Below are 57,671 nucleotides of genomic sequence, written 5' to 3'. Positions count from 1 at the left end.
GTGACGGCCTTGCGCCAGATTGGCGATGCGGTCACGGTGATCAGCGACATGAACCTGCAGATTGCCAGCGCCGCCGAAGAGCAAAGCGCGGTGGCCGAGGAGATCAACAGCAACGTGGCGACGATCCGGGATGTCACCGAGTCGTTATCGGAGCAAGCCAACGAATCGGCGCGAGTCAGCCAGGCGCTGAACAGTCTGGCGAATCAGCAACAGGGGCTGATGGATCAGTTCAGGGTATAAGTGACAGTTCCCACGCTCGCGTGGGAATGATCTCAAGGCTGGCGCTTGGGCAACTCGACCAGCGCCTTAAGCCCGCCCAGCCCACTCGCCTGCAACTGCAACGCCCCGCCCCACACCTCGACGATATCCCGCACGATCCCCAGCCCCAGGCCATGCCCCACCCTCTGCTCATCCAGGCGAGCACCGCGGCTGAAGACTTGGTCACGTTGGGACTCGGGAATGCCCGGGCCGTCATCTTCGACAGTCAGCAGATAAGCCTGCGGTGTCTCACTGACGCTCAAGCGCACCTCGGCATCCGCCCATTTACAGGCGTTATCCAGCAGGTTGCCCAGCAGTTCCAACAGGTCTTCACGGTCCCAGGGCAATTGCAGGCCCGGTGCGACGTGGTAGCTCAGGTCCAGGTGCTCGCCATGGATCATGCGCAGCGTAGCCAACAAGCCAGGCAGTTCTTGTTCACAGTCAAACAAGGCACCCGGCAATGTATCGCCCGCCAGGCGCGCGCGGTTGAGCTCGCGGTTAAGGCGCTGCTGTACTTGCTCCAGCTGCTCACGCAGCAACTGGCTCAGGTGCGGGTGGTCCTTGAGCGCGTCACTCGACGCTGCGCTCAACAGCACAGCCAGTGGGGTTTTCAAGGCATGCCCAAGGTTGCCGAGGGCGTTGCGGGAACGCTTGAGGCTGTCTTCGGTGTGCGCCAGCAAATGGTTGATCTGCGCCACCAGCGGCTCCAGCTCCAGCGGCACCTGGGTGTCCAGCTGCGAACGCTGGCCCTGTTGCAGTTGTGCGATCTGGTGGCGCGCGGTTTCCAACGGGCGCAAGGCTCGGCGCACGGTGACCCGTTGCAGAACCAGCACCAATAACAGTGCCGCCAGCCCCAGTACCAGGCCGATCTGGCGCATCAGGCGAAAGCTTTCCCGTACGGGTGTGTAGTCCTGGGCCACGCTGATGGAAATCAACTGGCCGAAGCGCTTGTAGTCCGCCCGTAACACCAACAGTTTCTGGCCTTCCGGGCCTAGTTGCAGGTTGCCCTTGAGCCCGGCCTCGGGAAGCCGGGGCAGTTCCTGATCCCACAGGGAGCGGGAGCGCCAATGGATGTCGGCAAAATCGATACGAAAATAATGCCCGGAAAACGGCCGCTGATAAGCCGGCGACAGACGCTGCTCATCCAGCTGTATGCCACCAGGACCACGTACCAGCGCCACCAACAGGCTCTCGCTGTCATTGCGCAGACCCGCCTCCAGATAACGCTGCAAACCGGCTTCGAACAACCACAGGCTGGTTTGCGCCAACACCAAGCCGACGACCACCATCACGCTGATCAGCCCCAGGCTCAGACGCCGCTGGATCGACTTCATGCCGGTGTGGCACCAAACCGGTAACCTTGGCCGCGCCGGGTTTCGATCACGTTGCGCCCCAATTTGCGGCGCAAATGGTTGACGTGTACTTCCAACACATTGGAATCGCGCTCAGTCTCGCCGTCATACAAATGCTCGGCCAGGTGGCTTTTCGACAGGATCTGCTCGGGGTGCAGCATGAAGTAGCGCAGCAGGCGAAACTCGGCGGCCGTCAGTTGGATCTCGGCGCCATCGCGCAGCACGCACTGACGCCCTTCATCCAGGTGCAAGCCGGCAGCTTGCAAGGTGGGCTGGTTGGCTTGGCCATGGGAGCGGCGTAATAGCGCCTGGATACGCAGGTGCAGTTCTTCGGGATGAAAGGGTTTGCTCAGGTAATCATCGGCACCGGCCTTGAGCCCTTCGATACGCTCGGCCCAGGAGTCACGCGCGGTCAGGACCAGCACCGGCGTGGCCAAGGCGGCTGCCCGCCATTGGGCCAACACCTCAAGCCCGGGTAAACCGGGCAGGCCCAAGTCAAGAATGATCAGGTCATAGGGCTCGCTACGGCCCTGATAGACAGCGTCACGCCCATCGGCCAGCCAATCCACCGCGTAGCCCTGGCGCTGCAGGCCGGCCACCAACTCATCGGCCAGTGGCACGTTATCCTCCACCAGAAGCAGGCGCATCAGTCGTCTTCCTTATCTTTGAGCAACTCACCGGTGCTGGCGTCGAGCTCGATCTCGCGCACCACCCCGTCGACGGTCAACAGCTCGATGTCATAGATATAGCGCACCGGACGATCCTTGTGCTCTTCAAGCTCGGCATCCAGCAGCCTGGCACCGGGGTAGCGTTCTAATGCCGGGCCCAGCAAGTGTTCCAACGGGGCAATGACGCCCTTCTGGCGCAGGCGCAAGGCGTCGTCCTGACCGAGGTCATGGGCTGCCAGACTTGAGCTGATCAGCAGCAACACCAATGCCACTTGACTGCCCGCGCGTAGATTTACCTTCATGACGTATCCTGATGTTCCGTGAGGCCAGCCCGTTGACGGGTATGAGCCAAACTGGCGTGAGAGCGATGATACGGGCGCCGGCCAAGACGGTCCGGGTTTTCATGCAACGGCCCATTCCAGGGTGGATGTCCCAGGGGCTCCACGGTAATCGCCGCAACTTAACTGAAACTGAATTGCCACCATGGCAATTTTCGACACGTCGCGCGCCCATCGCCCTGCGAGATTTCCTATACTGCCCCGCTCGCGTCAAAAGAGACCCGGTATGACAGCCATCCATATCCCATTCCGCGCCTTGACCCTCAAGGCCGGTAAACGCGCCTGTTCGCGCATTCGCGAACAGGGCCTGCAACCGGCTGACGTCGGCATCCTACCCGGTGCGGCGGGCGGCCCCAAGGCCTTGGGCATCCAGGGCCTGGACTTGGCGCTGTTCGGCGACTGGTTGCCGCGCGCGCCGCGCGAACGTGCACTGATCGGCGCGTCCATCGGTTCCTGGCGGTTTGCCAGCGCCTGCCTGCCCGACCCGGTGCAAGGCTTGCTGGACTTGGGCCGCCTGTATAACGAACAGCGCTTCGCCAAAGGCGTGACCATGGCCGAAGTCAGCCGGAGCTGCGAGCGCATGCTCGATGACCTGCTGGCCGGCCGTGATGCGCAGGTGCTGGGCAACCCCGACTATCGCCTCAATATCATGGTGGTCAAGAGCCACGGCTTGCTCGCCGATGATCACCGTGGGCGGCTGGGGCTAGGGCTGTCCTCGGTGATCGCCGATAACCTGCGGGGCCGCGCACGCCTGTCACGGCACTTCGAACGGCTGATCATCCACGACCCGCGCCAGGCCCCGCCAGTGCATCCGCTGAAGGATTTCCCGTCGCGCTTCCTGGACCTGCGGTTGGGCAACCTGCGCCAAGCATTGCTGGCGTCCGGCTCGATCCCCATGGTGATGCAAGGCGTACGCGACCTGCCTGGGGCCGGCGCGGGTACCTACCGCGACGGTGGCCTGCTGGACTACCACCTTGACCTGCCCTACCACGGCAACGACATCGTGCTGTACCCGCACTTTACCGACCGGGTCATCCCAGGCTGGTTCGACAAAAGCCTGCCATGGCGACGCAGCAACCCACAGGGCTTGCAGGATGTGTTGCTGCTGGCGCCCTCTAAGGACTACCTGGCTCGCCTGCCCCACGGCAAATTGCCGGACCGCAGCGACTTCAAGCGCTTCATGGGCGATGACACAAGCCGCAACAAGTACTGGCAAACGGCGATGAGTGAAAGCCGGCGGTTGGGGGATGAGTTCCTGGACTTGGCCGACAACGGCAAATTGGGCGAGCACTTGCAGGTGCTATGACCAAGCGGTATGCGCGGGATGGGATCAAGCTGTTAAACTCGCCGCCTGCCAGATACCTGACCGAGCTGAAAATACTGTGGAAATCTTCAAGGAATTTACATTCGAATCCGCCCATCGCCTGCCGCACGTACCGCAAGGCCACAAATGCGGGCGCCTGCACGGGCATTCGTTCAAGGTGGCGATCCATCTGAGCGGCGACCTGGATCCCCATACCGGCTGGATTCGCGACTTCTCGGAGATCAAGGCGATTTTCAAGCCACTCTATGAGCGCCTCGACCACAACTACCTCAATGACATCCCCGGCCTGGAAAACCCCACCAGCGAAGTGCTGGCCAAGTGGATCTGGAATGAATTGAAACCTTTGCTGCCCGAACTCAGTGCGATTCGTATCCATGAGACGTGCACCAGCGGTTGCATCTATCGCGGTGAGTAAACCGGCGACGTAAAAAAACCACCCTGGCGGTGGTTTTTTTACGGCTGCTGTCGCCCCCTTCAACCCGTAGTCATTGCTCGGTACCCAGGAGAACACCATGGAAAACACCTGGCTGGCCCAAGCCAAACGCTTGCAGGCGCTGGCGTCTACCGGACTGTACTTTTGCACCGATGATTTCGAACGCGAGCGCCTGGAGGAGATCGCCGAGATTGCCCACAGCATGCTTGCGCAATTGGCCGATGTTCCCCTGGAACGCATCACCGGCCTGGTCTCGGACTTCGCCAAGCGTTATTCAACCCCCATGATCGACGTGCGCGGTGCGGTGATCGAGGGCGACCGGATTCTGCTGGTACGGGAATTGACCGATGGCTGCTGGGCGCTGCCGGGTGGCTATGCCGATATCGGATTGTCGGCGGCGGAAAACATCATCAAGGAGATCCGCGAGGAAGCCGGTCTGACGGTAACGGCGCGGGCGCTGTACAGCGTCACGCACAAGGCCAAGGGCTTGTATCGGCCGGATGTGCGAGACTTCTACAAGTTGTATTTCCTGTGTGATCGGGTGGACCAACTGGCCCCGATGGCGGGCTTCGAAACCACCGAGGTCGGCTTTTTCGCCTTGGACAACCTACCGCCGCTGTCCCGTGGGCGCACCATCGAAAGTGACCTTGAGGCCGCCTTTGCGTTTCATCGCGGCGAGACCACACAGACACTGTTCGATTGATCCAACTTGTCTCACGGCTGCACCGCTTTCGCGCCTGACGGGGCACGACGCACGATCCTGCCGGTGATTTACCCCTGATTGGCTATAAATACTGTGCGCGCGTCACTGCGGCTGTTTTGGCACGCACGGTGCAGTGAGCCTGCGTCACTCACTCAGGGAGCAAGGCACATGACGCAGCAAGCACCGGGAAACGACTACCCCCTCAGCGAAGTACCCCTGCACGCGCGCAAGGGCCTGGCGTCCACGGCCATGGTGCTGCTGGGCTTCACGTTTTTTACCGCCACCATGTTTGCCGGCGGCAAGCTGGGGGTCGCGTTCAGCTTCACCGACATGCTCGGTGTCGTGGCCTTGGGTAACCTGCTGTTGGGTATCTACGCCGCAGGCCTGGGTTACGTCGCGTTCAAAAGCGGCCTGAACTCGGTGCTGATGGGGCGCTTCTGCTTTGGCGAAGTGGGCAGCAAGCTCAGTGACTTGATCCTCGGATTCACCCAGATTGGCTGGTATGCCTGGGGTACCGCGACGGCCGCAGTGGTGCTGGGCAAGTATTTCGAATTGAGCCAGGACAGTGTGCAGGCGTTGATGGTGGTATTCGGCCTGTTGTTTTGCGCCACGGCGTACGTGGGGTATCGCGGGTTGGAAATCCTGTCCTACATTGCGGTGCCGGCCATGGGCATTCTGCTGTTGCTGTCGATGTGGGTCGCCACCGTAAAGGTCGGCGGGCTGGATGGCCTGCTGGCGGTAGTACCAACCGCTGAGCTGGACGTGTCCACGGCCATCACCTTGGTGTTCGGCACCTTTGTCAGCGGCGCGACCCAGGCCACCAACTGGACACGGTTTGCCCGCTCCGCCAAAGTCGCGGTGCTGGCCAGCCTGATCGGCTTTTTTATCGGCAATGGCTTGATGGTGTTGATCGGGGCCTACGGGGCCATCGTCTATCAACAACCGGACGTGGTGGAAGTCTTGCTGCTGCAAGGTTTCGCCATGGCGGCGATGGCCATGCTGCTGCTCAACATCTGGAGCACCCAGGACAATACCATCTACAACTTCGCCGTTGCCGGTTGCAACCTGCTGCGCACCCAGCGCCGCAAGACCGTGACCCTGGCCGGTGCGGTGATCGGTACCCTGCTCGCCCTGCTGGGCATGTACGACATGCTGGTGCCGTACCTGATCCTGCTTGGCACGGTAATCCCGCCGATTGGCGGAGTGATCATGGCAGACTTTTTCTATCGCTATCGAGGCCAATACCCACGCCTGGCGGATGCGCGCCTGCCGGCGTTCAACTGGCCGGGGCTGGCAGCGTATGCGGTGGGCACGGTGCTGGCGTTCAACTCGCCGTGGGTCGCACCGTTGGTGGGAATTGTTGCCGCGTCACTGACCTACCTGCTGCTCAGCGCCATACTACGCACTATGACCGCCTGGGCATCAGTATCACCCTGATGATCCGGCGGCTGTCTGCCTGACTTTTTTTGCCAAGAGGAACTTGCCCATGCATATCATCAACGCCCGCCTGCGCAACCGTGAAGGCCTGCATGATCTGCACCTGGAACACGGCCGGATCGCCAGCATTACCGCGCAAACGGGGTTGCCGACACTGACGGCGGGAGACCTGGACGCCGCCGGCAACCTGGTGATACCGCCCTTCGTCGAACCACACATTCACCTCGACGCCACCCTCACTGCCGGCGAACCGCGCTGGAACATGAGCGGGACTCTGTTTGAAGGCATCGAATGCTGGGGTGAACGCAAAGCCACCATTACCCAGGCAGACACCAAGACCCGCGCAAAAAAAACCATCCAGGCCCTCGCGGCCCACGGTATCCAGCACGTGCGCACCCATGTCGACGTCACCGACCCAGACCTCACCGCGCTCAAAGCCCTGTTGGAAGTACGCGAAGAAAGCAGGCACCTGATCGACCTGCAAATCGTGGCCTTTCCCCAGGAGGGCATCGAGTCGTTCCGCAATGGCCGCGAACTGATGGAAGAAGCCATTCGCCTGGGTGCCGACGTAATCGGCGGCATCCCGCACTTCGAGTACACCCGCGACCAAGGGGTAAGTTCGGTGAAGTTCCTCATGGACCTGGCCGAACGCACCGGTTGCCTGGTCGACGTGCACTGTGATGAAACCGATGACCCTCACTCGCGCTTTCTCGAAGTTCTCGCTGAAGAAGCCCGCAGCCGCGGGATGGGCGCCCGCGTCACCGCCAGCCACACCACGGCCATGGGCTCCTATGACAACGCCTACTGCGCCAAACTGTTTCGCCTGCTGGGGCATTCCGGCATCAGCTTCGTCTCCTGTCCCACCGAAAGCATCCACCTGCAGGGCCGCTTCGACAGTTTCCCGAAACGCCGTGGCGTCACGCGCGTAAACGAACTGCTCGAAGCCGGCATGAACGTCTGTTTCGGCCAGGACTCCATCGTCGATCCCTGGTACCCCCTGGGTAACGGCAATATCCTGCGGATCCTCGAGGCCGGTTTGCACATCTGTCATATGCTCGGCTACCGCAACCTGCAAACTGCCCTGGACCTGGTCACCGATAACAGTGCCAAGGCCATGGCCCTGGGCGACCGGTACGGCCTGGAGGCCGGTCGACCGGCCAACCTGTTGATCCTGTCGGCCGACAGCGACTATGAAGTGATTCGCAGCCAGGGCCTGCCCTTGTACTCGATCCGTAACGGCCAGGTGCTGATGAAGCGGCAGCCGGCCCAGGTGGAGTTTGTGTAACCCAGTCGGCTAGACGACCGAGTCGATGTCCAGTGTCTGCGCCCTTCCCCGCTCGTTGTGAGAGGCTGGCGGGATACTGGCGAGTTGGGATAACTCGCGGTTTTCGCGATGGCTGAACCAGCGCGTGAGGCTGGGTTGCAGGTGCACGGAGCGCGCGCAACTGCCATACACATCACGAGCCTCAAGGCGCCGCCAGCGCAGGCTGGCGAGGCGCTCGCGGCTGGTATGCAACCGGTCTATCTCCGCGTTCAAGGCGTCGTTGGTTTCATGACTACGCTCATTGGCCGGCCGCCGACGGGCACGTTCACGCCGTTTGCCCCTCAACTGCTCGCGCATGTCTTCGAGGGCTCGGTCGAGCAACTCAAACTCCCTCGGGGTAACCAGAGGGCCTTGGCTATCCAGGGTTTGTTGCCAGCGTCGTAATGTGGCCCAGGCCGCGGGGATGTAGCTGGCAGTCATGAAGTGCTGGCTGGCCTGGAATAGCTGTTTCAGCAAATTGTCGCGGGGCGGCATATCACCGTGCAGTTGCAAGGCGCGATTGCAACCGGCGTCTTGAATGGATTCACAACCGGGTTTCCATAACACCGAAGAATGGGTTCCATCCGGGAGCGTGATCGGCGTGAAGTGATGCTGCTCACCGTGATGCTCATAGGCGTTACCGCCCACCCGTACCAGCCCGGCGGCGAACAACAGGCCACCAGGAGCGGGGGCGCTGAATAACGTGATCGCCCCGGGTACCCAGAGTTTGGCGGTGGTGTTCATCCATGGCGCCGGGACGCTGGGGACGGGGTCGTTGTGGTTGACGATGCGGTGATGCACCAGCGACGAGGCGCCACGCGTGAATTCGGCGTCGGCGGCGCGGGGGGCACCGTAGGTGTAGAGGAGTGGGTTGTAGTTGCGATCCGCGACGCGTCGCAGCCCTTCTGCCAAGAGCAACGCAATCGCACCGCCCAGGCTATGACCGCAAATGACTATTCGCTGCCTTTCGTAAAACTGGTCGAGGTAACGAAGCACGAAATCGTTCATCGCCAGGTAAGCCTGATAAAACCCCTCATGCGCTTTACCAACACCGCCGGCAATAGCCACCTGATGAGCGTTTGCGTCCCGCAGCACGTCGGCACCGCTGACCGTTCCCCGCACAGAAATCAGGATCACCTCATCATGGTGAGTGATGAAAGCCTGGGTGTCAGTACCCTGTTTTTCATCATCGAAAAAGTGTAAGCGTGCCGGATGCTCCTGGTCGTCCTTAAGTTCCGGACGATTTTCAGGGTACAACTCTGGATCGAAAGGCAGGATCTCGAAACGCCTGGAGTAAGGAACCTCTTCATAAAACGGATAGAAACGCTGCTCTTGCTTTGGATCAACGCGCCAGGCTTCCTGATATCCCGAGAGCTTTTCAGCGAACAGATTTCCAACCGTAGAGCCCCGTGGAAAACTGACTTGATCCCTAGGCATCTCGGGAGGCTGTTGGCCAAAGTCGCAATAACTCAGGGCCGACATTAAAGCCAACTGATAGAGGTTCAAGGCGCAGAACGCGTCTTCATTGGAAAGCATCGGGCGCAATGCTCGCAATGGCCGTACTTCCAGCACAGTGTGTTGATTCGGGAACAATACGATCCCAGAAAGGGTCGGTTGTGGCGGACCGAATCCAAGGTCGGCCATCATTTTCAGTGCATGAGTTTCAGGCCGGTGAACCGTAGGTGCCAAACGGGGTAGATGCGCGACATGACGAACCAAATCACTGACCTCCACTTGATAAAAGCGATCCCCTTTTTGCCGCGTTGGATTCTCCTTGATACGCTGGCCATCAGGGTTGGAAAAGTATGTTCGTTCAGCGCGAACTTGAAGCTCAGTGATAGGTAGCCTGTACGTCAGGCGCGTTCTCAGCCGGTCATAGAGTGCTTCATTCCCGCCATACAACTCATCCAAGATAAGAATGATGGGACCGCAATAAAAATCCTGCAGCTTGGCGAAACCGTCTCCATTCAATCTGCCGGCGTACCGGCGGCCGGTGCTGTCATGAATAGTGTATGAAAGCCCACCGTAAGCTTTTCCACTCCCCGTTTCATCCACCAAGCAAAAACTCGCCCATTGGCCACGCAATGCACATGCAGGCATTTCGTCGCTAAAAAAAGATTGCTTCCTTGCATCCAGTTCCATAATGCTCGCTCCCTATTATTGGCATGTTGGATAAACATCACATATGCGCCCATCAGGCATTTTGATAGGCTTAAACTCCGTAGTATTACCAGCGCAAAAGGCGGCCAGGTCCTCAAAACTTTGGCCTCTGCAACGCTTCCACCCACCCGGTACAGCTATCCATCTATCGTCAAAAGCAGGTAATTCTTCGTCAATAACCGTCAGCCCCATTCTGAGTTTTTTACCCGGTAGCTGATGTCGTTGCACAACACCACCCGCGCCTTTTTTTTGCGGCTGCCTCACTGAGTCCATTGGGCGGCATAACAGAATTTTGGTGATCGCATGCACAGGCCCCACCGTCCGGAAATACCACCGACATTGCCGATGTATCTTTTGAACACCCGACTCAGGCATCCCAGCGACATCACCTTCCAAACGATCTCGAATGGAAATACCAGCAATATCGCCTCCAACATCCGAGTGCCGCGCCCCCCACTTCGCATAAAAATCAAACTCAATACTGCGTAATACGAGCGGACACCCCTCTACCGTTTCATTCAGCGGCAATACATAGCTCACCCGAGTGGCCACAGAGTTGTACTCAGTAAAGAAAACCTTTCGTTCTGGTCTCTGGCCTCGCCGACGTGGCAATGTGCACAACTCACCTGTGCCAGGAGAATAGTTAGCCGCCGTTTTAACTTTGAAATCCGCCGGCAAATCCATCTCCAACGTAAAGCTCTGCGCAGCCTTCCCCGCACACCCTGAAAGCCATGTCACGCAAGCAATGAGCAACACACGTCCCATCCACCTATTCAAGCTCGAGCCCCTCCCTGCGCCACTGGTCCACCACCCGTTCAAAATGCTCTCCTGGCACCTCCCCTACCCACGGCTGCCAACGAATAAGACTGCCGCGAGTCGCTTCCTCCAACCGGCGTACCACCAGGAATTCCAGCTGATCCGGCCGGTGCCACTGCCAGGCACGAGCCTGCACGAGTACCTGGGCCAGCCAACTCCTTGGGTCTTGAAACTCAGCCAACGCCACGAGCTGCTCACTGTGCTCCGCCAACAGGTAACGCAGGATATTGGCGTGCAGGATGGCTTGGGCATGGGGGTTTGGGGTGTTACGCCAGGGAGCGGGCTCCGGTACCGGGTAGTCGCCAGGGGCGGGGTTTTCGCGTTGCCGCCAATGGCCCTCATGCCAGTAGCACACGCTGATCAGCGGCCCCAGGAACGCCGGCCAATGCGCTGTCGGTAGATGGGCCAAGGCACGGGCCAGGGTGCGGTTGTCATGAATGCGATAAAGCGCCTGCTGCCCCTTCGGCCCCACCAGCAGTCTCTCGCGCCAATGGTGTGTCACACCCGACAAATCAGCGGCGGGCAAGCTGCCCAACCACCCCCAGTTTGTCTCGGGGTGTTGCAGCAGGTCGACCAGCGTGGGCTCGTGCATCTGCTCCAACAGCAAGATCACCGGGCCTGCGTTCGCCAGCTCCGCCGCGGCGGTCTCGCTGTAGAGGGTGCAATATTGCGACAGGCCGCGCACGGCCAACATGGGCTGCCGGGCCTCGCTGCTGCCCTCAAGCATCAGGCACAGCCGATGCCCCATCTGCTGCTGTTGAACCATCCATTGATGGGGCAAGCTTTCCATCAGGCTGCCCTCTCGGCGGTATCGCACAGGCCTTCACGGCAGCACTCACACAGGGGGCAAAAATCCGCCTCCAGTTGCCTGGCCAGCTCCATGAGGGCGTCTTGCGCTACGGAGAGCTTCGGGACCGCAACCGGCGAGGCCCCCACCGAACGGGTTACGGATGGTGAGCCGCCCAGGGTGACGGGCCGGCTGCTGAAAATACCGCCGGCCTGAATCACCAGGTGCTCTCCTCCTGCCTTCAGGCTCAATTGCGCGCCCGCATCGACAACCAGGCGGGCACCGGCCTTGAGGTGAACGTGCTGCCCCGCCTCGATCACCAGGGTCTGGCCAACTCGGGTCAGGCTGTCACCCTGCACGCTGAGATGATCGTGCGCATCGAGCACAACCTTGCGGTCACCGGCAACGTGGTGATGCTCTTCGCTTCCCAGTTGAACAGAGCTTAAGCCCCGGATGACTTCACGCCGTTCCCCGCCCACTTCCAGACGGCTGTCATGGCCCACCTGTTGCTCCAGATCGCGCTGGGCGCGCAGGTAGATCAGTTCCTCGCCGCAGCGGTCCTCGACGTGCAACTCGTTGGCCCCCGCACCACCCGGGGAGCTGCGGCTGCGTAGCACGCTGCGCGTCTTGTGCTGTGGCAAGGAATAGGCCGGCAGGTGCAGTGCATTGGGCAGGCAGCCGTTGATAAGAGGCTGATCCGGGTCGCCTTCCAGAAAGGTCACCAGCACTTCCATGCCCACCCGGGGAATGACCAGGGTGCCGAAACCATCACCGGCCCACCCCGACGCCACCCGCACCCAACAGCTGCTTTTGTCATCGGCCTTGTCCAGGCGGTCCCAATGAAAGCGCACCTTCACCCGCCCGTACGCATCGCAATGTATGTCCTCACCTGCCGGCCCGGTCACCGTGGCGGTCTGGCTGCCACTGATCGTCGGTTTGGGATGTTTGAGCGGCGGCCTATATACCGCCCGCCATGGGGTTGCAGTGAAACGGTTACGATAGCCCTGGAACCCGTCAGCCTCGACGACCGACTCCTCCAATACCTGGGGTTGATAACCTTCGTGATGGACCGAGGTCAGCAGCCATAAGTCATTGCAATCGGCGTCCGGGTGTTCACACAACTCGAGAAAGAGACCGCTGCACAGTGCAGGCTGATCGCTCTTGCCCAATACCTGATGACAATCGCTCTGATGGCGCTCCAGGTCCCGTCGTGCCAATTGCGCACCCCGTGCGTGGCGGGTGAAGCCTGCGGGGTAGCCATAGTCTTCGAGGGGCAGTGCCGACGCCGCGCCGGCCTTGTCTTGCAGGCGCAACGATGGGTGCTCAAAGTCATAGTCACGGCGCACGGTTTGTTGGCTACGTGTTTCCAGGCGCCGGTCGAAACGCTGGATGACTCGGCCCTCGCGCGTCGGATCGGTTGACGCGCAATAGCGTTGAACAGGCAACCGTCGAAACACGGTCTGGTCATCACCGAAAACCAGGAGATGATTATCCACACTGTGGCGAAAGTGGTAGTGAATGCCCTCTTCCTCACACAACCGCTGCAGGAAGTGCAAGTCGGACTCGGTGTACTGCACGCAGAACGTTCGCGGCGGATACAGCACCGGCCCGAGCTCGAAGGCATAAGCGTCTGCAAGGATGCCATGGTGCTCCAGGACTGCCGCAATAATCTGCGGCACGCTGCGCTGCTGAAAGACTCGCTGGTCGCGACGGAGGGCAAGGTATGCCAGGCGCGGTGCCAGGGTCAGGTGGTAACGCGTGAGCCGAACCCCGGGGTCATCCCGCCCGATGGCATAGACCTGCCCATGCAGCCCCAGACCCGCTTCGCCGAAGTCCAGATAGGCGGGTTGGTGCAGCAAAGCCTCCAGGTTTAACGAGGGGTCTTCGCTGACTAACTGCACCTGGATAAAGTACGGCTGATCAAGGGCCTCGCAGCCGTTGAACGCCAGCACCTGGAAGCCTGTGTTTATCTCTGGAAGGATCAACTTGAAACGTGACGAAACAAACGTGCTAACCATCCGTTGTTACCCACCCTCAACTTTTTGACTGAAATACGCGCCCCCCGCAAATGCCAATTGGATTGCGAAAGAAAGCGCCTTGACGCCCTGAAGCTTAGCGATTTCAGGCACATTTCGGACGTTCAGAAATAAAAAAGAAGTTTCGTACGGCGAAGTTGGAAGTGTCTTTTACAAATCAAGAAATGCAGTCAATCAGCCATCCACTAACAACAAGAAAACTCTTACTTTTACTTGTAAGTTAATTAACTAGTTCGCAAGGAAAAAACCGACACCTGTTCTAACCATCCGGCATTATTTCCGGGTCAACTTTTTGCCCGCGCCGTGCCGAAAAGACTGACCCTCAGCAATGTTCCATCCTCCACCTGCAAGCGCACGGGCGCTATGCCCCCCGGCATCACCACGGCGACGTCTGCGCATTCAACCCAGCCCGCTCGCCACGCTGCGCAAGCCACCGCACAGGCGCTGGTCCCCGAGGACGCGGTAGGCCCCTCTCCCCTCTCGAACACACGCGCGATGAGCCGATTATCGATATCCCGGGCGACCCATTGCAGGTTGACCCCACCGGCACAAGGTTGGCCGGCGCCCACGGGCGGCGCAAAGGCAATAGTCCGCAACGGCATGAACAGGGCCGCCTGATGCATCGTGTCGTTGTCCGGCAATGCCGACACCTGCTCGACCAGCGTCACACAATGGGGGTTGCCCACTCGCACAAACTGGCTATGCGCCCATTGTGGGTTGAGCGTAACCAGCGCCGGTACTGAGTTGAAGTCATGCTGCCCAACAGCCTGGGTACCCACGCCCACCGCCCCAACGGCCAACGCACCGAACATCGGCTGGCCCAAAGCCAGCCAAAAACCAGGAACCTGCTCATGCATCGCCGGCTCGACAGACGTCGCCACGGGCGATGCTGCGTCCGACTTGTCGTGATGCACCCGCAATTCACCGCCCTGCGTCATCAAGCCCTGGTCGGTCAGGGCTTGGGCAAAGATGGTCAACCCATTGCCACTGCGCTCGGCGAGAGAGCCATCGGTATTGATGATCAACAAGTCAAACGGCGACTGAGTCTGAAACGGCCCCACCAACAAACCGTCACAGCGATGTGCCTTGGCATCGGCCGGATGCGGCGATGAGCCCCAACCGCATTCAGAGGCGATCGCCGACGCGGCCCAGGTTTCCCGCGTGCTCGCAGCCAGGGCAGCGCTTTGCGGCACATCAATGCCCTGGCTGCATAAATAGGCCGGGCTAACCACCCCATAAACATTGCCGCGTGCGTCGTAGAACTGAGTCACGCTGACACCTGCATGGAAGTCTTCATCGGTACTGTCGTCCAGTTGCCTGCTCTCTGGTGTAGCAGCGTATTACAGAACAACGGTCTCGTGTGAGGTGCGCTGAAAGAGGGTAATCCCAGAGCAGGAAACCTGGGGTTCAACCATTCCCGCAGGGATTACACACCTTCCAGCGCACCTCCTACGCTCTGTGTGGCCATCAACGCCCAGGACGTTCCGTGTTTGTAAAAAAATTCTCGCAACCCGCGCGCTACTCTCTCAGGCGTAAAGGGAACCCGGCTCGCTCGATGGGGCCTGATATGCAAGGATGTCACGCCGGACATCGTTCGCTGAACGCAAAACCAAGGATTTTTCATGACTGCTATCCCCACCCCTGCACCCGTGGTTGCCGGGCGGCTGGAACAAATGTCGACGCGTATCGCGTTTTTCATCGCCGGTTTCGGTATCGCAGCCTGGGCGCCCCTGGTGCCGTATGCCAAAGCACGCGCGAATCTGAATGAAGGCACGCTCGGCTTGTTACTGCTGTGCCTGGGAGTGGGTTCGATCATGGCCATGCCGATGGCAGGTGCACTGGCGTCCCGATTTGGCTGCCGACGCGTACTGGTTGCCGGTACGCTCATGATCTGCCTGGCCCTACCAATGCTCGCCACCGTCAGTTCGATTCCATTATTGATGACCGCACTGTTTCTGTTTGGCGCTGGCCTGGGCACCGTAGACTCCACGGTCAACTTGCAGGCGGTGATCGTCGAGCGAGCCAGTGGCAACACCATGATGTCGGGCTTTCACGGGCTGTTCAGCCTGGGCGGGATTGTCGGTGCGGCGGGTGTTGCAGGCTTGCTGGGGCTGGGGCTCTCGCCCTTGCAGGCGACCTTTGTGGTGATCGCCATTATGGGGGGGGCTTTGCTCAAGGCGGCGCCGCACTTACTGCCCTACGGGAGTGAAAGTTCAGGCCCGGCCTTTGCCGTTCCACAGGGTGTAGTGCTGTTCATCGGCTGCCTGTGCTTTATCGTGTTTCTTGTGGAAGGGGCTGTGCTGGACTGGAGCGCGGTATTCCTCAGCGCCGAACGCGGACTGGACGAAGCCTACGCGGGCCTGGGTTACGCGGCATTTGCCCTGACCATGACCGCCGGGCGTTTGACCGGTGACGCGATTGTACGGCGCTTGGGCGCAACCCGGGTAATCGTCGTCGGCGGTGCGCTGGCCTCGGCCGGTATCTTCCTCGCCACGCTCTCCCCCGCGTGGGAAATGGCGCTGCTGGGTTATGCGCTGGTGGGCGCAGGCTGTTCAAACATTGTCCCGGTGCTCTATACCGCCGTCGGCAAGCAAAACGTCATGCCGGAACACATTGCCGTGCCTGCCATCACCACCCTGGGCTATGCCGGGATATTGGCAGGGCCTGCGGTGATCGGGTTCATCGCCCATGGCAGCAGCCTGGCTACCGCCTTCTTGTTGATGGGTGCATTGCTGGCGGCGGTAGCGGTCAGCGGAAAAATACTACGGGTATGAACGCACTCGATATGAGCGGCTTGAATCCTTCAGAACGCTCATGTGGGCCAGGATGCTTAACTGCCCTTTTCTTTTTTGTCGTTTTTCAACCAACGGTCGATGCTGTAGTTCTTCAACCAGCCATCATCGTTATGGCTACCGAAAATATTGGTGCCATTGGCCTTGTTGCTGTCCAGGGAGGCCAGTAGCCCCGGACGTTCGACCAGGTTCTTGGCCATGTATACCTGCAGCTCGCTGTACTTTTTCTTTGGGAAACCGGTAGCCGGGTCACGCACAACTTCACCGTTCTTACCGATCTCGTCAGGGTCCTTGCTCATTTCGATCAGCTTGTCGACCTTCACGTACCGGTGCTTCTGGAAAAAGAAGTTCCAGTCTTCCGACTTATCCCGCAGTTCATCAAACATGCCCCTGAATGTCTCAACCACCTGCCTATCGGTTTTTGCGTGGAACGGGTCTGCGCTGCGTGTGTTGGGGTTGGTATTGCCGACCATCAAACCGGCAGCCTTGCTCAGGCTATCAGTGGTGATGTGGCCGCCATTTGTCAGTATTGCCTCATTCAGGCGGGGCCGGTTAAGTATCTCCTTGGCCAGCTTGATGGTGAGCTCGGAGACTGTGCTTTTGGTGGGATCTTCGCTGGCAATCTTCTTCAGTGCAGCCTGGCTCAGGCCCTTTTTTTTTGTCTGAAACTGCTCCAACTCCGAAAAATTGTTTTTCAGCGCGGTCGCCAGCAAGTGGTCATCGGAGCTTACATAGGGGTTACCGACCTGACTCATGCCCCCGTAGTAGTTTTGATGGTCAATGTGCCGGCTGGCGCCATTCATGCTGTTAACGCCGCTCAGCAAGGAGGGATAGGCGGGGCTCCTCTCCTGCAACGGCTTGCCTGTGGCCTGAGCATCTATTGACGGCCGAGAATAACCGCCCCCCCCAGACCCCAGTGTGGGTGCATTCTGCTTCGCGCCTGCAAAAGGTATATGCGACACAAAGGTTGGTCTGACACCTGAGTTAGTAATCTCGGTCATGTTTCCTCTCCACCCTATTTAGATTTCGTAGCCCGGCTGCTTGCTCGTCGAAACCACTTTGCGCCTCAACACGGAGCCAGGCCCAGATTATGTGGTGCTCTGAAAACATTGGTTCCGGGCAGACGCCGAGCCGGCCTGGGTAAACCTTGAGCGTTTGTAACCAACCAAACCGACGAGGCTCGTAGGAGGTAAAACGACCTGCTCGCAGGAACAACCAATCACGGCCGGCGGAACAACTTGCTCCAGAGAACAGCGAGCATTGAAACCGCCGGGCCCGGCACTGAATGTTCGCCAAAGGCCCGAGTGCCTTTATCGAAATCTTCGGCGGTGGGTGCCTTGAAGCTGTATTTAGGTGTGGACGTGAGGTTAAGCGCCTTCTGCTGGAAGATGCGTTGGCTCTCTGCCTCACATCCCGCAGCAGGCTGGGGCGATACGGTGTACCGGGAGGGGTGAGATTCAAAGGATGTCGAGTTCATGATGGAGACCTGATCCAATTGACGAAAACACCCATGGGCAGCAACAACCGATGGGTGTGTTCTTCGTGGTAAATCGTTGCAAATGGTTCCAGCACGGCGGGGGGATGTTTCAAACACCAAGCACTTGTCAGGTAATACCAAGTGGTGCCCAGCACTGAACGGGGACGGGATTAGCGAAGCAAGTTCATTAACTCAGCCCGTGAAATCCTACCGTCGCGTTGCGACATGAAAACGTTATCCATCAACCCCTTCAACTCCGGACGAGCCATGATCTCCCTTGATAACTGAATGAGGTGATCGGTGTATGGGTTACCTGTCAGGGTTTCCGACGCAAGTTCTTTGAACCTGCTGAGTTTGATGTCACGTTTCCAGAACCCGTCCGCCAACCCGTAAAAATGATTGAGTACGTCTTGCACGATCTCTTTGTCGTCTTTGAGCTTCAAAGGGTTACTGGAAAAAATGAAGCTACCGATATCACCCTTGGTAAGACGGCCATCCACGGCGCCCGTGTGCCCATTTCGATCAAGGGCTTGTATCAAGCCTGGGCGTCGTAACAGCTCCCTGGCCAGCCTAATCTGGTTGTCCGTGGTCGGATTGCCGGTCAGCTGCCGGTCCGCCATTTTTTTCAGGCTCTGAGGGGTGACGCTCCGCGAAGGCCATCGCCCCTTGAACGCATCAAAGTTGTCCAACAGCATCTGAGCCAGCACCTCGTTGCTTTGCCTGGAGTAATGCGGGTCCGGCTGTGTGGGGTTCGGGCGTGGCGGCGGGCCTGGGTTGAGGTGCCCTGGGAGTGGGCGCGGGGGTGGTCCTGGGTTAGGGTGCCAATAACCTGGGACTGGCCGCTGCGGTGCACCACCGAACACCGGCCCGCAATGACCGGTTTGATGCTTGAAACGCGGGCCCGACGTGTGCTGGATGATTGACCGAAGGGCCGGGCTAGCCTCTGCGTGAGTTGAGGTGGAATGTGTGGGGCCAAGCGTGACCGTTTGATTGGATGCGGGTACCGACATAGGGTGCTCCAGTTCTGTTTTTAGGCGGTGGCCTCACTGCGCCGGACGCCCTAACGATCGATTAATCGTAAAAAGAATCCTGCACCAGCGGCCTAACCTGTGTGGCAGCGCTGTCGGAGTTGGTTCCTCAATGGGCCGAAAACTTCTAATGGCGAGTAGGAAAGACGTCTGAAGGGATGAAAAGCAGAGCGCAATGAAAATCGCCGTTCACCCTGGCCAGGAGGAACGGCGATCGCGTCAATCAATACGCAATCAAAACCCGACGCTGGCCTGCACGAAGAACGTACGCGGCTCACCCAGGTATATCCCGGCGTTGTTGTCGCTGGAGCGCGTGAAGTGCTGCTGGTCAAAGACGTTTTTCACACCCACGCCCAGCTTCAGGTTGGACAGCTGCGCGCCGAAGTCATAACCACTGCGCACGTTGACCGAAACATAACCTGGGATATCACCGTATTGACCATCGGCAGTGCCTTGGGTGATGTAGGTGGTGCCAGTACCTGGCGCGCGCTGGCCGGATTGGGCGTAGACATCCAGGTTGTGGGTCCAGTGGTTGACGTCATAACGCAGGCCCAGTGTGGCCACTTCGCGGGAGTACAACGGCAAGTCACGGCCCTTGAAGGGCACGTCGCCTTCGGAGGTCGCCTTGGTGTAGGTGAAACCCGCGTTGGCGCTCAGGCCCTCGAGGCGCGGGTCGAGGTTAGACAGGTCGTAGTGGGCCGATGCTTCGATACCGGTGTGTTTGGTGGCGCCGAGGTTGGTCCAGCCGACGTCATTGCTGACGTACTGCAGCTCATCGGCGAAGTCGATGTAGAACAACGTCACTTCGCCGCCCCAGACGCTGTCGTTGTAGCGCGTCCCCATCTCGTAGGTCTTGGCTTTCTCCGGATTAAGCCCATTGGCCGTCTGGTTGCCGGTGCCTCCCTGGCCCAGCTGGAAGTACTGCAGGCTACCGAAGGAGGTTTCATAGTTGGCGAACAGTTTCCACGCATCGGAAACGTGATACATCACGCTCAAGGCCGGCAGCGGTTCGTTGTTGTGGACCTCTCGACGCTTCTCCTCGGTCCGCTTGCCATTCAGGGCGACCACCGGGCGGTCATGCCATTGGGTGCGGATGTCTTCAAAACGAATGCCCGGGGTGATGGTCCACTTGCCGATGTCCACTTTGTTATCGATGTAGAACGCGTTGGCTTCGGTGCCGCCGGTACGGTCCTGATAGACATGACCATCGCTCTGCCCGCCCGGCGTCGGCACATTGTTGACCAGGTTCAGGCTGCTGGCCTGTTCGTGCATGCCTTCTTTGAAGTAGCGATAGCCGAGGCTGACTTCCTGGGTACTCGGGCCCACGTCGAAGACATGGGAGACCCGCGGCTCGATGCCGAAGGTGTAGTAGGTACGCGGGTAAGAGCTGATGGCCTTGAGGTCGCGGTTGGCGATGTTGCTGCCACGGAAACTGTCGGAATAGTAAGTCAGCACTTCGGCCTGCGTGCGGTCGTCGATCTGGCGGATGTACTTGAAGGACATATCTTTACGGCGGCCGCTGAAATTGTCCCAGTCACGTACCGACTGGTAGGGGTTGGCATCGAACTGTTGCTGGGTCAGGCCACCCGGCATGTCGGCGCTGGCATCGTAATAGTGGAAATTGAGCGAGAAGTCGTCCTGATCAGTCGGTGCCCAGTGGGTCTTGAAAATCACGTCGTCGATATCGTTGGCGTTGTTGCTGCTGCGGTAGCCGTTGCCCTTGACCCCGGAGTACAGCAACGCCGCGCCGATACCGTTGTCTGCGGTGCCGCCGACGAAGGCGTTCTCAATGTGTTTCCAACCGCCGTGGGCGGAGGTTTCCAGGGTGGTGCCGACGTCACCGGAAAACGTCTCGGGGATGGCGCGGGTCACGAAGTTGATCACGCCGCCCACATTCTGTGGCCCATAACGCACGGAACCGGCGCCACGGACAACATCGATGCTGTCCAGATTGCCCGAGGAGATCGGGGCCATCGACAGCTGCGGCTGGCCGTACGGAGCAAAGGCTGCCGGTACGCCGTCAATCAACACCGTGGAACGCGGTGATAGGCGTGAGGTCAAGCCGCGTACCCCGACGTTGAGAGAAATATCGCTGCCACCGGTACCGTTGGCTTCCTGCACCTGTACGCCCGGGATACGTCGCAACACGTCACCGACGTTCATGGCGCCCTGCTCCACCATGGCCTCGCGGCGTACAACCGTACGTGCTCCAGGGTGGTTTTGTACCACTTCGGCGTTGGCATCGCCCAGCCAGTCACCCATCACCTTGATGTCGGTGACGCCCAGCTCAAGCGGCGAGCCGGCTTCACCGGTGCCGTTGCCCACTGGGCGCAAGGTCACGGAGCCGGCGTCGATCTGGTAATCGAGGCCACTGCCTTGCAGCAGTTGGCGCAAGGCTTGTTCGGGCGAGAGGTTGCCGTCGACCGCAGAAGCGTGCTTGCCCGCGACCATATCGGGGCTGAAGAACACCTGCAGCGAGGTCTGCTGGCCCAGTTGGCTCAGTGCTGCGCCCAGGGGCTGGGCGCGAATATGAATACCCTCGGCGGCAGACGCGGTGGGCAGCACGCTGCTGAGCGCAATAGCCAAGGCCAGGGGCGCCCAGCAAGGGATTTTATGGTTGTCGATGGCGAGTTTTTTCACGTCGAACCTAGTCCTGTGATCGCAAGAGTGTGCGGCCGTTAATGCAAACCAGTTGCAGTTGCAGGAGAAGACGAAGAACTCGAAAAAAACCTGAATCTCAGCGTGAAATAATTTCCTGGCTGCCATCCGGCAATGGGCGCAGGGCGACAGGCAGGATGTGTGGCAAGGCTTTGAGCAAAGCCTCGGTGTCGCTGGATTTGAATACGCTGGTCAAGCGCAGGCTGCCCACCGCTGCCGTGCTGACCCGTAACGGTTGCTCGCGATAACGCGACACTTCCCGCGCCACCTCACTCAACGGCGCGTTGTTGAACACCAATTTGCCGGCGCGCCACGCCGTCAGTTCTTCAGGATTGACCGCATAGGCCGCTGCTACCTGGCCCTGAGTATCGATATACGTGCCACGGCCTGCGGTCAGCGTCACGCTCAGGTCCGACGCACGCCCCTGTACCTTGACGGTACCGGCCTCGACCACCACGCGGGTCTGGTCGTCATCCCGGCGTACATCAAAGCGTGTACCGGTGACAGTCACCTGCCCGGCCCCGGTGGCCACAATAAACGGGCGATGGGTGTCATGCTCGACGCTGAACATCGCTTCGCCCTGCTTGAGCACCACGCCACGCAGGCCCTTTTCATAACGCACTGCGACCACGCTGCGGCTGTTGAGGTGCATGATCGACCCGTCGGGCAAGGCCACCTGGCGGTGCTCACCCAACCGCGTACTGAACTCGGCACTGTAGGGCTTTGGCTGATCCAGCCCACTGAATAATCCCAGGCCCAACGCAACGGCGACCACACTGGCCGCCACCGCATAGCGCAACACGGCGCGGCGCTTGGGGCGCTCGACCGGTGCATCGCACAGGGCCTGCAACCGGGCCTTGGGCAGCCAGTCGGCAGCGCTCCACACCCCTTGCAGCACATCGAATTCGTACTGGTGGCGGGGATGCTCTGCGCGCCACGCGTCGAACTGCTGGCGTTCGCAGACGCTCAACTCAGCGTCTTGCAGGCGTACAAACCATTGCGCGGCTTCGTCGCGGGCCCGGCTATCCATCATGGAAGGTCCTGTTTCAGAGCGAGCTTGAGTCATGGGGCCATTGCGTCCAGGCGCTCACGCAGATGCCGCAGGGTGCGGATCATATACTTTTCCACCATGTTTTTAGACAGCCCCAGGCGTTCGGCGATTTCCTGCTGGGTGAGGCCCTCGATCTTCTGCCAGATGAACACCTTGCGACAGTTGAGCGGCAACTCGGCCAAGGCACGTTCAACGCAGTCGGCCAACTGGATCGCGTGCATGTAATGCTCCGGGTCGCCGCTGTGGGGTGAGCGCTGATCAACGTCTTGTAGCGTCAACGCCTCGCGACGGTCTTCGCGACGGTAGGCGTCCACGGCGATATTGCGCGCCGTCTGGTGCAGGTAGGCACGCGGTTGCTCAACCTGGACCGCTTCGGACTCAAGCACTCGTACAAAGGTGTCGTGGGCCAGGTCTTCGGCCTGCTGACGGTTCCTCAAGCGGCGCGTCCAGGTTCCGATCAACTCTTCGTAGTGCTCGAAAAAACCTGTTCTGCGGGGCGGCTGAGGGATCATCGCGGGTGCACTGGGGAGGCGGGGCGTGAATAATAATGCTTCCTATTAAGTCGGGCAATTGCATCACGTCGAGTCATCGACGGTAAATGCCCTACTCGCGCAATTCGAAGGGCTGTTCGATAACGTCCTGGGAATCCAGCCCGACCTGCACCTTGAATACCCCAGGCTCGGCGACGTAACGCAACGAGTCATCGTAAAACTTCAAGGCATTTTCATCCAGGGTGAACTCGATGAGTGTGCGCTCGCCTGCCTTGAGCATGACTTTCTCAAAGCCTTTCAACTCCTTGACGGGTCGGCTGATGGAGGCCACCTCATCACGAACATAAAGCTGGACAACGGTCTCGCCCGCCCGCGCGCCGGTGTTGGCCAACTCAACGCTGACCTTAAGGCGTTCGCCTCTGTGCAATATCGGGGTGGACAACCGCAGTTGCGACAGTTGGAAACGGGTGTAGCTCAAGCCATAGCCGAAGGGATAGAGCGGCCCCTCATCTTCATCGATGTACTGCGTGGTGTACTTGTAGGGTGCGGTGGAGTTGTAAGGCCGCCCAGTGCGCAAATGGTTGTAGTACATCGGTATCTGCCCAACGGATCGGGGAAAGGTCATCGGCAATTTGCCCGAAGGGTTGTAGTCACCGAACAACACATCGGCCACGGCATTGCCGCCTTCGGTGCCGCTGTACCAGGTTTCCAGCAGCGCGTCGGCCTGGGATTGCGCCAGCGTCAGGTCCAGGGGGCGACCGCTCGCCAGGACAATCACCAGAGGCTTGCCCACTGCTTTCAAATGCTTGAGCAATTGCTTTTGACTGGCGGGCAAATCGATATGCGCGCGACTGGTGGCTTCGTCATTGAAGCCCCAGTGCTCACCCACCACCACAACGATGACGTCCGCACGGCGGGCAATTGACACGGCCTCGTTCAAGAGTACGTTCGGTGCGCGGTGATCGATATCCAAGGGGGACTTGTACAACTTCATGCGTTCGGCTAATACCCTATCGTCGGTAACATTAGCGCCTTTGGCATACAGCAGCGTTGCCTTGCCCTGAACGGCACGGGCTATGCCTTCATGGATGCTGACCACTCGCAAGGCACCACAATCGCCACAATAACTGCCCAGCAGATCCCGACGGCTGTTGGCCAGAGGACCAATCACGGCGAGGGTACCCTGCTTGCGCAACGGTAGGGTCTGCCGAACGTTTTTCAATAACACAAAGGTCTCGCGGGCGATTTCGCGAGCGACCTTTCGTTGCAATCGAGACTCGATGGGCGGTAAAGGCGTATCTCGAAGTTTGCGGTAGGGGTCGTCGAATAAGCCCATGTCGTACTTCATCTCCAAGACCCGCCGCACGGCCGCATCCAGCACCTCAACCGCCACCCCCCCTGTTTTGACGAGTCCGGGCAGCGTATCCACCGACGCGCTGTCGCACAGCGCCATATCGACACCGGAACGCAACGCCAGAGCGGCAGCCTGCCTCGGATCGGCTGCCATACCGTGATCAACCAACTCACCAATCCCAGCACAGTCACCCAGCGTCACTCCCGCGAACCCCCATTCCTGACGCAGTACCTTCTGGATCAGCCAAGGGTTGGCCATCGCCGGAACGCCACCCACGGTATTGAACCCGATCATCACCGCCCCGGCACCAGCATCGACGGCAGCGCGATAGGGAGGAAAATAGGACTGGTACATGCTGACCAGGCTCATATCGACACTGTTGTAATCCCTGCCCCCCTCCACCGCACCATACAAGGCGAAATGTTTGACGGTTGCCATCAGACTGTCGGCGGCACCGAGATCCTGGCCTTGATAAGCCTTGACCACGGTTTCGGTGATGCGCGAGGCCAGGAAAGGATCCTCGCCATAGCCTTCAGAGACTCGGCCCCATCGAGGATCGCGGGTGATATCGACCATGGGGCCAAACGTGAGATTGATCCCCTCGGCGGTGGCCTCCTCGGCGCCGATACTGCTCGCCAATGCGATAGCCGGCAGGTCCCAACTGGCCGCGAGGCCCAGGCTGACCGGAAAGATCGTGTGTAACCCGTGGTCCACGTCCTGAGCAAAAAACAACGGTATCTTTAACCGACTTTGTTCCACCGCGACACGCTGCAGCATCCGCCCAGATGGGGGATAAGGCACACCACCAAACCCGCTGACCGCGCCTTTGGCAATCGACTCCAGGGAATTGGCATTGAGATGTATCCAACCCAAATCGCGCAGGTGCAATTGCCCGACCTTTTCCTCAATGGTCATCTGACTTAGAAGGTGTTCGATGAAGGCTGTCTTCGATGGATTCTCCTGTGCATAGGCACCCAAGCTGCACAGGGTGGTAATCAGCACACATAACCAACGGGTCATAAGCGCTATCCCTTAGGCATACGTAATGCCTATAGCCTCAACCTGCCGACACATCACGTCTACTGTCAGAATTAACAGGTCACGCACGCAGAACCTTCCTCCATGCCACCGAAGCAGACGGTGAACTTACGCACCATTCCGTTGAATCTATCGCCGAACACGTGGGGTACCAGGATGCCACGGCCCTACGGCGACTGATGCGCCGCTTGTTGAACGTCTCGCCAAAACAACTGCGCCCGTAGTCGTCACGATCGGGTTGGTCTCGACCAATCCATCGCCCCCTTGCTATGCAGCAATGGTGCATGAGGTTCGGCCCGTGCGAAACTTCCCCGACTCATGAATCACGAACGGTGTTGAAATGGTGCGTTTGCTGGCTGTCTCGGGAAGTCTGCGTCAGGCCTCCTCCAACTCAGTGTTGCTACGGGCAGCGGAACATCTATGCCCCGAAGGGATAAGGATCACCCATTACGAAGGCATCGGTGAACTGCCTCACTTCAACCCGGATCTGCTCGAGGAGCCCCCCAAGACAATCGTCGAGTTACGCTCAATTATCGGGCAGGCGGATGGGCTGTTGGTGTCGTGCCCCGAGTACGCCCGGGGTATTCCCGGCGCATTCAAAAACATGCTCGATTGGCTCGTGAGCAGTGAAGAGTTCCCAGGCAAGCCTGTCGCGCTGTTCAACGCTTCACCCAGAGCCAGTCACGCGCAAGCTGCATTGCGGCTGGTCCTGGAGACGATGTCGGCGCGCATCATCGAAGAGGCGTCAATCACGGTTAACCTCTTATCCAGCCCGTTGAGCGCCGAGGGCATCGCCACCGACCCGGTGATGGGCCCACTGATGGGTACTGCGCTCGATGCATTCAAACGGCACCTCGACAATCAACACCGTTGATACGCCAACAGCGCTTGGCGAGCGGTAGGCCGCACACCGTGACTTGCGGCGCGAACGCTGCCAGCCAGTGCATCTACTGGCCGGCCCTTGCATGAACCCATTCGTTTATCGTTTCAAGGGCGCCTGGCGCATAGGCATGGCGACCTTCCATCAGGAACCTCATCGTGGTGAACCAGGACCATTCGCTGGTGAGTTGTGTGTTGTAAGACGCCGCTCGGAGTAGCCCATGAGTTGCACCCGGTATGACTTCAATCCGGTTGGCGGGATGGTTGCCCCCCACTGTCTTTCGGTAGAGGGCTGGGTTGACTTCGGGATCGACATTGAGATCGTCCGCCCCCCACAACGCGAGCAGCGCAATATCGAGTTTTTTCAGGGCGCGGGTCGCATCTTCGTGAAGGTTTCGCCGTACAAAAGCCCATCGCTGCGGGCTTATACCGTCCAGAAGGTCAACCGGCGGCACCTGCGTAGCGGCAAACAAGCGCTCATCGGCGGCGGCCATCTCAGCCATCGTGGTATCGATGTCACGCGCGGACATCCCTGTGCGTTGCAACCGCGTCCGAGTGTAATAGTCACCTTGCTGTTGCCAGGAGACAGCACCTCCGACCAGCACCAGAAAGTCCGCTTCACCCGACGCAAAGCGGGGCAATACCCAGCCGGCTTGTGAAAATCCAAGCGCACCGACAGGAATTCCTTGCAGCTTACTGCGCAGGGCGGACAACGCGCTGCGCGCGGTCACGTAACGATCAGCCATGGACTGGCCGAGCCAACTCCCCTGCGAGCCCCCAATGCCTGGCTTATCCCACGAAACCACCGCAATACCTGCATCGAGAAGCGCATTGATGAGGGGATCGTAACCATGCTGCGACGTGCGATCCTGGGGGCCATCTCCGTGAACCAGAACGACTGCCGCTGTTGCGCGGTGGTCAGGAAGCCAGAGCGTGCCGGCCAGGTGCAGTCCATTTGCGTCGAATGCAAAAGGCTCGCTGGCCCTGCGATCCAGGCCATAAGTGTCAAGCCGCGCGAGAACCACCAAAGCGATAGCCACGATCAGACAGACGACAGAAATCAACCTTACGCGGTAACGCTTCATCCAGATCACTTTATGCATAGTCACTACTTTTTTCCTTTCAAGCGTTCCGGCTGACTGGCTCGAATCTCAGTCTCAGCCCCCATCCCTGAAGCGACCGTTTCAACGCAGAGGACTTCGAGCATGACCTGCGCCAAGACGTCAAAGAAACACTTGATATGCGCCTGCTTCAACGCCTGAGGCCGGGTGACCAGATAGACCTCCATATCAGGAAGTTCAAGCCCCTGGAACACTTCGGTCAGGTCCTTCGCCAGGATACGCGGCAGCACAGCCACGCCCATCCCCTTCCTCACCGACTCCAGTTGTACGGCGAACGAATTCACGCTGATTTGAGCACGGTCCAGACCCGCCGCCTTTGCGGCACGCATCTGGGGCAACATATCCAGCGGCGGAAGCAAGGCGATGTTGACCGCTGTAGCCAGGGTCACCCCTGGAGACCGCTTCAAATACCCCGCCTCTGCGAAGACGCCGTAGGCAAGCTTGCCCAGGGGTCGATAAATCAGCGATGGCTCGCCCAGATGCGCTGTGCGTATCGCAATATCCGCCACACCGCGGACGATCTTGTGAAAGTCGGCAGTGACCAGTAACTCCACGGAGCAGCGCGGATGCAGGGCAGTGAAACGACTCGCGGCCTCCAACACACAAGAAGAGAAGCCCTCTCCGGCACTGACCAGGACATTGCCATATAACGCGGTTTGCACCTCGGACGAGTCCGTCGCCGCCTGGCGTCTCAAGCCCGCTTCCGCCGCGAGGGCAACGTCCACCAGCGATTGCCCCCGCGAGGTCAACCAGCAGCCCTCAACGCCTCGCTCAACGAGCAGCTCACCCAGGGCAGCTTCCAGTTGGGTCAGGCGACGGGACACCGTAGACGCCGCGATACCCAGCAGTTGCCCCGCTTGAAGAAAACTGCCACGCCGCGAGACCGCCAACAGCAGACGAAGATCATCCCAATTTGCCTGTAACGCCATACCGTCCATCCTCCCTGGTGTGCATATATGCAAACCCATTATGCAGTAGTCGCTGTTTTTCAGCCGGGGTCTCAACGGTATATCTACAGGCCCTCGAAACGACTGGAATGGAAAGTATGACTACGGCCCCGATGCGCAACACATTCGTGACGGGTGCAACCGGCCTGCTGGGAAACAACCTGGTGCGGGAACTGGTCGCACATGGCTACGCCGTCAAAGCCCTGGTTCGCTCAAAAACCAAAGGTGAGCAGCAGTTCAAAGACCTCCCGGATGTGGAGCTGGTCGTGGGTGACATGGCCGATATCGACGCGTTCGCAACATCGCTGCAAGGCTGCGATACGGTGTTTCATACGGCGGCGTTCTTTCGCGATAACTACAAAGGTGGCAACCACTGGGCAGCGCTCGAAAAGATCAATGTCGCCGGTACGCGAGACCTGCTTCACCACGCCTACCGCGCAGGGATACGCCGGTTCGTCCAGACCTCTTCGATCGCCGTGCTCGACGGGGCCCCTGGCACCTCTATCGATGAGACCTGCCTGCGGTCCGAAGCCGATGCGGATGACTACTACCGCAGCAAGATCCTCGCCGACCGTGTCGTCTTGACGTTCCTTGAAACGCACCCCCAGATGCATGCCTGCATGGTTCTGCCCGGCTGGATGTGGGGGCCTGGCGACATGGGCCCGACCTCCTCGGGACAACTGGTCAACGATGTCGTCAACGGCAAGTTGCCCGGGCTGATCCCCGGCACCTTCTCCGTGGTCGATGCCCGTGATGTGGCACGGGCTCAGATTGCCGCAGCCAAACACGGACGCCGAGGAGAACGCTATCTCGCAGCCGGTCGGAACTTGACCATGCGCCAGTTGGTACCGGCCCTGGGACGTATAGCGGGCGTCAAAACCCCGGCTCGGCAACTGCCAGTGCCCGCGCTATACCTTGTGGCGACCGTGCAGGAGATCTACGCGCGCCTTACCGGCAAGCCTATTTTGTTGAGCCTGGCAACCGTGCGCCTCTTGATACGGGAGGAGCACCGTACCTGCTTTAATCACCGCAAGAGTGAACAGGAGCTTGGCCTGAGTTTTCGAGTGTTGGAGGAGACCATTTCTGACACTCTGGCGTGGTATTGGAAACACGGCTGGTTTAAACGAAACAAGGACGAAAATACCCAGTGAGCAAGACCATCATCCTGATGCGTCACGGCCAGCCCAATATGGCCGCGACCGAAAAATCTTGCCCAACGACTGCGGGCAAACGGCTGGACTCGCCAACGGCATAACGGCAGTCGATATTGGAGTGCGTCGGTCTATCAACATGATTGAACGCGCAGACTGCGTTACGGCACAAACTATTGATTTAAAAGGCCATGAACCCTGATGTTTGTTGAGAGCCTGCACAACCGCTGAACTTGTACCCGCCCCCACCAGTCAGCTAACTGAACTCGCAGAAAAAGGTGGGCCTGTAAATGCGCATATCGCTGGAGCAGCAAGTAGCCATCGTCACCGGCGCCAGTTCCGGTATCGGCGCGGGTGCCGCCAAGGCCCTGGCCGAAGCCGGTGCGGCGGTGGTACTGAACTACAACTCCCAGGCGGCACCGGCCGAGGCGTTGGCCGCACAGATCAACGCCAGCGGCGGCCAGGCGATTGCCGTTGGCGGCGATGTGTCCAAAGAAGCCGACGTTGAACGCCTGTTCGCCCAGACCCTCGACGCCTTCGGCCATTTGGATATTCTGGTGGCCAACTCCGGCTTGCAAAAAGATGCCAACCTCGTCGACATGACCCTCGACGATTGGAACACCGTCATCGGCGTCAACCTCACCGGTCAATTCCTCTGCGCGCGCGCCGCCGTGCGAATCTTCAACCGCCAAGGCGTGCGCAATGGCGTTTCACGCGCCGCCGGCAAAATCATCCATATGAGCTCGGTGCATCAAATCATCCCGTGGGCCGGGCATGTGAACTATGCCGCGTCCAAGGGCGGCGTCGAGATGCTGATGCGCACCCTCGCCCAGGAAGTCAGCGAGCAGCGCATTCGCATCAACGGCATTGCGCCGGGGGCGATTCGCACAGCGATCAACCGCGCGGCCACCGAAGGCGCTGCTGAAAAAGAGTTGCTCAAATTGATCCCCTACGGCCGGGTAGGCGACGTGGAAGACGTGGCCAACGCGGTGGTGTGGCTGGCAAGCGACGCCTCTGATTATGTGGTTGGCAGTACGCTGTTTGTTGATGGCGGCATGAGCCTTTATCCGGAGTTTCGTGGCAATGGTTGATTTCGATAACGAACCGCAAAGTGCCATTGATGCCCACGGCATCATCGGCGATATGCGCAGTGCGGCACTGGTGAACGACCAAGGCAGCATCGACTTTTTTTGCTGGCCGGAATTCGATAGCCCATCGATCTTCTGCTCCCTGCTCGATACACCCGACGCGGGCGTTTTCCAACTCAAGCCCGTGCTGCCCGATGCTCGCCGCGAGCAAATCTACCTACCCGACACCAACGTGCTGCAAACCCGCTGGCTGAGCGATAAGGCAGTGGTGGAAGTCACCGACCTGCTTGCAGTCAGCGAAGACGTCGACGAGCTGCCGCTGCTGATTCGCCGGGTACGCGTGGTCAGCGGCCAGGCAACGCTCCAGCTGCGCTGCGCCGTGCGCCATGACTACGCCCGGGCCACCACGCACGCCACGGCCGACGATGCCGGCGTGCGATTCACCGCCGACGGCCAGCCCGGCTTGCGCCTGGTTGGCAGCCACCCGTTGACCCTGGAAAAAGATACGGCAGTGGCCAGCTTCACCCTGGTCCAGGACGAAAGCGCCGAATTCGTCCTCGGTGGCGAGGATGACCCGCGCGTGATCAATGACTGCACCGACCTGTACCTGGAACGCACCTTGACGTTCTGGCGCGGCTGGATCGCGCAATCGAATTACCGAGGGCGCTGGCGTGAAATGGTCAACCGCTCGGCCCTGGCGCTGAAGCTTTTGACCTCGCGCAAACACGGCGCAATCATCGCTGCCGCCACTTTCGGCCTGCCCGAGACACCCGCTGGCGAACGTAACTGGGACTACCGCTACACCTGGATCCGCGACGCCTCGTTCACCGTCTACGCGTTCATGCGCCTAGGCTTTGTTGACGAAGCCAACAGCTACATGCGCTGGCTCAAGGGCCGGGTCAGTGATGGCTGCGGCCTGCCGACCAAGCTCAACATCCTGTATGGCATCGACGGCCGCCAACAACTGCCGGAGACCACTCTGGACCATTTGAGCGGCCATGGCGGCGCCAAACCGGTCCGGGTGGGCAATGAGGCGTTCGACCAGATCCAGCTGGATATCTACGGCGAGCTGATGGACGCGGTTTACCTCGTCAACAAATATGGTGAAGCCATCTCCCATGAGGGCTGGAAACACACGGTGGAAGTGGCCGACCAAGTGTGTGAAATCTGGAACCGCAAAGACGTTGGTATCTGGGAGATGCGCGGCGAACAACATCACTTCCTGCATTCTCGCCTGATGTGCTGGGTGGCGCTGGACCGTGCGATTCGATTGGCCTCCAAGCGCTCACTGCCCGCCCCGTTCGCCCGTTGGGACGAAACACGCCAGGCCATTCATGCCGATATCTGGAGCAACTTCTGGAACGAAGAGCGCGGGCATTTCGTGCAGCATATCGGCAGCACTGCCCTCGACGGTTCGATGCTGCTGATGCCGCTGGTGCGCTTCGTCGCAGCCACTGACCCACGTTGGTTGTCGACGCTGGAGGCGATCCAGAAAAGCCTGGTCCGCGATGGCATGGTCTATCGCTACCGCAACGACGACAGCCAGATCGATGGGCTGCAAGGCACAGAAGGTGCTTTTGCCGCCTGCTCGTTCTGGTACGTCGAATGCCTGGCTCGCGCAGGCCAAGTCGAAAAAGCCCATCTGGAATTCGAACAACTGCTGCGGTACGCCAACCCACTCGGGCTGTATGCCGAGGAGTTCGACAGCCAGGCACATCATCTGGGCAATACCCCCCAGGCGTTGAGCCATTTGGCGCTGATCAGTGCGGCGACATTTCTGGACCGTAAGCTCAGCGGCGAGAAGACGGTGTGGCAACCGTGAGACGCTGAACCGCGCCAACCTATAGGAGTCAACGATGGAGTATCTGCTACACCGCATTCGTCCTTCTTTGGGGGCGCTACGTGGGACAAGCCCTAACAGCCAGTCAGTTAAGAAGGAGAAAGGCTAGAAAGTAACCTGTGGCGAGGGTGCTTGCTCCCTCGCCACAAATACAGCGTTCACCCTTAACTGACTGGCATTGGGGCTAGGCCATCGGTGAAAAACGTTCGCGATAAGCCTGGGGCGTCACCGACAGGACGCGTAAAAAACTGCGGCGCAAGGTCTCTTCACAACCAAAACCGCACTGCAGGGCGATGCGTTTGATCGACGTCGCACTATCGGCCAACTGCCGTCGTGCGGTTTCGACGCGGATCAGTTCGACCGCCCGCGCCGGGGTCTGGCCGGTCTCGGTGCGGTAGTGCCGAACAAAGCTGCGCTCGCTCATGCCGGCCTGAGCCGCCAGGGTCGCAATAGTTAACTCCAGCGTCAGGTGTTCGGCGATCCAGGCATGCAATTCGGCAAAACGGCTGTCGCTCTTTTGCAGGGACAACGTCACGCTAAATTGCGACTGACCGCCAGGGCGCTTGAGAAACACCACCAAATGCCGCGCCACGTCCAGGGCCACGGCGCGGCCCAGATCTTCTTCCACCAGGGCCAGGCACAGGTCGATGCCGGCGGTTACGCCGGCCGACGTCCACACCGCGCCTTGCTGGATAAAGATCGGATTGGCCTCCACCGTCAGCGCCGGAAACCTACGCGCCAGTTCTTCGCAGCGTGTCCAGTGGGTAGCCACGCGGCAGCCGTCGAGCAGGCCGCTGGCGGCCAGCAAAAAAGCTCCGGTGCACACCGAGGCCATGCGCCGGGTGTGCCGGGACTTTTCGCGGACCCACTCCACCAGCGCGGGATCTTCGGCGGCACCGTACACGCCCCAGCCACCGGCGACCACCAGGGTATCGCACGGTGTATCGAGCGCAGGCAACGGCTCAGCCACCAGCGCCAGGCCGGCGGAGGTCATCACCGGCCCCGGTGGGCCGGCGATCACGCTGACGGCATAGGGCAACGGCAAGCCACGCTGGCGGGCCAGGTCATTGGCCGAAGCGAACACCTGCAACGGCCCGGTCACATCGAGCACCTGTGCGTTATCAAAAGCGAGTACATGAACGATTCGGGTCATGATTGGCGTGATTTGTGGGTTCAATGGCGTATTCGCCAAAGGCTAGGCCTCTAGAGTGAAGCCGTCCACCTCTTTATAGGCACTTCATCCATGACCTTGCAGATCGGCTTCCTGTTGTTCCCCGGTATCCAGCAACTGGACCTTACCGGCCCCTATGACGTGCTGGGCTCGCTGCCGGACGTGCAGATGCACCTGGTGTGGAAAGACCTGGCGCCAATCACGTCGAGTACTGGCTTGGTGTTCACCCCGACCATGACCTATGCCGATTGCCCGCAGCTCGACGTGATATGTGTGCCGGGCGGTGCCGGCGTCGGTGCGTTGATGGAAGACCCGCAAACCCTGGGCTTTCTCAAGACACAGGCCCAGACCGCACGCTACGTGACCTCGGTGTGCACCGGCTCACTGGTACTCGGTGCGGCCGGTTTGCTGCGCGGTCGCAAGGCGACCACGCACTGGGCGTACCACGACCTGCTCGCCCCGCTCGGCGCAATCCCGGTGCAAGCGCGCGTAGTACGGGACGGCAACCTGTTCACCGGGGGTGGCATCACCGCCGGGATCGACTTCGCCCTGACGCTGGCGGCGGAGCTGTACGGCGAGGCCGTCGCGCAACACGTGCAGTTGCAGATCGAATACGCACCCGCGCCGCCGTTTGACTCGGGCAGCCCTGATACCGCGCCTGCCCATGTACTGGAAGAAGCCCACAAGCGCACGGCGGAGTCACGCCGCATACGGGGTGAGATCGTGGCGCGGGCGGCGGCGCGGTTAGGCTGATGACGCTCCAATAGTTTGACGGTGCAGCCGCCGCTGCACGTACTCCCTTCTACAAGCCACCGGAACTAGAGCGCGCGCTGGGGGCGGTTTTAAAGGGCTTGCGGGCCCTTTCGAGACTCAAAGACGCCTCTTTTCCCCTCTCGCCATCGCCCTTCAAAAGGTTTTCCCGTCAAACAGGAAAATTCTCACATTTGTTCCTACACTCAAAATCACTCACCGAGATCGAGTACCCGCACAAGGAAAGTCAACAAAATGACACATAAAAGACTAATTAGCGTGTCTATGATACTCTCTTCGCATTCCGGTCAAATTATTGACTAAGCCAGTAAAAGGAAAGCTCCTTTAGCCACTGCCCCCGCAAAACTCCTTCATTTGGATCGCCCCATTTGAACGAATAGTTGCGCTTTACCCAGAGTAGCTCGCAACCGCCTGCGTCTGGTGTGCAATGAGGGATATTTGTATGCGAGAGAAGTCGTCAGTCGTTAGCTTGTTTCTGACCCGTGCAGGTTTTGTTGAGTTTTTTGTTGTTTTCGTCAAATTGGTCCACGGCGTGACCGCCATCCTGCCGCCGCTGGTGCTGATATTTGTTCTCGACCCAATGGACCCCGAGCTGCGTCCTCACCTCCTCGGCTTGCTGCTGTTTTTCGCGATCCTGACCATTATTCTGTTCCAGGCCCTGGGCACCTACTCTGAAGATTTGTTCAGCAATCGCCTGCGCCTGCGGGCCAATATCGTGGCCTGGTCCGCGGCATTCTGCATCCTGCTGTTCATGTACCAGATCCTGCAGATGTTCCCGCTGCTGAGCCCGCGCAACCTGGTGGCGTGGTACTTCGCCAGCCTCGGGCTGTTCTGCCTGGAGCGCCTGGTCATGCTGCGCCTGTACCGCCACCTGATGCGCAAAGGCAAATACCTGCAACGCACCGTGATCCTGGGCTTCACCGACACCGCCGTGCATGTCGCCGACCACCTGCAACGCAATGGCGATATCCGTTCCGGCCTGATCGGCTTTATCGACGACCGCACCGAGCGCATTCCCAAGGAATTGAGCAACCTGCCCTTGCTGGGCAACACCCGTGACCTGGAAAAGCTGATCCGCGCCGAGCAGGTCAACCAGGTCATGATCTGCCTGCCCTGGGCTGCCGAACAACGTATCCACGGGCTGGTCAACCGCCTGCGGCAGATGTCAGTGAACGTAATGCTGGTGCCCGACATGGCCGCCCTGCGCTACGGCCATAGCCGCATTACCGACGTGGGCGGCATCTTGATGTTCAACACCTCGCAGTTGCCGCTGCGTGGCTGGTCGCCCTTCATCAAGCGCTGCGAAGACTTGCTGCTGGCGAGCATCACGCTCGTGGTGCTGTCCCCGGTGATGCTGTTGACCGCGATTGCGATCAAGCTCGATTCCAAGGGGCCGGTGCTGTTTCGCCAGAATCGTTACGGCTACAACGACAACGAGATTCGTGTGTTCAAGTTCCGCTCGATGTTCACTGACCAGAGTGACTTCACCGCCGAGCAACAAACCACCCGGCAAGACCCGCGCATCACCCGTGTGGGGCGCATCATTCGCAAGACCAGCATCGACGAGCTACCGCAGTTGTTCAACGTGCTGCTGGGCAACATGTCGATGGTCGGCCCGCGCCCGCATGCCACGGCCACGAAGGCGGCGGGCATTCCCTTTGAAGTGGCCGTGAGCGAGTACAGCTCGCGGCATCGGGTCAAGCCGGGCATCACCGGCTGGGCGCAGATCAACGGCTACCGGGGTGAAACCGATACTTTGTTCAAGATCCAGAAACGCGTCGAGTACGACCTGGAGTACATCTCCAAATGGTCGGTGTGGTTTGACTTGTACATCGTCTTCATGACGATCCCGGCCGTCCTTTCCACCAAGGAAGTCTATTGATGAACACCCTCAACGGATTAATTCCCTGCATTATTTCCGGTGGTTCGGGCACACGGTTATGGCCGGTGTCCCGGCAGAATATGCCCAAGCCCTTCATGCGCATGCGTGACGGCCAGAGCCTGCTGCAAAAAACCTTCCAGCGGGCCGCCAAGCTGCCTGGCGTGGAAAGCGTGCTGACGGTGACCAACCGCGACCTGCTGTTTCGCACCCTGGATGACTACCGCCTGGTCAACAAGGCTCACCTGCCCCTCGACCTGCTACTGGAACCGTTCGGACGCAATACCGCCGCAGCGATCGCGGTGGCGGCCTTGCATGTGCAGGAACATTTCGGTGACGACGCCCAATTGCTGGTGATGCCTGCCGACCATTTGATCCTCGATGAAAGCGCATTCGCCAACGCCGTGAGCCAGGCCCGCGACCTCGCCGAAGCCGGCTACCTGGTGACGTTCGGCATTCAACCCGACCACCCGGAAACCGGCTTCGGCTACATCGAAAAGGGCGACGCCTTGCGCCAGGGCAACCGGGTCAGGCGCTTTGTCGAAAAACCGGACCTGGCCACCGCACAAGGCTACCTCGACGGTGGCAAGCACCTGTGGAACGCCGGCATGTTCTGCTTCAAGGCCGGCACCCTGGTGAGCGAACTGGCGACCTACGCCCCCGACGTGCTGGTGGCAGCCAAGGCAGCGCTGGAACACAGCCAGAGCCTGCAAAATAAGACCTCGCGCCAGCGTGAGCTGAACGCCGACAGCTTCGGCACCGCGCCGGACATTTCCATCGACGTGGCGCTGATGGAAAAATCCAAGCAAGTGGCCGTGGTGCCCTGCGACATCGGCTGGAGTGATATCGGCTCCTGGGAAGCCTTGCGCCAACTCACGCCCAGCGACGCCCATGGCAACCAGATCAATGGCGAAGCGATCTTGCATGATGTGCACAACTGCTACATCGACTCGCCCAAGCGCGTACTCGGCGCCGTCGGCGTGCACGACCTGATCATCGTCGACACCCCCGACGCTCTGCTGATCGCCGATGCCAACCGCAGCCAGGACGTGCGCTACATCGTCGCCGAGCTCAAGCGCCAGAACCATCCGGCCTTCAGCCTGCACCGTACCGTCACCCGGCCGTGGGGCACTTACACCGTGCTGGAAGAAAGCAGCCGGTTCAAGATCAAGCGCATTGTGGTCAAGCCCCAGGCGTCGTTGTCACTGCAAATGCACCACCACCGCAGCGAACACTGGGTGGTGGTCAGCGGCGCCGCGCAGATTACCAATGGCGATCGCGAATTCCTGATCAACGCCAACGAGTCCACCTACATCCCGGCCGGGCACAAACACCGCCTGACCAACCCGGGCATCATCGACCTGGTGATGATCGAGGTGCAGAGCGGCGAGTACCTGGGCGAGGACGACATCGTACGGTTTGACGACATCTACGGGCGCGCCCCAGCAGAAGTGAAAACATAATATGCGCTGCTCGCTGATCATCCCGACCCGCAACGCGTCCAGCCACCTGGCGCGGCTGCTGCCCGCACTGAAAATGCAAACCTTGCAACCGGACGAGACACTGGTGGTCGACAGCGCATCCAGCGATGACACCGTGGCGCGCTTTCGCGAATTCGGCGCGCGGGTCGAGGTCATCGACGCTCGCGACTTCAACCACGGTGGCACTCGGCGCTGGGCCAGCGAACAGGTGAGCGGCGACGCGCTGATCGTCATGACCCAGGACGCGATTCCCGAAAGCCCCGAGACCTTCGCCAACCTGCTCGACGAATTGCAGCAAGACCCGCTCAATGGCGTGGCCTATGGACGGCAGTTGCCACACCCGGGGGCCGGCGTGCTGGGCGCCCAGTCACGCCACTTCAATTACCCGGCCCAGAGCCGCAGCAAGAGCCTGGCCGACGCACCCGAGTTGGGGATCAAGACCTGTTTCAGTTCCGACTCGTTTAGCGTGTACCGGCGCAGCGCCTTGCAGGCCGTGGGTGGCTTCCCCGCCGATGTGATCGGCAGCGAAGACGCCTACGTCGCGGCGCGCATGCTGCTCGAAGGCTACAACGTGCGCTATGCCGCCACGGCGCGGGTGTACCACTCCCACGATTACCGACTCATGGATGAGTTTCACCGCTACTTCGATATTGGTGTGTTCTACGGTCGCGAACCGTGGATTCGCCAAGCCTTTGGCGATGCCGGCGGTGAAGGTAAACGCTATGTACTGGCTGAACTCGCGGCATTGCGCGCAGCCGGTGCATTGCACCGCGTACCTGAAGTCCTGGTGCGCAGCGCGTTCAAGTTGTTCGGCTACCGGCTGGGCCATCTGGAACGCCGGCTCCCCCCCGCCCTCAAGCGGCGCATCAGCATGTTCCCCGGTTATTGGAGGTGAGCATCATGACCTACAGGAAGTCCCCCTTGATGAAACGAACCCTGCTCGTCCTGGCCATGATGGCCCTGGCCGCCTGCAATACGCCCGCGCGCATCGTCCCTCCTGACGGCAAGACCGTCGCAGAAGGCAAACGCGCCCTCGACCAACTGGCCCAACTGCCACCGGCCGTGGAACGTATACGTGTCGGTGATCAGTTGCGCATCGTGCGCGATGCCGGTGAGATGCCGACCCTGTCGGCGTTCAACGTCAGCACGATTTATGAGCTGACGCTGTACACGGTGCAAACCGACGGCAAGATCAACTACCCGTTCCTGGGGCCGATCCAGGTGGCACGTCGCACACCGGCCGAGGTGGCAAGCGAGCTGAGCAGCAAACTCGCACCGGTGTATCGCGAGCCACGGGTCACGGTGAACATCAACCAGGCACCGGGCAACTCGGTGATCGTCGGCGGTGCGGTGAATAACCCGACGGCGGTGCAAATCGCCACGGCCAACACCCTGGAACAAGCCATTGTCGGCGCCGGCGGGGTAAACCCATCGGGCAACGCCAGCATGGTTGCGTTGTTGCGCGAAGATGCCCAAGGCAACTACCGCGCCTACTTCCTCGACTTCAGCCAATACCTCAAGACCGGCCCCAACGGGCGCAAACAAGTGCCCTTGCAACGAGGTGATGTGGTGTTCGTACCCAAATCCAACGTGGGCGAGCGCATCCAAGGGGTGGATACCTACTTGAACCAACTGATCCCGTTCACCAAATCGATCGGGGTTGGCTACAACTACACCCGAACCAGCGGCAGTTCCAACTAAAGGAGCGACATCCCATGATCGAGATCCGTTCTTTTCGTGATCTTCTGCGCCTGTTCTTCATTTTCCGGCACGAATTCAAGCTGGCGGCCATTGCGGCGCTGGTGATCATTCTGCTGGGCGCCTTCCTGCTGCCGGCCAAGTACGAGTCCACGGCGCGCCTGCTGGTCAAGCCGGGGCGTGATTCAACGCTGCCGATCGAGATCAGCAACCGCCAGGCGCTGGTCATGCCCAGCACCCAGCGCGACCCGATTGTCGACGAGGAACGCCTGCTGACTGGCCGCCCTATTGTGCGGGCAGTGGCCGAGCATTACCTGGAAGTCATCGACAAAATGCCGCCGCCGGAGGGCCTCTGGAAGCGTACCAAGTACTACGTCAAAAGCGGCGTCGGCGCCGTATTCGACGGCCTGCGTGTAGTGCTGGAAACGGTGGGCATCATTGAAAAAACCACACCGGTAGAGCGCCTGGCCGCGGGCCTGGAGAAGAACTTCGAAGTGAGCCACGCAGCCGGTTCCACCGTGATGGACATCAGCTTCAAGTGGAGTGACCCGGAAATCGCCCAGGCGGTGGTCAAGAGTTGGGTCGAGACCTATATCAACGAACGCACCCAAGCCCTGGGGCGCAAGAGCCTGTATGCCTTCTATGAAGGCCAGGTGGCCAACAGCGCTACCGAGATCAAGAGCTACAAGGAACAGATCCTCACGCACTTGAACCAGATCGGCGCGGCAAGCATCACCGATCGCCTGGAAGACTTGTCTGAGCGCATCAACGTGCTGCGCGGTGAGACCTTCAATACCACACGCCTGATCGCTTCCTCCGACAGCGCCCTGCAGAGCACACGCGACCAGCTCAAGACCCAGCCCAAGGAAGTGACCACGGTTCGCCAGATTGCGCTGAACCCGCAGCAGCAGGATTTGCGTCGCCTGCTGAACCAGAAGCTGCTGGAAAAAGCCGACATGATGCGCACCTACACCGACAATGCGCCGCCGGTCAAAGCCCTGGATGCATCGATTCTCGCCATGCAGGCCCAGGTCGCCAATGAAAGCAACACCGTGCAGAGCTCGGAAAACCGCGCGCCCAATACCCTGGAAATTCACCTGCAGCGTGTGTTGCTGGACGAGTCCAGCAATAACCTGGCACTGCGCACCCAACTGGTTCAGCAGCAGAAGCAACTGGTGAACCTCGAAGCGCAACGCAAGGAAGCCCTGGAGATTGAACCGGAGCTGGCGCGCCTCTCCCGTGAGCTCAGCGCCACCGAGCGTAACTATGCGCTGTACGTGGACAACCTGGAAAAGTCCCGCATCGACCGTGAGCTGGACAAGAGTCAGATCAGCAATATCGCCGTGATCGAAGAGGCCACCCTCAACCCAGGCCGTGTCTTCCCGAAAACCCTGGTGATGCTGGCGCTGGCCATCCCGTTCGCCATCGTCGTCGGTTTGCTGGTGATCTACCTGTGCTACTTGCTGGATCAGCGTATCCATGACGGCGGCCTGGTGGAGCGCAAATTCGGCCTGCCGCTGTGGACCACCCTGCCGGAACTGGACACCAGTACCGCGCAAAGCACCAACGCGTTCAATGCGAGTATCTACAGGCTGTACGGCTTGTTGCAGTTGGATCGCATCGACGACCGTGGGCTGACCCTCGGGCTGACCTCCTCACGTCACGGTGAAGGGGTGAGCTTTGTGGTCGAGCAACTGCGCCAGTTGCTGCAGGAAAATGGCATTACCGTGCGGGTCGGCGGTGTCGCCCCTGCCGCACCGGGCGAGGTGGTGCTGTTGGATGCCTCGGCGCTGCTGGATAACCGCGATGCCTTTATCAACCTGCGGCGCGCCGACCTGATCGCTCTGGTAGTGGAAGCCCAGAAGAGCACGGTGCCGGTGGTGGAACACGCGCTGTCGATCCTCAACACCGCGTTCGGCAAAGTGGATGGCATCATCATCAACCGCCGTAAATTCGAAGTGCCGGCCAAGGTGCTGCAGACCATCGCCAAATACCGGGGGGCGTTCTGATGCGCATCGCCCTGCTCGCCCCTTTGCCACCGGAAAAAAATGGGATCGCCGATTACGCGAACCATTTCAAGATGGCGCTGGAGCAGTTGGGCGTGACGGTGGAGACACCGTTGAACGGCGCGGGGGGGTCGAGCGCGGCGATCGAGCAGGCCATCGGCGCATTCGACTGGCAGAGCGTGGACCTGGTCCACGCCGAACTGGGCGGCGGGCGACTGGGAGAGTTCCTGGCGTTGCGCCAATTGCGCCACGCTTACCCAACACTCCCGTTGACCGCTACGGTACATGACCCGGAGCGCATGGTATGGCGACGGGAGCACCTGCCCTTCCCGCTCAACCTGCTGGAACGTTTGCCCAGCCCTTTGCCCCAAGCGGCAGTGGTGCTGGCAGACCCTTTGACCCTGCGCGAAGAACGCCATGTGGCGCAGGGCCTGACGCGGCTGGTCACGCTCACCCGCCTGGGTGCCGATTGCCTCAGCCTGCGCATGCAGTTGCCCGCCGGCAAAGTGGCCGTGATCAACCATGCCAACCTGGATATCCCACCGGCGCCTTTGCCGCCGCTGGACACGCTGCACCTGCTGTATTTCGGTTTTATCTACCGTGGCAAAGGCATTGAAGACCTGTTGCAAGCCCTGGCCGCCGTCTTCAAGCAAGCCCCCCAATTGCGTGACCGTGTGCGCCTGACCCTGGCCGGTGGCACTGCCGCCGAAATGGCGTTTGGCGCAGGCGGCAATTACCTGGAGCAGCTGAACAGCCAGATTGCCGAGCTCGGCCTGGCAGGCTCCATCGACTGGCGGCTGAACCTGCCGGCCAGCGAGATTGCCCAGACGATCCAGGCGCACCATGTGATGGTGCTGCCGTATCGTGAATCGAAAAAACTCGGCCTGCTCGGTCGCCAGCGCGGCACCAGCGGTGCATTGTCCTGGGCGGCCGCGTGCGGGCGTGGGGCGATCACTTCGGATGCGCGCGCGTTTGCCGAAGAGGTCGCCAGCGGTAACGGCGCGATCTATCCCCAAGGTGATGTGGCCGCGCTGAGCGAGCAATTGATGCGCCTGGCGCGCACCCCGACATTGGCCCGGGACTGGGCCGAACGCGCCAGCGCCATTGGCCGCGAACGCTTGTGGCCGCTGACCGCGCAGAAGTTCAAGCAGCTCTTTGAGCAGGCGATCGCGGGGGCCCCTTATGGTGCGTAAGCGCACGTACTTCGCCACCCTTGCGCTGGTCGCGGCCCTCGGCCTGATCGCCTTTATCTGGGGGCGCCCGGCCGACGCCGAGAACCACGTGCTCAAGGGCAACAAGGTGGTGGTGTGGAAAGACTTCCTGGGGGTGAACGCGCAGTTCCTGTGGTTCAGCCCTGAGCGTTACCAGATGCAGATCGACCGCCTCAAGGACCTGGGCCTGCAATGGGTGCGCCTGGATTTGCACTGGGATCGGCTGGAGCCGGCTGAGAACCAGTACCAGGTCGCCACACTGGATCAGTTGGTGGGCAAGCTGCAAGATAACCAGCTCAAATCGGTGTTTTACCTGGTGGGTTCGGCGCCCTTTGCCACCACCGCACCGGTGGGAGCGCCCTATCAGGACCAGTACCCGCCCAAAGATCCGAACGTGTTCGCCATCCGCATGGCGCTACTGTCCCAACGCTACCCCAGCGTCGACGCATGGCAGGTGTGGAATGAACCCAACTTGCTCGGTTTCTGGCGCCCGGTGGCTGATCCGGCAGGCTATGCCACGCTGTTGAACGTCACGACCGCCGCACTGCGCGCGGTGAACCCGAGCAAGCCGGTGGTGGCGGCCGGCATGGCCTTTTTCAGCGAAATGCCCAACGGCAAGACCATGCTCGACGCCCTTGATGCGCAGGGTCTCGCCAACCTGAACACGGTGGTTTCCTACCATCCCTACACCCAACTGCCCGAAGGCAACGACCCGGCCAACCTGGACTTTGTCGACAAGACTACCCAACTCAACCAGAAACTGCGCAGCAACGGCGCACAGGCCCTGTGGAGCACAGAGTGGGGCTGGTCGACCTACACCGGGCCAAAAGAAGTGCAAGACATCATTACATTGCAAGGCCAGGCCGATTACGTAATACGTCGCGTGGCACTGATGAGTGCGATGGATTTTGACAAGATCTTCCTGTTCACCTTGAGCGACCTCGACCAGCGCGCCAGTGTGCGTGACCAGTCCTACGGTTTGCTCGACATCGACGCCAACCCCAAGCCGGTCTACACCGCCTTGAAGCGTTTCCTCGACATCAGTGGGCCGCAGTTGACCCCCGGCGACCCACCTGCCGCCGACCAATTGCCCGACGGTCTGTTCAGCATCGGCTGGACCCGCGCCGATGGCCACAAGCTGTGGTTTTTCTGGTCGGCCCTGGGCGGAAACGCGCACTTGCCGGGCCTGACCAGCGCGACCCTGTATGACCCCCTGCGCGGTACGCAAACCCCGCTGAATGACGCCAACGGGTTGACTGTTCCGGTCAAGTCGAACCTGCAAATTCTGTTATGGGATTGAAGCCCGCCATGCGCATTTTATGGATCCTGCCCTACTCGCCCTGGCCCGCTACCAGCGGCGGCAAGACGCGCCAGTTCCACCTGCTGCGCAGCCTGGCCGCGCGTGGGCACCGGATCACTCTGCTGTTGCATGACAAACACCCGGTGTCGCTGACCGATCGCCTGGTGCTGGAGGCGTTCCTTGAGCAACTGATTATCTTGCCCCGTCGCCCACTGCGCAGTTTGAAAACGCTGGTGGCTGGGCTATTGGCGCCCTACCCGTTGCTGGCCAGCGTCAACGGCCTGTCGGGTGCGCTGCAGGATACGTTCAACCTGTTGCTCAACGAGCATTGGGACGTGGTGCAGATCGAACACAGCTACACCTTCCAGCCTTATGAAGACGTGCTGATACGTAAATCCCAACCCTTCGTGTTGACCGAACATAACGTTGAATCGGCACTCGGCGCAGCCACCTACGATCGCTTGCCCCGTTGGGCACTGCCGTTCATTCGCTACGATCAATGGCGCTACACCCGCTGGGAGCGCCGTGTGATGCGCCAGGCGACGCAAGTGATTGCGGTGACCGACACCGACGCGCAGGTCTTGCAAAAGATTGCCGGTAAACCCGTGCCCGTCGTGGTTAACGGGGTGGACTGCGATCACTTTGCAGGCGCGCATCCTGATCCGGCAAGCCGCCGTGTCCTGTTCCTCGGCAACTATGAATATGCCCCCAATGTGGATGCCATCGAGTGGGCCCTGGACGAAATCCTGCCCAAGGTCTGGGAACGCTGCCCGGATGCGCGCATGAGCGTGTGCGGTTTCGGCATGCCCGGGAGTTGGCGCGAACGCTGGCAGGACCCACGCATCGAGTGGCAAGGCTTTGTGCCGAACCTGTTGAGTTTGCAATCGAGCTGCTCGGTGTTTCTGGCCCCGTTGCGCCATGGCGGCGGCTCCAAGCTCAAAGTACTGGAAGCCCTGGCGGCCGGCCTGCCCTTGGCCAGCACCGAACAGGGCGTGTCGGGCCTGGATCTGGTCGAGGGCCTGGACTACCTCGGCGGGCAAACGGCTACTGGCCTGGCGGACGCCGTCGTGCGCCTGCTGCAATGTCCAGAAGCCGCCGCCCCCATGGGTGAAGCCGGTCGCGCCTATGTACGCCGGGCCCACGACTGGAGTGTGGCCGCCAGCCAACTGGAGCAGGTGTACGCCAACCTCTCGCCCCTGAATCAAAAGGAGCCCGCATGCGTGTAGGTCTGGATTACCGCACCGTCGGCACTTCGCCGCAATCGGGTATCAGCCGCCAGGTGTACGCGCTGGAAAGCGCCCTGCGTGCCTTGCCGAGTATCGAATTGGAGCGATTTACCGTCGCGCCCCTGGGCGACGAAACGCGCTTGCAGGCGCACTGCCCGGCCTGGGGTTGCGCGAAGACCGCGATGCACCAGCCGCAGAACCGCGTGCGTTTCGAGGCCGGCTTTTTGCCGCGCGCCCTGCGAGAGCAGCACATCGACCTGTACATCAGCACCTTCAATATGGGCTTGCCGTTACCGCCCAAGCCCAAGGGCTTGCGCACCGTGGTGCTGCTGCATGACCTGTTCCAGATCACCCTGAACAATTACCACGCCAACCGTTTGAAGGCGTTGATCTACAAGACCAGCGATCGCCTTTCGATTGCCTACGCGGTGCACAGCGCCGACCGCGTGTGGACCCCCTCACAGTACAGCGCCGATGAAACCGCGCGGCTGTTCCCCAAGGCGGCAGGCAAGATTCGCGTGCTGCCCAACCAGGTCGATGGGTTTACTGACTTGGCCGCGGACCTCTCGGCCCGCCAATTGCCCGAGCGCTTCTGGTTGCTGGTAGGCACCCGAGAATTGCGCAAGAACGTGCCGTTTCTGGTCGAAGCCTGGCAACAGGCGCGCCACCAATCGCCCGCCGTGCCGGAGTTGGTGCTGGTGGGCAGCCTCGAGCATTTGCCCGAAGGCCAGCGCCGGCTGCCGGGCATTCGTGCGTTGAGTGGCGTATCCGATGCAGAGCTGCACGGGCTGTATCGTCAGGCGTCACGTGTGTGGCAACCGTCTTACGCTGAAGGCTTTGGCTTACCCGTGATTGAAGCGCTGAGCGTCGGCACCCCGGTAGCCGTGGCCAGCGGCACCTCGCTGGATGAAATCACCCCGCCATCGGCACCGCGCTTTTCGCCCACCGATGGCCCGGCGTTGGTGCAACTGATGGTGAGCCTGGGTGACCGGCCCGACGACGATTCACCCGAACAACGCCGGCAATGGGCGGCCCGCTTTAACCACCACGCCTATCGCCAGCGCCTGGCCGAATTGATCGAGGAATTGAAATGAGACTCTCCCTGGCAAGCCTCGTCGCGATCCTGTTTGGCCTGCTGTTTGGCGCACTGGCCTTGATGCTGTCACCGGCCAAGGCATTTCTCGCCGTGATCGGCCTGGCGGCGGCAGTGACCATCCTGCGCCTTCCATTCTGGGGTCTGCTGCTGTTCGCCCTGGTCGCCACCTTTATGCCGTACTCGACCCTCAACCTGGGGATCCGCAGTACAGTGAGCGAGGCCATTCTGGCGCTGACCTGGGGTGCGGTCGTGTGGCACAGCTTTCTGTCGCGCCTGCCCGACACGCCAAGCCTGTCACGGCGCCCCACCGACCAGATGCTGTTGTGGCTGATGCTGTTCACCGTGTTCCCATTTATCGTCGGCCAGGTCAGCATCCATGCTGAAAGCAGTGGCGTGGCCAACTGGCTGCGTTGGTTGTTGAACCTGTCGGGGGTGTTCCTGGCCGCCAAGCTGCTGGCGGACTACAAGCGCCGTGAAGCCCTGGTGATTGCGCTGCTGCTGGGCACCCTGGCAATGCTGGTGATGTCGATTGCGGTGTTCGTACGCACACGCTCCGGGGCGGGCATTGCGCCGATCCTGGCGCTGCTCAACTACGGCAACTTTGACACCTTGAAATTCGGCCTTGAGGCCATGTCATCGCGCATGGGTTCGCCGTGGATGCACCCGAATGCCATCGGCGGAATCATGGCGCTGTTGCTACCCTTGGCGTTCTGCTTCGGCATGACCGAGCAAGGCTGGAAGCGCGCGCTCGGCCTGAGCGTGGCGTGCCTGGGGGCGGCGGCGTTGCTGTTGGCCAGTAGCCGTGGCGCAATGGTCAGCCTGGCGCTGGTATTGATGTGGATGGCCACTCGCCGGGTCCCCTACACCGGGCGCCTGTTGATGATCGGTGCGGCGCTGACGGTGACGTTGGTGATGGCCTATCCGCCGCTGCAGGAGCGCTTGGCGACGATTTTTTCGTCGGACAACGCCAGTACCGAAGTGCGTTTTGACGAGTACCGTATGTTCCCCCAAGCCGTGGCGGCGTATCCGTTTGGCATTGGCTTCAAGGTTGACCCGCCCGTGCCGGGCACGCATTTGCTGGGGATCTCCAACCTGTGGCTGAACTTCATCTATAAGACCGGCGTTGTCGGCATGCTGTTGTTTATCGCCGTGACCGTGCGCTGGTGGCGTGAGGCCCGCCCGGAAAAAGGCCCGATCCGGCTGACCAAGGACAATGCGCTGTGGCTGGGCAGCACTGCCGGGATTCTCTCGGCGCTGGTCAGTGGCTTGTTTGACCACTACTTCAGTTTTGCCGTGGTGATGGTGGCGCTGTTCTGGCTGATGGTGGGGATCAATGTGCTGGAGGCGCGGCGGTTGTTCCCGGCGCGCCTGCCGCAGGTCAAGGCCGTGGCTTTTCGCAAGCCGATCCTTGATGGCGCACGCCCCTGATGCTTGGCTCCGCCGTTTGGCTGACCCTGGCTACCCTGCTGGGCCTGTGCCTGGGGTTCGCGCGCGAGTGGTTGCTGGTGGCGGCCTGGGGCGCGGGCGAGCGCAGTGATGCGTTCTTGATCGCGCTGTTTTTGCCCGAGGCGCTGCGCATGTCGTTGGCCGGTGGCGTGTTGAGCGCCGCCGCCCTGCCGCTGTATCTGCAACGCAAGGACGGTGAGCGCCTGGATTGGCTGGCGGTGTTGTTCCCGGCGTTGATGCTGATTGCGCTGGCCACCAGCCTGCTGCTGACGCTGTTGTCACCATGGCTGGTGCAGTTGCTGGGGCCCGGGTTGGCCGCCGGCGCCACGACCCTTGCCGCCAGCAACCTGCAGATCGTGGCCTGGTGCGTACCGGGGCTGATGCTGCACGCGCTGTTCAGTATTCCGTTGCAGGCCAGCGAACGCTTTGTGCTGGCGGGGTTGGGCTCGCTGCTGTTCAACCTGCCGCCGGTGACTTACCTCGCGCTGGCCGGTACGGCCACCCAACCCCACAGCCTCGCCTTGGCCTGCCTGGCGGGGAGCCTGTTGATGCCGCTGGCGCTGCTGCCGTCGATCTGGCGCCAGGGCTGGCGGCCATGGCGTTTGCAGTGGTCGTTTGCGCCCCTTCGGGAGCTGGGCCAGCGCATCGGTCCACTGTTGTTGAGCAACGGTGCCAGCCAGGGCCTGGCGTTGATCGAACGGCTGGTGGCGTCACTGCTGGGTGAAGGCGCAGTGACGTGGGTCAACCTCGCGCGCAAGCTGATGAACCTGCCGTTGATTGCGCTGATGAGCCTCAACCAAGTGCTGCTGGGCATGATGAGCCGTCGCCAGGGCGATGAACGCCTGGCCTTGCTCAAGCGCGGCCTGGAAACCGCCAGTGTGCTGACACTACCGGCCGGCGTCGGCCTCGTGGCCGCGGCACCGAGCCTGGTGGCGTTGCTGTTGCCCAAGCAATCGGCGGACTCACCCTTGCCGCTGTTGCTGGCCTGGTTCGCCGTGCCCTTGGTGTTTGGCGCTTGGAACGCTCTGCTTGCGCGCTACGCCTATGCCGCCGGTGATACGCGCCAGCCGCTGCGCTGTGAATTACTCGGCAGCCTGGTCAATGTGTTGTTGCTGGGCGCCCTGCCCTTTGCGTTTGGCCTGGCCGGCATTCCGCTGGCTGCGCTGGCGGGAGTGATCTGCACCGCACTGTTGTTGATGCAGCGCCAGTCGCTGCTCGCGGCCCTGCCCTGGGCCCGGCAATGGTTGCTCAGTGCGCTGTTGATGGGGCTGGCGGCGGGGCTGCTGTTCCGGATGGAGGGCGTGTGGCTGCAACTGGGGTTGAGCACCCTGGCAGGCGTCGTGGTGTTACTGGGCATGGGGCTGTGGCTGAAGCCGTGGCGCAAGGCATGAATGATCAATCTGGAGTAGTCACGTGAAGCATCGTTGGATTCAAATGGATATCGCCAAAGGCATTGGTATCCTGATTATCGTGTATGGCCACAGTTGGTTCGTCGCCACATCGCTGGACTTGATGTACCCGATCCTGGCGTCGTTCGTGCTGCCGTTGTTCTTTTTCCTGTCCGGGGTGTTCTTCAAGCCCGAACAGCCGTTTGTGGAGATGGCGGTACGCAAGGCCGACGGCCTGCTCAAACCGTTTTTCTTCACCATGCTGGTGTATGTGCTCATACGGGACGTACTCCGCGGGCAAGCACTGCTGCCGGATGTTGGCGGTGTGTTGTACGCCTCGGTGGACACCATCCCATGGCAGGCACTGTGGTTCTTGCCGCACTTCTGGGTGGCGATTCTGTTCAGTTGGCTGATGCTGCGGCTGGTCCAGCGCCTGAAGCTGCCCTTGCTGGTGAGCTGCCTGCTGATAGGCGTGCAACTGTTGGTCGGCATCTGGATGCTGCCGTGGTTCTGGCAAGTGCCGGTGACCGTCGGCGGGCAAAACTGGACGTTGCCCGGCCTCCCCTTCAGCCTCGACGTGACACTGATCAGCAGCACCTACTTCATCTACGGCTACCTGTTGCGCGATTGGTTGCGCAAGCATGAGGGCTCGCTGATGACGCTGTTGATTTCGGTGGTGCTGTTCACCGCGGTGTTCATCTACAGCCACGACACCATGGACCTGGCGCAACGGCGCTACGACCACTGGTTGTGGACCAGCTTGCTGGCGGTGATCGGCGTGTACCTGTGCTGGGCCCTGGCGCGGGTGCTGATGGTGTCGACATGGGTCACGCGGGCGATGACCTATATCGGCCAGTCCACCTTGATCCTGTTGATCTTCCACGGGGAAATCCAGCACAAGACCTTTGACCTGATGGAGCGCCTGGGCCTGCATCCGTTCCTGGCGGCTTGTGTTGGCTTTGTGGTGGGGGTGGCAGTGCCGTTGCTGATCGGGGAAGTGATCAAGCGGGTAGCGTTCTTGCGGTTTTTCTACTTTCCGTTTCCAGTACGTAAAAAAGCGCCGGAACAGGCCAAGGTCTGATATGAAGGGAGCCGGCCTCCCGGCTCCCCTCAGATTCAGTCATCCAGCGGTTGCGCGGCGGGCTTGCTGCCAGCCTTGGCGGCCTTGGCAGCTTTCGTGCCCTTGGCGGGCGCGGCCGCCGCAGGTTCCGGCTCCGCTGGAGCGGCGAGGTCTTTTTCAGCCTGGGGCATCTGGTCGACGGCGCTGAAGAACGCCTTCAGGTCGAGGCTATCCGGTGGCACGGTCTTCTCGAGTTTCTTCTCACCATCCTTACCGATCAGGATCACCTTGGTGCCGCTGCCGGCGCCCAGCTTGAGGGCGCGGATCAGCGCGTTGGTTTCCGGTGGCGTGAGCTTCTTGTTGTCTTTGGCGTCCTTGGCGAATTTTTCCCCTTCGGCACCGATGCTGCCGAAAGACACGGTGTAGAACACCATGTTGCGTTCTTCAAAGGACTGCTTGGTGGCCGGCTCGGCCAGTTGCTTCTTGAGCGTGGCCAAGGTGGGGTTGCCGGAATCAAGCTCCACAACCACCAGCGGACGGGACTTGCCCACGTCCTGCTTGAGCGGGTTGATATCATCCGCGGCCAACAGCGGCCCCGTAAAAGCCATCAAGGTAGCCAGGGTCAGCGACCGGATGAGCATGCGCACCTCCTTTGAATTCCATGCAGGGTTCTTGAGTTTCATGTCTGCGACAGTCAAATTCAAGGATGATTCCTACACCACTTTGAGAAAGCGTAGGCCAGGACGCCCGCTACGCAAGGGGTTGAGTGGGATCAAGGGGCATTGTTTCTTCTGATTACGAGACCTTCCACTCGGGCCAATGCCGGGCAAACACCGGCGCCACGATGGGGTCGGCGTCTACCTGCGCCAGCGTCTGGGCAAAGCCTGGTGCCAAAGCGCTCAATGCCTCACGGGCCTCATCCCAGCGCGACACCGCCGCCGCCATCAGGCCCAGCGCATTCGGCACGTTGTCGGGGCCCAACAGCTGGTCGGCAAACTGGTCGGCAAACACCCCCCATGCCTGGTGCAGGTAGCGCCGCGTACCGGTGACCAATTGCGCCTGTACCGCTTCATCCACGTTGCCCAGCCAGCGCTGCGGGTAGTCGATGATGCCGATCGCCGAATAGCAGTTGGCGGCGATATACAGCAAGCCACGCAGAATCTGCGCGCGATTGCCGGCCAGCAGGTCGGCGTCGGGATATTCCAGGCCCAGGTGGATCAGGATCGCCGCACTTTCGGTCAGCACCTGGCCATCGGGGGTGACCAGCGTGGGAATCTGTTTGAGCGGGTTGATGCGCGCGAGGGCCTCGCTGCCCTCGCCGTCCTGCCAGGAACTGGCGTCCACGCGATGCCACGGTACCGCACACCGCTGCAGGGCAATTTCGATCATGCAGGAACCGGAGTCGTCGGTGCCATAGAGCGTGTACATGGGTGTTTCCTCCTATCGCAGCAGTCAGGTGCAGGATGGCAGCGCGGGATTTTGCGTTGAGTTCATCGGTGGTGAACTGCACGCGCACGCAATCGAGTACCTCGAAAGCGTAAGTCAGCAACAGCAGCTTGGCCTCGGTATAGTTCGACCGAGGTGCCGGTCAGGGTAAGTCGGGTCATGGAAGGCAGCGCCGTCTGAGGGAGTCATCAGAGGCCAAGAGTGCAGGCTCTGGCAGTGCCTCGGCAAGTGTTTTAGAACAGGCCCATCTGCCCACCCACCAGGGTGCCGAAATCGTCATTCACGAACGGCAGGATGGCGTCGGCCACCGGCTGCAATTGGCGGGTGACGTAGTGGTCGTAGTCGATGGGCGCTTGCCGTACCTCCAACGGTTCCGGGCCGTTCACGCTGATGACGTAGCTGATCCAGCCACCGCGCTGGTACTGGCGCGGGCGCCCCAGGCGGTCGTTGTATTCGTCTGCCAGGCGTGCGGCGCGTACGTGGGGCGGCACGTTACGTTCGTAGTCGCCCAATTGGCGACGTAGACGCTTGCGGTAGATCAGCAAATCGTCAAGCTCGCCGCTCAAGGTTCGACGCACGTAATCGCGTACATAATCCTGGTGAGGCTGGCGATGGAAGATGCGCTGGTAGAGCTCCTGCTGGAACTGTCGGGCCAGCGGCGACCAGTCGCTGCGCACGGTTTCAAGGCCCTTGTAGATCATCTCTTCACTGCCATCACCGCGTACGACCAAACCGGCGTAGCGCTTTTTGCTGCCCTCCTCCGCCCCGCGAATGGTCGGCATCAGGAAGCGAGTGAAGTGGGTTTCGTATTGCAGCTCCAGGGCACTTTGCAGGCCGTACTCGCTGTGCAGATGCGCGCGCCACCAATCGTTTACATGCTGCACCAGCGCTTGGCCGATACGGCGGGCATCATCCTGGGAATGGGCACTGCCGAGCCAGACAAACGTGGAGTCGGTGTCGCCGTAGATCACTTCGTAACCCTTGGCCTCAACCAGCTCGCGGGTCTGGCGCATGATCTGGTGCCCACGCATCGTGATCGAGGATGCCAGGCGCGTGTCGAAAAACCGGCAGCCGCTGGAGCCGAGTACGCCGTAGAAGGCGTTCATGATGATTTTCAGGGCTTGGGACAGCGGTGCATTGTGTTCGCGTTTGGCCTGTTCGCGACCTTCGGAAACGCGGGTGACAATCGAAGGCAAGCAGTGGCGAGTGCGGGAGAAACGCGCGCCCCGAAAACCTTCCACCGAGTCGCTGTCGTCGGGATGCTTGAGACCTTCGATCAAACCCACGGGGTCGATCAGGAAGCTGCGGATGATCGACGGGTACAGGCTTTTGTAGTCCAGCACCAGCACCGACTCGTAGAGGCCGGGACGTGAGTCCATGACAAACCCGCCAGGGCTGGCTTGAGGAGGTTTGTCGCCCAGGTTTGGCGCGACGAAGCCTTGGCGATGCATCAACGGCATGTACAGGTGGGTGAATGCGGCGACGGAGCCACCATTGCGGTCGGCCGGCAGCCCGGTGACACTGGCCCGTTCCAGCAGGAACTTGAGCAGCTCGGTCTTCTCGAAAATTCGCGTGACCAGCTCGCAGTCCTTGAGGTTGTAGCGCGCCAGGGCAGGCTTGTCCTCGGCGAACATGCGGTTGATTTCGTCCATGCGCTGGTACGGCGTTGAAATGTCCTTGCCTTCGCCAAGCAAGGTTTGCGCAACGTTTTCCAGGCTGAAGGACTCGAAACTCCAGGTAGCGGAACGCAGGGCCTCGATACCGTCGATGATCAGCCTTCCCGCCGCCGCCGCGAAGTAGTGACTGCGGCTGCCGTGTTCGCGCCAGGCCATGGCTTCACCACCACGCCCCAGCAATAGCGGCACGTTGAGGCGCTGGGCATGTTCGTGGAGTACGCGTAGGTCAAACTGCACCAGGTTCCAACCAATGATTGCATCGGGGTCATGGGTGGCCAGCCATTGGTTGAGGCGTTCGAGCAGTTGTGCGCGGGTGTCGCAGTAGTCGAGCTTGAAGTCCACTGCATCGGTCTTGTTCGGCGGGCCGAGCATGTACACCTGGCGCTCGCCGCAGCCTTCAAGGGCGATGGAATAGAGATCGCCCTGGGCAGTCGTCTCGATGTCCAGGGACACCAGCTTCAGCGGTGGTCGGTAGTCAGGCGCGGGTTTCATCTGAGCGTCGAGCAATTGGCCGCTCGCGTCGGGTGTGCCGCCGAACCACACGGGGGCCGTGATAAAGCGCTCCATCATGTAGCGCTCGGGCGGGCGTACGTCGCCTTCGTAGACATCGACACCGGCGGCGCGCAGGCGCTTCTCGATATCCATCAACTGGCGATGCTGGCGGGCGTAGAGGCCCAGTACCTTGCGATGCTGAAAATCGCACAACTGTAAAGGGCGCAGTTCGATATCGCGCTCGTCCTTGAGCAACCAATCCAGCGGCTTGCGATGGGCCTCGGGGATAAACATCACCGAGGTTTGCGCAGGTAGACGAATACACTGGGGCCCTTGGTCGGTCGCCAGCCAGAAACTGACTTGCGTGCCCGCCGCAGTGTCGCGCCAATGCCGGGTCAGGACAAAACCCTGCTGTAAATCCACCGTACCGCACCTCAGGAATCGCTTTCAGGGCGTGATTCTACTCGGCATCCGGCCAATAGCAGATGAGTTTCTAAAACTGAGAGCGCTGCCCTGTGGCCGTCAGCGTCGTGCACATCATTGACCCAGATCCCCCTGAAGAATCCAAGCGTCGTCACGAAAGTGCCGAACGTTGAACAACCGTAGGTCCGCGCCGGGCTCAGAGATCTCAAGGTCGACCGTCAATCACCACGGCACACGAAAGCTGACAGCCATTTGGATGGGCATCGGCACGGATGCCCATTCGCTCAGGCTCGACGGGCCTGGCTCAGATAGGTTTCGATATTGCTCATCTGCTCATCCCAGCCACGGGAATTCATCTTGAACGCCTTCTGGCGTCGAGCCTCGGGCACCGCGTCAAAGCCAGACTCCACCACCCTCAGCAGGATGCCTGGGGCACGATCTTCAATGGTGAACTCCACCAGGGTCGGTGTTTCCTTCTCGTAATCAACCCCCTTCTCTACCGCGTAGGGGTGCCACCAGAAGGAAAAGTGGGTTTGCGGCAGGACACGTTCGATCCTGGCCTTCCACACCACATGCTCGTAGCCTGGGTAAGTAATCGGCGCTTCGATGGTTGCCCCTGCGACAAATTTTTTGCCCTCGAGGGCGATACCGAACCAGCGACCGAATTGCTCGGCATCGGTGAGTGCTTCCCAGACCTGTTGCCGCGGTGCGTTAAGCAGGACTTTTCGTTCGATGCGATCTAATACGTGCATAAGTCACCTCCTCCATTGACATTAGGTGACATCGACCAATGCGCAACCTTCCGTTGTGCGCGATGATGATGCTCCCTCCTTGACCCGGTTATAGGTTATGACTGACCCGTTGAACGGAAGTTGCTTGTGCAAAGGCGTGCGCTATCAAGTGGACAACCTGGACATGCCCATCAGCCACTGCCACTGCGACAGCTGTCGCAAGGCCCACGCGGCGGCGTTTGTCACCACAGCAGGGGTGATGCGCGAGCACTTCCGATGGATACAAGGTGAGGAGTTACTGTCGTCCTTTGAGTCTTCGCCAGGCAAGCGACGACATTTCTGCTCACGCTGCGGGTCACACCTGATAGCGGAGCGTGGGCATCAACCGCATGTGATAGTGCGGGTGGCGACGCTGGACGATGATCCGGGCGTCAGGCCCACCTCGCATATCTGGACGGCCCACGATGTGCCCTGGCTGGCCTATGAAGGCGTAGGGCATTGGGATGAGTGGCAAGTATGACTTAGACGTGCGGGTCACCTGGCGCTTTGGCTGGCGTCGCATATTGCGGTTTCAGGTGGCCCTCCTGATCGAGCAGCCAAGCGTCCATGATCTGTCGCACCACAGGGCCTGCCACGCGTCCACCGGCTTCACCGTTTTCGATCATGACCGAAATCACGATTGTCGGATGTTCGGCAGGCGCAAAACCGACGAACAAGGCGTTGTCTCGATGACGCTCCAACGTCTTGTTACGGTTGTAGCGCTCACCCTGCTTGATCGCCACCACTTGTGCGGTACCACTCTTGCCGGCAATACGGTATTGAGCGCCTTGTGCCGCAGCCCGCGCGATGCCTCGCGGGTCATGCATCACGAGTTGCATACCGTGGTTGACCTGCTCCCAATCGCGCGGGTCCTTGAGAACCACGTTAGGCATCGGGTTCTCATCCACTGGCGGCACGCCATTAATCGTCTTGGCTAAATGCGGCCGGTTCCACACGCCTTTGTTGGCGATCAATGCGGTGGCCTGGGCCAGTTGCAACGGCGTCACCTGCATATAGCCCTGGCCAATACCGAGGATCACGGTTTCGCCTGGGAACCAGGGTTGACGCCGTGTCGCGCGTTTCCAGGCCTGGGATGGCATGAGGCCGGCGGACTCTTCGAACATGTCCAGGGACACCTTTTGACCGAGGCCGAACTCAGCCAGGTAATCGTGCAGGCGGTCGATGCCGAGCTTGTGGGCCAAGTCGTAAAAGTAGGTGTCGTTGGAGCGCATGATAGCGGCATCCATGTCCACCCAGCCGTCGCCGCTGTGATTCCAGTTGCGGTACTTGTGGTCAAAATCCGGCAGTTGGTAGTAGCCCGGGTCGAATACCCGGGTTTGTGCGGTGACAACACCACTGTCGAGCCCCGCGATGGCCACCTCTGGCTTGATGGTTGAGCCCGGCGCATAGAGCCCACGTAGCACGCGGTTGAACAGGGGGCGGTCAATCGAGTCGTGTAGGGCTGCGTATTCCTTGAAGCTGATACCGGTCACGAACAGGTTCGGGTCGAAACTCGGCTTGCTGACCATGGCCAGGACTTCACCGGTTTGCGGATCCAAGGCAACCACCGAACCTCGGCGATCACCCAGGGCGTCCTCAGCCGCCTCCTGAAGCTTGACGTCCAGGCTCAGGACGATGTTTTTGCCAGGAATCGGGTCGGTGTGCTTGAGCACCCGCAATACACGCCCCTGAGCGTTGGTCTCGACTTCTTCATAACCCACATGGCCGTGCAGTTCAGACTCGTAAAAGCGCTCGATACCGGTTTTACCAATAGATTGGGTACCGCGGTACTCTACCGAATCGAGGGCTTTGGATTCTTTTTCGTTAATTCGCCCGACATAGCCGATGGAGTGGGCAAAGTGCGCGCCCAACGGGTAGTGGCGGACGAATTGTGGTTCGACGTCCACGCCTGGTAGACGGAACTCATTGACGGCCAAAACGGCGATCTGCTCTTCGGTCAGCTCGTAGAACAACGTCACCGGGACGAACGGATGGCGAGCCTGCTTAAGGGCCTTGTCAAACACGGCCCGGTCTTCAGCAGGCAAGTGCAGCAGATTGACGATAGCGTCCAGCTCACCCTTGAGGTCGGTGGTGCGCTCACGAGTAATGGTCAGGTTGTAACTGGGGCGGTTGTCGGCCAGCACTACGCCGTTTCGATCATAAATCAAACCACGAGTCGGCGTGATTGGCAGCACGTGGACCCGGTTGTTTTCGGAAATAGTGGAGTGATAGTCGTACTGCACTACCTGCAGGAAATACAGACGGCCCACCAAAGCACAGGTGATGCCAATCACCAGCAGCGCGCAGGCGAGCAGGCGCTTGTTGACCAGGCGGTTTTCTTTTTCGTGATCCTTGATCGGTATCGGTTCAGGCATTTCTACAGCATCTCGGTTGAAGAAGGTCGACACCGCATCCTGCGGGTAAAAGATCAATCCTTGTGAAAATGTGCTGCACCATACCAAAAATGCAGAAACACTTTGCATCGATTTCCCCAACGGCATGCCGTTTTGTCAGAACAGGGCGGGTTGAGGCTTCAGAAAAGCGTCCGAACCGAAAGCATAGATGCCTGGCAACTTGAACAAGGGTAAGCGCTCCATAAAA

General features: G+C 60.4%; 47 protein-coding genes and 2 pseudogenes (1 of these 49 running past the window's edge). 26 read left to right on the top strand and 23 right to left on the bottom strand.

What is annotated here, in order from left to right:
• Positions 1-240 carry the end of a methyl-accepting chemotaxis protein gene (locus M5B43_RS19620; protein WP_248751657.1) on the top strand. Its footprint begins 1,908 nt before the window's first position, so the window shows 240 of its 2,148 coding nt (coding positions 1,909-2,148); the start codon falls outside the window, past its left edge; the stop codon is at positions 238-240.
• 32 nt (positions 241-272) lie between these two features.
• On the opposite strand, the gene M5B43_RS19615 is transcribed toward M5B43_RS19620, so the two are convergent.
• Genes M5B43_RS19615 through M5B43_RS19605 form a run of 3 tightly spaced genes read right to left on the bottom strand, consistent with a single transcriptional unit; the run spans position 273 to position 2,580 of the window.
• Positions 273-1,592, bottom strand: a complete 1,320-nt coding sequence (locus M5B43_RS19615) for a sensor histidine kinase (protein ID WP_248751656.1) — start codon at positions 1,590-1,592, stop codon at positions 273-275.
• Positions 1,589-2,257, bottom strand: a complete 669-nt coding sequence (locus M5B43_RS19610) for a response regulator transcription factor (RefSeq protein WP_248751655.1) — start codon at positions 2,255-2,257, stop codon at positions 1,589-1,591. Before M5B43_RS19610 ends, M5B43_RS19615 begins: the two co-directional genes overlap by 4 nt.
• A complete protein-coding gene (locus M5B43_RS19605) occupies positions 2,257-2,580 on the bottom strand; it encodes a PepSY domain-containing protein (RefSeq protein WP_248751654.1) in 324 nt (107 codons plus the stop codon). Before M5B43_RS19605 ends, M5B43_RS19610 begins: the two co-directional genes overlap by 1 nt.
• A gap of 262 nt (positions 2,581-2,842) precedes the next feature.
• Between M5B43_RS19605 and M5B43_RS19600 the strand changes: the two genes are divergently transcribed.
• The 5 genes from M5B43_RS19600 (at position 2,843) to codA (ending at position 7,798) form a co-directional block, all read left to right on the top strand.
• Positions 2,843-3,922, top strand: coding sequence for a patatin-like phospholipase family protein (locus M5B43_RS19600; RefSeq protein ID WP_248751653.1), 1,080 nt, complete (start codon positions 2,843-2,845; stop codon positions 3,920-3,922).
• Positions 3,923-3,998: 76 nt separating this feature from the next.
• Complete coding sequence (gene queD / locus M5B43_RS19595; RefSeq protein WP_122720764.1) at positions 3,999-4,355, top strand: 6-carboxytetrahydropterin synthase QueD; 357 nt, start codon at positions 3,999-4,001, stop codon at positions 4,353-4,355.
• Positions 4,356-4,452: 97 nt separating this feature from the next.
• Positions 4,453-5,076 carry an NUDIX hydrolase gene (locus M5B43_RS19590; RefSeq protein WP_248751652.1) on the top strand — a complete coding sequence of 208 codons (624 nt, stop codon included), beginning with the start codon at positions 4,453-4,455 and terminating at the stop codon, positions 5,074-5,076.
• Positions 5,077-5,244: 168 nt separating this feature from the next.
• Positions 5,245-6,513, top strand: a complete 1,269-nt coding sequence (codB, locus tag M5B43_RS19585; protein WP_248751651.1) for a cytosine permease — start codon at positions 5,245-5,247, stop codon at positions 6,511-6,513.
• 49 nt (positions 6,514-6,562) lie between these two features.
• Positions 6,563-7,798, top strand: coding sequence for a cytosine deaminase (gene codA / locus M5B43_RS19580; protein WP_248751650.1), 1,236 nt, complete (start codon positions 6,563-6,565; stop codon positions 7,796-7,798).
• Between the two features lie 9 nt (positions 7,799-7,807).
• Here codA and M5B43_RS19575 read toward each other — a convergent pair whose 3' ends face one another.
• The 5 genes from M5B43_RS19575 to M5B43_RS19555 form a co-directional block, all read right to left on the bottom strand.
• Positions 7,808-9,958, bottom strand: a complete 2,151-nt coding sequence (locus M5B43_RS19575; RefSeq protein ID WP_248751649.1) for a lipase family protein — start codon at positions 9,956-9,958, stop codon at positions 7,808-7,810.
• Between the two features lie 15 nt (positions 9,959-9,973).
• Positions 9,974-10,741: a hypothetical protein gene (locus M5B43_RS19570; protein WP_248751648.1), complete on the bottom strand. Its 768-nt coding sequence runs from the start codon at positions 10,739-10,741 to the stop codon at positions 9,974-9,976.
• Between the two features lie 4 nt (positions 10,742-10,745).
• Positions 10,746-11,582: a DUF4123 domain-containing protein gene (locus M5B43_RS19565; protein ID WP_248751647.1), complete on the bottom strand. Its 837-nt coding sequence runs from the start codon at positions 11,580-11,582 to the stop codon at positions 10,746-10,748.
• The gene (locus tag M5B43_RS19560; protein WP_248751646.1) at positions 11,582-13,597 is read right to left on the bottom strand and encodes a type VI secretion system tip protein VgrG; all 2,016 of its coding nucleotides are present in this window, start codon (positions 13,595-13,597) and stop codon (positions 11,582-11,584) included. The genes M5B43_RS19565 and M5B43_RS19560 overlap by 1 nt, the downstream gene beginning before the upstream one ends.
• A 302-nt stretch (positions 13,598-13,899) precedes the next feature.
• The gene (locus M5B43_RS19555; protein WP_248751645.1) at positions 13,900-14,886 is read right to left on the bottom strand and encodes a diaminopimelate epimerase; all 987 of its coding nucleotides are present in this window, start codon (positions 14,884-14,886) and stop codon (positions 13,900-13,902) included.
• A gap of 351 nt (positions 14,887-15,237) precedes the next feature.
• Between M5B43_RS19555 and M5B43_RS19550 the strand changes: the two genes are divergently transcribed.
• On the top strand, positions 15,238-16,389 hold the full coding sequence (locus tag M5B43_RS19550; protein WP_248751644.1) for an MFS transporter: 1,152 nt from the start codon (positions 15,238-15,240) through the stop codon (positions 16,387-16,389).
• A gap of 56 nt (positions 16,390-16,445) precedes the next feature.
• On the opposite strand, the gene M5B43_RS19545 is transcribed toward M5B43_RS19550, so the two are convergent.
• From M5B43_RS19545 to bglX, 6 genes are all read right to left on the bottom strand, one after another.
• Positions 16,446-17,408 carry a hypothetical protein gene (locus tag M5B43_RS19545; RefSeq protein WP_248751643.1) on the bottom strand — a complete coding sequence of 321 codons (963 nt, stop codon included), beginning with the start codon at positions 17,406-17,408 and terminating at the stop codon, positions 16,446-16,448.
• 646 nt (positions 17,409-18,054) lie between these two features.
• Complete coding sequence (locus M5B43_RS19540; RefSeq protein ID WP_248751642.1) at positions 18,055-18,579, bottom strand: hypothetical protein; 525 nt, start codon at positions 18,577-18,579, stop codon at positions 18,055-18,057.
• Positions 18,580-19,146: 567 nt separating this feature from the next.
• Positions 19,147-21,552: a TonB-dependent receptor gene (locus M5B43_RS19535; protein WP_248751641.1), complete on the bottom strand. Its 2,406-nt coding sequence runs from the start codon at positions 21,550-21,552 to the stop codon at positions 19,147-19,149.
• Positions 21,553-21,649: 97 nt separating this feature from the next.
• On the bottom strand, positions 21,650-22,603 hold the full coding sequence (locus M5B43_RS19530) for a FecR family protein (protein ID WP_248751640.1): 954 nt from the start codon (positions 22,601-22,603) through the stop codon (positions 21,650-21,652).
• A 29-nt stretch (positions 22,604-22,632) separates the two neighbouring features.
• Positions 22,633-23,133: a sigma-70 family RNA polymerase sigma factor gene (locus M5B43_RS19525; protein ID WP_248751639.1), complete on the bottom strand. Its 501-nt coding sequence runs from the start codon at positions 23,131-23,133 to the stop codon at positions 22,633-22,635.
• 91 nt (positions 23,134-23,224) lie between these two features.
• Positions 23,225-25,486, bottom strand: coding sequence for a beta-glucosidase BglX (gene bglX / locus M5B43_RS19520; RefSeq protein ID WP_248751638.1), 2,262 nt, complete (start codon positions 25,484-25,486; stop codon positions 23,225-23,227).
• Between the two features lie 122 nt (positions 25,487-25,608).
• Between bglX and M5B43_RS27305 the strand changes: the two are divergent.
• Both M5B43_RS27305 and M5B43_RS19510 read left to right on the top strand, forming a co-directional pair.
• A pseudogene (locus M5B43_RS27305) lies at positions 25,609-25,728 on the top strand (AraC family transcriptional regulator); the annotation flags it as partial.
• Positions 25,729-25,844: 116 nt separating this feature from the next.
• Positions 25,845-26,378 carry an NADPH-dependent FMN reductase gene (locus tag M5B43_RS19510; RefSeq protein ID WP_248751637.1) on the top strand — a complete coding sequence of 178 codons (534 nt, stop codon included), beginning with the start codon at positions 25,845-25,847 and terminating at the stop codon, positions 26,376-26,378.
• A 73-nt stretch (positions 26,379-26,451) separates the two neighbouring features.
• Here M5B43_RS19510 and M5B43_RS19505 read toward each other — a convergent pair whose 3' ends face one another.
• Together M5B43_RS19505 and M5B43_RS19500 are read right to left on the bottom strand one after the other, a co-directional pair.
• A complete protein-coding gene (locus M5B43_RS19505; protein ID WP_248751636.1) occupies positions 26,452-27,486 on the bottom strand; it encodes an alpha/beta hydrolase in 1,035 nt (344 codons plus the stop codon).
• Between the two features lie 5 nt (positions 27,487-27,491).
• Positions 27,492-28,433 carry a LysR family transcriptional regulator gene (locus tag M5B43_RS19500; RefSeq protein WP_248751635.1) on the bottom strand — a complete coding sequence of 314 codons (942 nt, stop codon included), beginning with the start codon at positions 28,431-28,433 and terminating at the stop codon, positions 27,492-27,494.
• Positions 28,434-28,564: 131 nt separating this feature from the next.
• On the opposite strand from M5B43_RS19500, the gene M5B43_RS19495 reads away from it, so the two are divergent.
• The 3 genes from M5B43_RS19495 to M5B43_RS19485 all read left to right on the top strand — a co-directional run bounded on the left by M5B43_RS19495 (position 28,565) and on the right by M5B43_RS19485 (position 32,512).
• A complete protein-coding gene (locus M5B43_RS19495) occupies positions 28,565-29,602 on the top strand; it encodes an SDR family oxidoreductase (protein WP_248751681.1) in 1,038 nt (345 codons plus the stop codon).
• A gap of 290 nt (positions 29,603-29,892) precedes the next feature.
• Positions 29,893-30,693, top strand: coding sequence for a glucose 1-dehydrogenase (locus M5B43_RS19490; protein ID WP_248751634.1), 801 nt, complete (start codon positions 29,893-29,895; stop codon positions 30,691-30,693).
• Complete coding sequence (locus M5B43_RS19485; RefSeq protein ID WP_248751633.1) at positions 30,686-32,512, top strand: glycoside hydrolase family 15 protein; 1,827 nt, start codon at positions 30,686-30,688, stop codon at positions 32,510-32,512. Before M5B43_RS19490 ends, M5B43_RS19485 begins: the two co-directional genes overlap by 8 nt.
• 202 nt (positions 32,513-32,714) lie before the next feature.
• Here the strand turns inward: M5B43_RS19485 and M5B43_RS19480 are convergent, their stop codons facing one another.
• Positions 32,715-33,683, bottom strand: a complete 969-nt coding sequence (locus tag M5B43_RS19480) for a GlxA family transcriptional regulator (protein ID WP_248751632.1) — start codon at positions 33,681-33,683, stop codon at positions 32,715-32,717.
• Between the two features lie 90 nt (positions 33,684-33,773).
• Here M5B43_RS19480 and inhA point away from each other — a divergent pair, with 90 nt between their 5' ends.
• From inhA to M5B43_RS19415, 13 genes are all read left to right on the top strand, one after another.
• Complete coding sequence (gene inhA / locus M5B43_RS19475) at positions 33,774-34,454, top strand: isonitrile hydratase (RefSeq protein ID WP_248751631.1); 681 nt, start codon at positions 33,774-33,776, stop codon at positions 34,452-34,454.
• Positions 34,455-34,914: 460 nt separating this feature from the next.
• Positions 34,915-36,354: an undecaprenyl-phosphate glucose phosphotransferase gene (locus M5B43_RS19470; protein WP_248751630.1), complete on the top strand. Its 1,440-nt coding sequence runs from the start codon at positions 34,915-34,917 to the stop codon at positions 36,352-36,354.
• Positions 36,354-37,814 (top strand): mannose-1-phosphate guanylyltransferase/mannose-6-phosphate isomerase, encoded by a 1,461-nt coding sequence (locus M5B43_RS19465; protein WP_248751629.1) that lies wholly within the window; start codon positions 36,354-36,356, stop codon positions 37,812-37,814. The genes M5B43_RS19470 and M5B43_RS19465 overlap by 1 nt, the downstream gene beginning before the upstream one ends.
• A 1-nt stretch (position 37,815) precedes the next feature.
• Positions 37,816-38,727 carry a glycosyltransferase family 2 protein gene (locus M5B43_RS19460; protein ID WP_248751628.1) on the top strand — a complete coding sequence of 304 codons (912 nt, stop codon included), beginning with the start codon at positions 37,816-37,818 and terminating at the stop codon, positions 38,725-38,727.
• Positions 38,728-38,756: 29 nt separating this feature from the next.
• Complete coding sequence (locus tag M5B43_RS19455) at positions 38,757-39,533, top strand: polysaccharide biosynthesis/export family protein (RefSeq protein WP_248751627.1); 777 nt, start codon at positions 38,757-38,759, stop codon at positions 39,531-39,533.
• A 14-nt stretch (positions 39,534-39,547) separates the two neighbouring features.
• A complete protein-coding gene (locus tag M5B43_RS19450; protein WP_248751626.1) occupies positions 39,548-41,539 on the top strand; it encodes an exopolysaccharide transport family protein in 1,992 nt (663 codons plus the stop codon).
• A complete protein-coding gene (locus M5B43_RS19445) occupies positions 41,539-42,729 on the top strand; it encodes a glycosyltransferase (protein ID WP_248751625.1) in 1,191 nt (396 codons plus the stop codon). Before M5B43_RS19450 ends, M5B43_RS19445 begins: the two co-directional genes overlap by 1 nt.
• Positions 42,719-44,047: a cellulase family glycosylhydrolase gene (locus M5B43_RS19440; RefSeq protein ID WP_248751624.1), complete on the top strand. Its 1,329-nt coding sequence runs from the start codon at positions 42,719-42,721 to the stop codon at positions 44,045-44,047. Before M5B43_RS19445 ends, M5B43_RS19440 begins: the two co-directional genes overlap by 11 nt.
• An 8-nt stretch (positions 44,048-44,055) precedes the next feature.
• Positions 44,056-45,273, top strand: a complete 1,218-nt coding sequence (locus tag M5B43_RS19435) for a glycosyltransferase family 4 protein (RefSeq protein WP_248751623.1) — start codon at positions 44,056-44,058, stop codon at positions 45,271-45,273.
• Positions 45,264-46,367 carry a glycosyltransferase family 1 protein gene (locus M5B43_RS19430; RefSeq protein WP_248751622.1) on the top strand — a complete coding sequence of 368 codons (1,104 nt, stop codon included), beginning with the start codon at positions 45,264-45,266 and terminating at the stop codon, positions 46,365-46,367. Before M5B43_RS19435 ends, M5B43_RS19430 begins: the two co-directional genes overlap by 10 nt.
• Positions 46,364-47,797: an O-antigen ligase family protein gene (locus M5B43_RS19425; protein WP_248751621.1), complete on the top strand. Its 1,434-nt coding sequence runs from the start codon at positions 46,364-46,366 to the stop codon at positions 47,795-47,797. Before M5B43_RS19430 ends, M5B43_RS19425 begins: the two co-directional genes overlap by 4 nt.
• Positions 47,797-49,206, top strand: a complete 1,410-nt coding sequence (locus M5B43_RS19420) for a lipid II flippase MurJ (RefSeq protein WP_248751620.1) — start codon at positions 47,797-47,799, stop codon at positions 49,204-49,206. Before M5B43_RS19425 ends, M5B43_RS19420 begins: the two co-directional genes overlap by 1 nt.
• A 43-nt stretch (positions 49,207-49,249) precedes the next feature.
• Positions 49,250-50,284 (top strand): acyltransferase family protein, encoded by a 1,035-nt coding sequence (locus tag M5B43_RS19415; RefSeq protein WP_248751680.1) that lies wholly within the window; start codon positions 49,250-49,252, stop codon positions 50,282-50,284.
• Between the two features lie 35 nt (positions 50,285-50,319).
• On the opposite strand, the gene M5B43_RS19410 is transcribed toward M5B43_RS19415, so the two are convergent.
• The 5 genes and pseudogenes from M5B43_RS19410 to M5B43_RS19390 all read right to left on the bottom strand — a co-directional run bounded on the left by M5B43_RS19410 (position 50,320) and on the right by M5B43_RS19390 (position 55,052).
• Positions 50,320-50,904, bottom strand: a complete 585-nt coding sequence (locus M5B43_RS19410) for a DUF4174 domain-containing protein (RefSeq protein WP_248751619.1) — start codon at positions 50,902-50,904, stop codon at positions 50,320-50,322.
• Between the two features lie 154 nt (positions 50,905-51,058).
• Positions 51,059-51,691 (bottom strand): glutathione S-transferase, encoded by a 633-nt coding sequence (locus M5B43_RS19405; RefSeq protein WP_248751618.1) that lies wholly within the window; start codon positions 51,689-51,691, stop codon positions 51,059-51,061.
• A gap of 19 nt (positions 51,692-51,710) precedes the next feature.
• Positions 51,711-51,830, bottom strand: a pseudogene (locus M5B43_RS19400) (GNAT family protein); the annotation flags it as partial.
• Between the two features lie 112 nt (positions 51,831-51,942).
• Complete coding sequence (locus tag M5B43_RS19395; RefSeq protein WP_248751617.1) at positions 51,943-54,300, bottom strand: DNA polymerase II; 2,358 nt, start codon at positions 54,298-54,300, stop codon at positions 51,943-51,945.
• Between the two features lie 284 nt (positions 54,301-54,584).
• Complete coding sequence (locus tag M5B43_RS19390; protein WP_248751616.1) at positions 54,585-55,052, bottom strand: SRPBCC family protein; 468 nt, start codon at positions 55,050-55,052, stop codon at positions 54,585-54,587.
• Between the two features lie 97 nt (positions 55,053-55,149).
• Between M5B43_RS19390 and M5B43_RS19385 the strand changes: the two genes are divergently transcribed.
• A complete protein-coding gene (locus M5B43_RS19385) occupies positions 55,150-55,551 on the top strand; it encodes a GFA family protein (RefSeq protein ID WP_248751615.1) in 402 nt (133 codons plus the stop codon).
• A 1-nt stretch (position 55,552) separates the two neighbouring features.
• Here M5B43_RS19385 and mrdA read toward each other — a convergent pair whose 3' ends face one another.
• A complete protein-coding gene (mrdA, locus tag M5B43_RS19380) occupies positions 55,553-57,445 on the bottom strand; it encodes a penicillin-binding protein 2 (protein WP_248751614.1) in 1,893 nt (630 codons plus the stop codon).
• Between the last annotated feature and the right edge of the window lie 226 nt (positions 57,446-57,671).

The sequence above is a fragment of the Pseudomonas sp. MWU15-20650 genome (assembly GCF_023242475.1).
GTDB lineage: Bacteria > Pseudomonadota > Gammaproteobacteria > Pseudomonadales > Pseudomonadaceae > Aquipseudomonas.
This window is presented reverse-complemented; position numbering and strand designations above follow the sequence as displayed.

What these genes read in the sequence shown, in the direction of transcription:
- M5B43_RS19490 (WP_248751634.1), top strand. Translation starts at nt 29,893, where the DNA reads ATGCGCATATCGCTGGAGCAGCAAGTAGCCATCGTCACCGGCGCCAGT.
- M5B43_RS19405 (WP_248751618.1), bottom strand. Translation starts at nt 51,691, where the DNA reads ATGTACACGCTCTATGGCACCGACGACTCCGGTTCCTGCATGATCGAA.
- M5B43_RS19540 (WP_248751642.1), bottom strand. Translation starts at nt 18,579, where the DNA reads ATGCTGTTGGACAACTTTGATGCGTTCAAGGGGCGATGGCCTTCGCGG.
- M5B43_RS19610 (WP_248751655.1), bottom strand. Translation starts at nt 2,257, where the DNA reads ATGCGCCTGCTTCTGGTGGAGGATAACGTGCCACTGGCCGATGAGTTG.
- M5B43_RS19505 (WP_248751636.1), bottom strand. Translation starts at nt 27,486, where the DNA reads ATGCATAAAGTGATCTGGATGAAGCGTTACCGCGTAAGGTTGATTTCT.
- M5B43_RS19500 (WP_248751635.1), bottom strand. Translation starts at nt 28,433, where the DNA reads ATGGCGTTACAGGCAAATTGGGATGATCTTCGTCTGCTGTTGGCGGTC.
- M5B43_RS19460 (WP_248751628.1), top strand. Translation starts at nt 37,816, where the DNA reads ATGCGCTGCTCGCTGATCATCCCGACCCGCAACGCGTCCAGCCACCTG.
- M5B43_RS19415 (WP_248751680.1), top strand. Translation starts at nt 49,250, where the DNA reads ATGGATATCGCCAAAGGCATTGGTATCCTGATTATCGTGTATGGCCAC.
- mrdA (WP_248751614.1), bottom strand. Translation starts at nt 57,445, where the DNA reads ATGCCTGAACCGATACCGATCAAGGATCACGAAAAAGAAAACCGCCTG.
- M5B43_RS19425 (WP_248751621.1), top strand. Translation starts at nt 46,364, where the DNA reads ATGAGACTCTCCCTGGCAAGCCTCGTCGCGATCCTGTTTGGCCTGCTG.
- bglX (WP_248751638.1), bottom strand. Translation starts at nt 25,486, where the DNA reads ATGACCCGTTGGTTATGTGTGCTGATTACCACCCTGTGCAGCTTGGGT.
- M5B43_RS19470 (WP_248751630.1), top strand. Translation starts at nt 34,915, where the DNA reads ATGCGAGAGAAGTCGTCAGTCGTTAGCTTGTTTCTGACCCGTGCAGGT.
- M5B43_RS19480 (WP_248751632.1), bottom strand. Translation starts at nt 33,683, where the DNA reads ATGACCCGAATCGTTCATGTACTCGCTTTTGATAACGCACAGGTGCTC.
- M5B43_RS19445 (WP_248751625.1), top strand. Translation starts at nt 41,539, where the DNA reads ATGCGCATCGCCCTGCTCGCCCCTTTGCCACCGGAAAAAAATGGGATC.
- M5B43_RS19545 (WP_248751643.1), bottom strand. Translation starts at nt 17,408, where the DNA reads ATGACCGAGATTACTAACTCAGGTGTCAGACCAACCTTTGTGTCGCAT.
- M5B43_RS19455 (WP_248751627.1), top strand. Translation starts at nt 38,757, where the DNA reads ATGAAACGAACCCTGCTCGTCCTGGCCATGATGGCCCTGGCCGCCTGC.
- M5B43_RS19565 (WP_248751647.1), bottom strand. Translation starts at nt 11,582, where the DNA reads ATGGAAAGCTTGCCCCATCAATGGATGGTTCAACAGCAGCAGATGGGG.
- M5B43_RS19430 (WP_248751622.1), top strand. Translation starts at nt 45,264, where the DNA reads ATGCGTGTAGGTCTGGATTACCGCACCGTCGGCACTTCGCCGCAATCG.
- M5B43_RS19450 (WP_248751626.1), top strand. Translation starts at nt 39,548, where the DNA reads ATGATCGAGATCCGTTCTTTTCGTGATCTTCTGCGCCTGTTCTTCATT.
- M5B43_RS19600 (WP_248751653.1), top strand. Translation starts at nt 2,843, where the DNA reads ATGACAGCCATCCATATCCCATTCCGCGCCTTGACCCTCAAGGCCGGT.
- codB (WP_248751651.1), top strand. Translation starts at nt 5,245, where the DNA reads ATGACGCAGCAAGCACCGGGAAACGACTACCCCCTCAGCGAAGTACCC.
- M5B43_RS19420 (WP_248751620.1), top strand. Translation starts at nt 47,797, where the DNA reads ATGCTTGGCTCCGCCGTTTGGCTGACCCTGGCTACCCTGCTGGGCCTG.
- M5B43_RS19570 (WP_248751648.1), bottom strand. Translation starts at nt 10,741, where the DNA reads ATGGGACGTGTGTTGCTCATTGCTTGCGTGACATGGCTTTCAGGGTGT.
- M5B43_RS19525 (WP_248751639.1), bottom strand. Translation starts at nt 23,133, where the DNA reads ATGATCCCTCAGCCGCCCCGCAGAACAGGTTTTTTCGAGCACTACGAA.
- M5B43_RS19560 (WP_248751646.1), bottom strand. Translation starts at nt 13,597, where the DNA reads ATGGTTAGCACGTTTGTTTCGTCACGTTTCAAGTTGATCCTTCCAGAG.
- M5B43_RS19440 (WP_248751624.1), top strand. Translation starts at nt 42,719, where the DNA reads ATGGTGCGTAAGCGCACGTACTTCGCCACCCTTGCGCTGGTCGCGGCC.
- M5B43_RS19465 (WP_248751629.1), top strand. Translation starts at nt 36,354, where the DNA reads ATGAACACCCTCAACGGATTAATTCCCTGCATTATTTCCGGTGGTTCG.
- M5B43_RS19590 (WP_248751652.1), top strand. Translation starts at nt 4,453, where the DNA reads ATGGAAAACACCTGGCTGGCCCAAGCCAAACGCTTGCAGGCGCTGGCG.
- M5B43_RS19495 (WP_248751681.1), top strand. Translation starts at nt 28,565, where the DNA reads ATGCGCAACACATTCGTGACGGGTGCAACCGGCCTGCTGGGAAACAAC.
- M5B43_RS19410 (WP_248751619.1), bottom strand. Translation starts at nt 50,904, where the DNA reads ATGCTCATCCGGTCGCTGACCCTGGCTACCTTGATGGCTTTTACGGGG.
- M5B43_RS19530 (WP_248751640.1), bottom strand. Translation starts at nt 22,603, where the DNA reads ATGATGGATAGCCGGGCCCGCGACGAAGCCGCGCAATGGTTTGTACGC.
- M5B43_RS19605 (WP_248751654.1), bottom strand. Translation starts at nt 2,580, where the DNA reads ATGAAGGTAAATCTACGCGCGGGCAGTCAAGTGGCATTGGTGTTGCTG.
- M5B43_RS19485 (WP_248751633.1), top strand. Translation starts at nt 30,686, where the DNA reads ATGGTTGATTTCGATAACGAACCGCAAAGTGCCATTGATGCCCACGGC.
- inhA (WP_248751631.1), top strand. Translation starts at nt 33,774, where the DNA reads ATGACCTTGCAGATCGGCTTCCTGTTGTTCCCCGGTATCCAGCAACTG.
- M5B43_RS19615 (WP_248751656.1), bottom strand. Translation starts at nt 1,592, where the DNA reads ATGAAGTCGATCCAGCGGCGTCTGAGCCTGGGGCTGATCAGCGTGATG.
- M5B43_RS19510 (WP_248751637.1), top strand. Translation starts at nt 25,845, where the DNA reads ATGGTGCGTTTGCTGGCTGTCTCGGGAAGTCTGCGTCAGGCCTCCTCC.
- M5B43_RS19550 (WP_248751644.1), top strand. Translation starts at nt 15,238, where the DNA reads ATGACTGCTATCCCCACCCCTGCACCCGTGGTTGCCGGGCGGCTGGAA.
- M5B43_RS19575 (WP_248751649.1), bottom strand. Translation starts at nt 9,958, where the DNA reads ATGGAACTGGATGCAAGGAAGCAATCTTTTTTTAGCGACGAAATGCCT.
- M5B43_RS19385 (WP_248751615.1), top strand. Translation starts at nt 55,150, where the DNA reads ATGACTGACCCGTTGAACGGAAGTTGCTTGTGCAAAGGCGTGCGCTAT.
- M5B43_RS19435 (WP_248751623.1), top strand. Translation starts at nt 44,056, where the DNA reads ATGCGCATTTTATGGATCCTGCCCTACTCGCCCTGGCCCGCTACCAGC.
- M5B43_RS19390 (WP_248751616.1), bottom strand. Translation starts at nt 55,052, where the DNA reads ATGCACGTATTAGATCGCATCGAACGAAAAGTCCTGCTTAACGCACCG.
- codA (WP_248751650.1), top strand. Translation starts at nt 6,563, where the DNA reads ATGCATATCATCAACGCCCGCCTGCGCAACCGTGAAGGCCTGCATGAT.